Raw genomic sequence first — 52,584 nt, forward strand, 5'->3', positions numbered from 1 at the left:
CTCCCGCACCTCCCCCACCGGCAGCCGAGGATTGGTCACCCGGCCGGCCAGCGACGACACCGCGTACGTCCCCCCGCCGGCCAACTCGGCGGCCAGGGCACGCGCCTCGGCGGTGCCGCCCAGGATCAGGACCCGGCGCACGGCCGTGCCCGTTCCGCGCTGTAGAGGTGGCTGTCGGGGAACTGCGTCGCCGAGAGCACCCGCCCGACGACGATCACCGCCGTGCGCCGGATGCCGGCCTCGTGGACCTGACCGGCGATGTCTGCCAATGTCCCGCGCAGGATCACCTCATCAGCCCTGCTGGCCCGCGCGACCACCGCGACCGGGCAGTCGGGGCCGTAGGAGGGCAGCAGTCCGGCCACCACCGCGTCGATCCGCTGAACGGCCAGGTGCAGCACCATCGTCGCGCCACTGGCGGCGAGCGTCGTCAAGTCCTCACCCTCGGGCATCGGCGTGGCCCGTGCCGAGGTGCGGGTCAGGATGATCGTCTGGCCGACCCCGGGCACAGTCAGCTCGCGGCCGAGCGAGGCCGCCGCCGCCGCGAACGCCGGCACTCCGGGCACCACCTCGTACGGCACCCCGAGCGTGTCCAGCCGACGCATCTGCTCGGCCACCGCGCTGAACACCGACGGGTCGCCCGAGTGCAGCCGGGCCACGTCCAGGCCCTGATCGTGGGCGTCGGCCAGCTCCGCGACGATCTCGTCCAGCGTCAGGCTCGCCGTGTCCACCAGCCTCGCATCCGCCGGGCAGGAGGCGAGGAGCTCACGCGGCACCAGCGAGCCCGCGTACAGGCACACCGGCGAGGACTCCAGCCGCCGCAGCCCGCGCAGCGTGATCAGATCGGCGGCGCCTGGGCCCGCTCCGATGAAGTGGACGGTCACGGCCGATCCTTCCTGGTGACCGACCAGACGGTCACCGGCATCGCGGCCCGCCATCCCGTGAACGAGCCGACGGGCGAGGCTCGCTGCACGGCCAGACGCACCAGATCGCCGCCGAGCCGGGCGTACCATCCGGCCACGACGGCCTCGGACTCCAGGGTGACGGCGTTGACCACGAGCTTGCCGCCGGGCCGCAGCGCCGCCCAGGACCTGTCCAGCAGTTCGGGCACGGTCGTGCCACCGCCGACGAACACGGCGTCCGGTGCGGGCAATCCGTCCAGGGCGGTGGGCGCCCTGCCCTCGACGACCCGCAGCGACGGCACGCCGAGTGCATCGGCGTTGCGCCGGATCGCGGCGGCCCGATCGGCCCGGCTCTCGACCGCGACGGCGGCGCACGCCGGGTGGCTGCGCATCCACTCGATGGCGATACTGCCCGCCCCCGCGCCGACGTCCCACAGCAGTTCGCCGGGCACCGGTGCCAGCCGCGACAGGCTGACGGCGCGGACCTCGCGCTTGGTGAGCTGTCCGTCGTGCTCGAACGCCGAGTCAGGAAGGCCGGGGACGCGGGCCAGCGGCTCGGTGCCCGGCTCGGCGACGCACTCGATCGCGATCACGTTCAAGGAGGAGGGCGCGGACGCCGCCCATCCGTCTGCCGTGCTCCGCAGCTCCGACTCCGCCGCCGCGCCCAGATCCGACAGCACCGTCATCGGACTAGGGCCGTACCCCCGCCCGACCAGCAGCCCCGCCACCAAGGACGGCGAGTCGACCCCCGCGCCGAGCACGACGATCCGCCGTCCCGGCAGCAGTGCGGCGTTCAGAGCCGCCGGCGGGCGGCCCACGAGGCTCACCACCTCCACCTGTTCGACCGGCCAGCCGAGCCGGGCACACGCCAGCGACAGCGACGACAGGTGCGACAGCACCCGGACCCGCGAGGCGCCCAGCAGCCGCACCAGGGTGGAGCCGATGCCGTAGAACATCGGGTCGCCGCTGGCCAGCACGCACGTATTGTGATCGGCGTACTCCTCCATCAGCGCGGGCAGCGCCGGAAGCAGCGGTGACGGCCAGACGACCCGTTCGGCGGTGGAAGCCGGCACGAGGCCGAGCTGCCGGGTGCTGCCCATGAGGACCTCCGCCGCCTCCAGCGCACGGCGCGACTCGGCGGGCAGCCCGTCCCAGCCGTCCGCGCCGATGCCGACGACGGTGATCACACGTTGCCCAGCACGTTCGTCACCCTGATCTCCACGACCACCCTGGACGGGTTCGGACGCGGCGGCTTGTAGCGGGCGGCGTAGCGGCGCTCGGCGTCGGCCACCTGCTCCGGCTCGGTCCGCAGCACGGCGAGGCCCTCCAGCGTCGACCACCGGCGGCCGTCCACCTGCGTCAGCGCCACCAGCGCGCCGGACGGGCCGGACCGGGCGATGAGCCTGGCCTTGTACGAAGATCCGGAGGTGATCACACGGGCGGTCGCCGTCGCCAGGTCCAGCGTGGCCCCCACCGGGACCGCGTGCGGCGGCCCGCCGGGGCGAGAGGTGGCGATCGTGCACAGATGCCGCTCCTGCCAGAACGCGGCGAAGCCCTCGCCCTGCTCGGCCAGATCCACGGTCCTCCTCGGGTGCTTTAGCGAGCGATATCGTATATCTCCCGCTCTGGCACACTCTTATGGGTGAAGCGGCTACTCGTCATCGGCATCGGCGCGGGCGATCCCGACCATCTCACCCTTCAGGCGGCCAAGGCCATCGCCCGCACGGACGTGTTCCTCCTCGTCGACAAGGGCGAGGTGAAAGACGAACTGATGCGACTCCGGCAGGACCTGATCGCCGAACACGGCCGCCCGCCGTACCGGATCGCCGAGGCCCGCGACCCCGAACGCGACCGGGACGCCTCCGCCTACACCGCAGCCGTCCAGGACTGGCGCTCGCGCAGAGCCCTGGCCTGCGAAGCGCTCATCAGCGAGGAACTGACCGACGGCGAAACAGGGGCGTTCCTGGTCTGGGGAGATCCGGGCGTGTACGACAGCACGCTGGCCATCGTCGAAGAGATCCTCCAGCGCGGCAACGTCACGTTCGAGTACGAGGTGATCCCCGGCATCAGCAGCGTGGCCACCCTGACCGCCCGCCACCGCACCAGCCTCAACCAGGTCGGACGGCCCGTCCACCTCACCACGGGGCGCCGCCTGGCCGAGGAGGGCGCCACCGCCGACGACATGGTCGTCATGCTGGACGCCCGCTGCTCCTTCGCCGGCCTGGACGACTTCCACATCTACTGGGGCGCCTACCTGGGCACCCCTGACGAGATCCTGGTTTCCGGGCACGTCGCCGAGGTCGGCGACCGCATCCGCGAGCTCCGCGCCGAAGCGCGCGCCCGCAAGGGATGGATCATGGACACCTACCTGCTGCGCCGAACTCCTCGCGCCGATCGTTGAGGTGCCGCCCCCAGGGCAGTGCCTCCAGAAGAGATCATCGGGATTGGCGGCCAGCGGTTCGAGCTGTTCGCGGACGACGCTCCGATACAGTACTCCGGCTGTGTGGGCGGGGTCGCGAGCTAGCCAACCCGACAGACGAGTCAGGCGAAGCGGCAACGGACCGGTGGAGCCCCGCAACCAGCGGAGGTTTCGGGGCGACACGTCGAGCAGCAGCCCATGGGCGAGAGCCGCCAGGCCCGTGAGCAGCTCGGCCAGCGGTCGCCAGTCCCCGTCGCCGGCGATTCCGGCGTCCGGAGCTCCCGGCCGGTCCCGGTCCTTCGGCCTGGGGACCGGCGCGGTCAGTGGGTGTCCGGTCTGGGGATACGGATGCCCGCGGCGCGGAGTTTGGCCTCGATGAGCGCGACCCCCCGGGAGGTGGCCGATCCCTGCTCTTCGCCGTGGTGGGCGATCAGGTGGTACCGGGCCGCGGCGTCGGTGCGGGCTTGCAGGCTGGTCACGATCTTCAGGTGTGCGGGGTTGGCGAGGAAGTGGTCGGCGATGGCGGTGGCGAGGTCGGCAATGCGCGGGTCGTCCGGCTCCCAGCTCGAAGCTTCGGTGGCGCGCTTGATCAACGCGACGAAGCGGGGGTCGTCGAGGGCGTGCTCGACATGGGTGAGGTAGTCGTCGAAGCCCTCGGGGACCAGGGCCCTGGCCAGCACCCAGCCCTCCCTGGTGGCCGCCACCTCGTCGGCGGGGAAGCCGAGGCCGGACAGCCGCTCCAGCAGCGCCAGGGCGCGGTTGGGCAGCGGAGCCCGGTCGCCGTCGGCGAGCCGGTGCAGCATGTCACGGCGCGCGATCAGCTCCTCGATCCGTTCGGTGAGCTGCCGCTCGACACCGGCGAGCGCGGCGGCGAACAACGCGGGGTCGGCGTCGAGCAGGGGCCCGACTTCGGCCAGCGGCACCCCGGCGGCGGCCAACGTCCGGACCTGCACCAGCCGCAACAGCTCGCCCGATCCGTACCTGCGGTAGCCGGAGCTGTCGCGTTCCGGCTCCTTCACCAGGCCGAGCTTGTGGTAGTGGCGCACCGTCTTCACGGTGACGCCGACGAATGCCGCCGCCTGCCCGATCGTGACTCCGTTCATCGGCACAATCCTGCCTTGTGCTCCTGCTCGGCGACCGGGCGGACCACAGCCGAGCAGGTGCGTTCTCCCTGGTGCATGGCCGGAAGGGGTCGCCTTTCGAGACGTACGGGGCACAGATGTTCAGTCCGCCGGCTGAGCCGGATCGGCCTGCTCGCCGCAGAACACCTCGTTGACGAGCCTTCGCTGGGCGCTCTGGAATGCTGACGCCACGGACAGATCGACGTCGTCCACCCAGTTCAGTACGGCCGTCAGGGTCTTGCCGCCGCCGGGCGTGCTGCACATCATCCCCGCGGAGCCGGCCAGGCCGCCGTTGTGGGTGATGACGGTGCCGCCGCAGTCCGTCTTCTGGACGAACACCCCCAGCCCGTAGTCCATGTTCGGGATGCCCGTCGGGCGCGGGGCGCACATCTCGGCCAGCAACGGGGCCGGCAGGAGTTTGCCGCCCATCAGCGCGGAGATGAACGTGGCCAGGTCCTGGCTGGTCGAGATCATGTCACCGCCGGTGGAGACCCAGGAGGGGTTGTGGCGGGTGATGTCGATCGTCTTCCGCTCGCCGTCTTCCTCGTAGCAGTGATAGAAGTGGGCGTGCGGCTCGGGGATCTCCGGCGAGGCGTCCGGCACCACCGTGCCCGACAGCCCGAGCGGCCCCAGGATCCGCTCCTGCAGCTCCTCGGCCAGCGAGCGGCCGGTGACCTTCTCGATCAGCAGCCGGGCCAGCACGTAGTTGGTGTTGGAATAGCTCCAGCCCGTCCCCGGCGCGAACCGGGCCGGCTTGGACAGCGCCAGACGTACCAGTTCCTCGGGCCGGTAAGTGCGGAACCGGTTGTCCACCCACTCCTTGGCCGTGGTGCCGTAGGGCACGGGGATCCCCGGCACCATCGTCCCGTCGCCGCCGTCGTCGCCGGTGAAGTTGAACAGCCCGCTGGTGTGCTGCAACAGCATCCGCACCGTGATCCGCTCGTTCAGCCCGAACTCGGGCAGGTAGACGGCAGCCGGGGTGTCCAGCTCGATCTTGCCCTCGGCCACGAGCTGCAACACCAGGGTCGCGGTGATGGTCTTGGTGTTGCTGCCGATCCGGGCATGCCCGTTGACCGGCGGCTTGGCGGTCCCGCCCAGCTCGGCCACCCCGGCGCTGCCGGCCCACTCGCCCCGCTCGTCGCGCACACGCAGCGACATCCCGAGGAAACCGGACTCGACGATCTCCTCGATCGCCTTCTGCAGCTCCGGACGATCCTGCCCGGCCGCGGCTTCCAGCACGGCCCCGCTGTCCGCGACGGCCACCCCGGCGGCGTCGAGCGCTTCGGTGATCTTGCGGGCCATCTCGGCCGTGGCGGGGCTCGGCCGGCCCCGGTGCGTCTGGGCGGTCTCGACGGCGACGAGGACGGTGCTGCGGAAGCTGTCGGCCTCGGCCGGGTCCTGCTGTTTCAGGAGGTTCATGGCCGCCGTCAGGGCCGGCAGCACGCGGTCGGCGATCTCGGCCACGGACTTGCCGTTCAGGTCCTTGCCCTCAGGGTGGTCGGCGAGCACATGCCCGATCAGACCGGTGGCCGGCCCCAGCGCGATGCTGCCGGAGGTGGCGATCTTGTGAGGCTTGCCAGGGGCGCCGGCGGCGGCCATCAGCGTCACGGCGCCGTACGCGGCAATCCGCAGGGTGCTCTTGTCCTGATCGGAAAGGATGATCGTCATGGTGGTTCGCCCTTCGACGTGTTGGGTCCGCGGCGTCGCGCCGCTGCGCCGAGCTTCCACCCTGACCCGAGGTCAACCTCAACCGCGATCCAGAGCACAGCCGCTTCGGGTCTGAGACAACCTCGGGAGCAGGACGCCGTCCCCCGCCGGGTGGCAACTGTCCCGGTGAAGGCCCCCTATCCGAAACACGTGCGCGCGCGTGTGGCAGGAAGTTCCACTGCGCAGCAAGTCGCCGACGACCAGGTCGACACCTCGATCGGCCTCATCGACCGGGGTCGGCTCCATCACCTGGGCGAAGGCCACCAGGGTGGCCATCTTGTGGTCCCCGCCCAGGGCGTTGACGGCCTGGGCGGGGGCGGCATTGGCGAAGCGGGCCAGTGCGGCGATCCGGCCCGGCGAGATGGCCGACAAGTCCCAGTGTGGCATCCAGACGCGCAGTTCCAGGTGCCGGTCGACGGCCTTGGCCACGTCGGTGCCGCTGACGTCGTGGGGCTGCGCCGCAGCCGGTTCCAGCTTGGAAGACCGAGCGGCCCTCCTCCACGACGACCAGCTCCTCCAGTGCGCGCCGCTGGCGAGGGCTGAGAGCGGAGCCCAAGCCGGTGCCGGCGCAACGCCGCGCGTTCGCGTAGCCCGGCGATCACCCGCTTCAAAAGCTGACCAGCGGGGTCGTACGGGCCTGCGCCGAGGGTGGCGGGGCCGGCCGAGGGATCGGGAAGGTGACCGCGATAGTCAGGCCGCCCTCAGACCTCGCGCTGGCGGTGATGGTGGCGGCGTGGGCGGTCGCGATGGCCTGCACGATGGACAGGCCGAGGCCCAGCCCTTCGCCGCGGTCGGCGCGGGCGGTGCCGAGACGCTGGAACGGCTGGAAGAGCTGTTCGACGGCGTTCGACGGCACCACGGGACCGGTGTTGGCTACGGTGAGGACGGGGTGGCCGTCCACGATCCCGGTGGTGATCTTTACGCGGCCGTGTGGTGCGTTGTGCCGAATGGCGTTGTCCAGCAGGTTGGTGACGAGGCGTTCGGCAAGGGGGCGGTGACCGGTCGCCAGAGCGGGGGAGATCGACGCCTGGATTGTCACGGTCCGGTGGACGGCCTCGAGCCTGTGGGCCTCGATGACCTCGTTGGTGAGCTGGCCCAGGTCGAAGGGGTGATGGACGTCGATGCCCGCGTAACCGCGGGTCAGGGTGAGGAGCGCTTCGATGAGGCGTTCCTGCTGTGCGCCCGCGATGAGGATCCGCTCGTGGGCCGCCCGCAGGGAGCCCACGGTGGCGTCGGGGTCGCAGAGGGCGACCTGGCCGAGTGCCCGCTGGCGGGCCAGAGGTGTACGGAGCTCGTGGGAGGCGTTGGCGACGAACTGGCGCTGTGCCCGGAAGGCGGCGTCGAGCCTGCCCAGGAGGTCGTCGAAGGTGTCCCCCAACTCCTTGAGTTCGTCACCCGGGCCGTCAAGGGCCAGGCGGCGATGCAGGTTGGTCGCCGAGATGTCCCGCGCCGCCGCGGTGATCGTGCGCAGTCGGCTCAAGATGCGCCCGGCGACGATCCAGCCCAGCGCGATCGAGATCACCGACATCAGGGCGAGGGCGATCCAGGACTGGATGAGGAACTGCTCCACGAGGGCGGACATCGAACGTGTCACGGCCTCCTCCGCCAGGTGGACCTCGGCTTGGTGGTCGCTGGGCGGCGGAAGCGCGAACGGGTCCACGGGCTTCGGGGTGGTGCCGGGGGCGGGGATGAAGCCCTTGACAGGCAGGCGGGCGACGGCGTGGCGCACCAGGAAGTTGGTGACCGTCAGCAGGCCGGCGCCGGAGAGGAGGAACAGGCTGCCGTACAGGAGGGTCATCCGCAACCGCACCGTACGGCGCGGCAGGTGCGGTAGGGCTATCCGGCTCGCGAGCCGGTTCACGACGCGCACGTTCGTCCTCAGATCCGGTATCCGCTCTTGGCCACGGTCTCGATGATCGGGGGATCCCCGAGCTTGGCTCGCAACCGGCTGATCGTGATCTTCACGGCCTTGGTGAACGGGTCCGTGGCCTCGTCCCAGACCCGTTCGAGCAGTTCCTCGGCAGAGACGGACCGGCCTCTGGAGGCCAGCAGCAGCTCCAGCACGCCGAACTCCTTGGGCGCGAGCTCCAGCGGCCGATCTCCCCGGCTCGCCCTGCGCCGCGCGGTGTCGACCACGAGGTCTTCATGGCGGAGCACCGGCGGCACGACCGGATGGGCGCGGCGCGCCAGCGCACCGACCCGCGCGACCAGCGCGGGAAAGTCGAACGGTTTGGGGAGGTAGTCGTCGGCGCCCAGGCCGAGCCCGTCGACCAGGTCGTCCGTCGTCGCGGCGGCGGTCAGCATCAGCACCCTGCTCCGGCACCCGGCCGCGATCAGCCGGGCGCACACGGTGTCGCCGTGCATCCCGGGCAGGTCCCGGTCCAGCACGATCACGTCGTAGTCGTTGCACACCGCGCGCTCCAGACCGCCCGGACCGTCGAACGCCACGTCCACAGCCATCCGCGCCCGGCGCAGACCAACGGCGACCGTCTGCGCCATCTCCTTGTCGTCCTCCACCACGAGCACGCGCATCGCCGCCTCCTCACAAGCCGCGCGTCCGGACAGGAACGCATATCAGTAAGGATGTCCTATATCGGGTTGCCTTAGGGTTTCATTCCTCGTGCGGCCGGGCCGTGCCGGAGGGCGTCCCCGGCTGGAACCAGGGGCTGCTCGGCTTCGGGCCGTTCCGTGACGAGGCGGTCGGCCGCCTCCGTCTCGGTCGTTGCGGCGGACGCCGCCCGTTCGAGCACGTCGAGGAGGGTATACCGGATCCGGTCGATGTGCGCGTGCCTCGCCGTCCGGCGCTGCCGGGACCGCCATGAGGCGTGTCCGGCAGCGCGGCGAAGTATGAGGATCGGCTACGACTGCGGCGGCCGCGGCCCTCCGGTGCCCGGAACCTCGATGCCCGCGCAGCTACTGCCACGCGCCGGGACCTTGAGGTTGATCAGGTAGTCGTCGATCAGATCGTTGACGCAGTCACTCGGCCCGTAGGCGACGGTGCGGGGGTAGACGGTGTGCCCGTAACCCTCGTAGGTGACGAGGGTCGCTCCGGCCTGCTTCGCGGCGTTCTTGGACCAAGCGTAGACGCTGGCGTACTCGTTCACGTTGCCCACCATGACTATCGGCGGCGCGCCGACGATCTCCAGGGGCGCCTGGGGGTTGGTGGCCTTGCCCGGGTATCCCGCGCAGTCCAGGACGGCCGCGCGATGGACGTCGTTCCACATCATGTTGGGGTACTTCGCGGCGAGCCGGGAGAGCAGGGTCTTCAACTCGGAGTACTGCTTGATCCGGAAGTTCCAGTCCTGGCAGAACGACGCCTGCCGGGTGAAGTTCTGCGTCTTCCCGGCCTTCGCCTTCGGTGCGGCCTTCGGCTTGGACATCGCGGCGCCGCCGTCGTAGAGGGACTTGAACGTGCTGGCGACGTCCTTCCACAACTCCGGCATGTTCACGCCGAGGGCTATCCGGGACAGTCCGTACACATCGAGCGGCTGGCCGTTGAGCGGGTCTTTGAGCGTTCCCTTCTTGGCCCGCTCGCGCAACTCGCCGAAGATCTTCTTGGTGCCCCTGCCGTACAGGGCACAGTCAGCGGTCTTGTCGCACCAGGCGGCGAACTGGAGGAAGTTTTTCTCCGCCGGGGCGGTCGCGGAGTCCATCATCTCGGTGATGGTCTCGATGCTGTGGTCGACGTTGCCGTCGGCGACACTCGCCCGGACGCGATCGGGGAACATCGCGGCGTACTGCTGGACCCTTACGGTTCCGTACGAGTATCCGATCTGGGTGATCTTGTTCTCGCCCAGCGCGGCCCGGATGGCGTCCATGTCCCGGACAACATGCAGGTTGTCCATGTGGTCGTACAGGGGACCCGAGAGCTTGCGGCAGTTCTCGCTGAGCTGCTTGTTGGCCAGCTTCAATGATTCGAAGGCGGCGTTGCTCTGCGGCATCGGGGTGTTCATCACCTTGTCGACCAGCGTGGTCGCGCACTTGATCTGGGTGCTGGTGTTGATGCCGCGCGGGTCGAAGGTGACGACGTCGAAGCGCTCCTGCACCGCCGCGGTGAACTGCGGGTCTCGCGCGAGCACGGCGACGCCGGAGGTCCCTGGGCCGCCCGGGACCATGAGGGCGGTACCGATACGGGTGGAGGCGGGACCGGTGGCCTTGCGGCGGGCCAGACCGATCTGGATGGTCCGGCCCTTGGGCCGCGACCAGTCGAGCGGCACCTTGATGGTGGCGCACTGCATGCCTTCCTTGGGCTCTGTACAGGATTGCCAGTCGATGGCGCTCGCCTGTGCCTGAGCGACCACCGGGGTGGCCACGACAAGCGAGGCCACGAGCGTCAGCGTGCCCGTGAGGACGGCCGGCAGGGGGCGACTGGGAAGTCTCATGAAAGACGGACCCTTTCGGTGAGTGCGGGGGAAGATACACCACTGCTGACGGCACGGATCGGCTGCGCGATCCGTGCCGTCATTCACAGTCAGAAGACTTAGCAAGGCGGTGGTTTCGGGGCGGTATCGGCGCTCATCGGACGCCGGGGCACCGCACCTGCCAAACCCGCCGGTGGACCAGGCGCCGGCTCAGGTGGTGGTCCAGGTGACGGCCGGGAAGATGGCCGAGCATGGGGAGATCCCGGTCCCCGCAGGATTCGTGGGAGCGCCCGGAGCCTTCCGGTGGCCGCGTCGAAGGAGACGGCGTAGCTGTGCAACGGCCGCGAACTTCGTGATGTCCGACGCCAGAGCCTCCGGAGCCCGGAACGGGATCATGTGGGGCTTCATCGGCATGACGACAAGCCTGGCCAGTGGCTTCCCGCGGGTGGGCCTCCTCGGCCAGTCCTGCGGGACGAGCCCGTCGAGCTCCCCTCCGACCACCAGCGTGGGCACGGCGACGTGCGGGAGCTTGTCCTCCGCACGGTCCCGCATCGCCGCGTTGAAACTGGTCACGACCTGCCGGACAACCGCGGTTCGAGTTCGGCGATGCGGTCCCTCCCGCCATGACCCGGCCGCCGCCGGATCGCGGGGGCGTGTGACCTCATCGAGGGAGGGCGTCGGATTCGGCTGCCGACAGGAGGTGTCGCCAGTCGGCGGGCCAGTTGGCCAGTGCGAGGATGCCCATGATGACGAGGTGGGTCGGCGCGGCCCAGCTTCCCACCGCCGGATCGTGGTTGACGATGTGGGTGGTGACCGCACCGGTGAGCACGAACATCAGCGTTGTGGCACCCACGAAGCGCGTACGCCGGTCAGGGATCACCAGCAAGACAGCGGCGACACCTTCCAGGGCACCGACCACGAAGCGCATCCAGGAGGGGTAACCCCAATCGACGAACTTCACGGAGTACGCGGTGCTGAATATCGTGTCGCCCGGCCAGTACTTGGTCACGGCTCCCAGCATGAACTGAAGGGCCAGGAACCAGTACAGACCGGTCTTCAGGTGTTTCGACATGTACGGTCTCTTCCGAAGGTTGGGCGGAATCGAACCTCCGCGCGGCGATGGCATTGCCGACGGAGTCTTGGTGTGGGTTCAGCCCCGCAGGGCGGCGATGGCTTTCTCGTTATGCCGCCGGCGCGTTCCGGGCTTCCTCACGCTCTCCATGGCGCGCACGCGCTCACGTTTGCGGCTGTCCGGTGAGGCGGTCGCAGGCGGTGCGGGCGGCCGGGTCGTCGTTGAGGGCTCGGGCGAACTCCGCGGGGACGACGATCCGTAACTCGGTGTCGAGCTCCAGCTCGACACCGATCTCCTCACCTATCGCGACACCCGCGGCCTGCCGGTTGGCGTTGCTGAGACCGAGCAGGTGACGGCCGCGCAGGATGGCGACGCGGCTCTTCCAGGGATGCCCGTTGACGGTGATCGTCACTGGCGGTCGCGCGCCCCCGCCGAGAGCCTCCGCCACCTCGGGCGGGACTTCCAGCTCTCGCATGGGCTCGGGCGGCTCGACGAGGGTGCGGACCTTCGCGATCTGTTCCTTGCCTTTCCTCTGCGGCTACTCCGCGGAGGGCTGATCCTTGCCCTGGGCGCTGTAGCCGACGCGCCAGATGTAGCCGTCCGGATCGGCGAAGGTGCCGCCGTACCCACCCCACGGCAGGGCGTCGGCGGGCTTGAGGATCGTGGCGCCGGCTTCCTCGGCCTCCCCCATCACCTCGTCAACCCGCGCCTCACTACTGACCTCGTAGGTAAGGACCAGCCCACTGAAGCCGCTGCCCTCCGAGCTCGTGCCCACCAGCTTGGCCAGGCCTGCCCGGCCGTAAAGGCCGATGGGAGAGGCGCCGTCGGACTCGAAGAACACCGAAATGCCGTAGTCGTTCTTGACCTTCCAGCCGAGCCCGTCGGTGTAGAACCGCTTGGCGGCCTCCATGTCCTGGACGCCGAGCAGGGTCGGGATCACGTGCGCTGTCATGTCTTGAGCTCCTGTTCGAGGTGTATGTGCTGCATGACCAGCAGGTGAAACGCCGGATGTCACATCGGCGTGTATTCACCGGTCAATCAGTAATGACCGGCTAGACGGAGGAATGTGACAGATGATCGAGCAGGACTGGCTGAGCGAGCGGTTCGCCGAGCACCAGGTTCGCTTGCACGCGGTCGCCTACCGGATGCTCGGCTCATCCGGCGAGGCCGAGGACGCGGTGCAGGAGGCGTGGCTGCGGGTCAGCCGTGCCGACACCAGCCAGGTAGAGAACCCGGGAGGGTGGCTGACCACGATCGTCGCCCGGGTCTGCCTGAACATGCTCGAGGCACGCCGAACCCGGCGAGAGGACGTGGCCGGGGCGCTGCCGCCCGAACCGGCCACACCACAGCCCAGCGTCCACCCGAACGGTCAGACCGGACCCGAGGATGAGGCGCTGCTCGCCGATTCGGTCGGTGTCGCGCTGATGGTGGTGCTGGACACGCTGACCCCCGCCGAACGGCTCGCGTTCGTCCTGCACGACGTCTTCGCCGTGTCATTCGCCGAAATCGGCCCCATCATCGACCGCTCCCCGGCGGCGGCCCGGCAACTGGCCAGCCGAGCCCGGCGTCGGGTGCAAGGAACGGCCGAAGCCTCCGATGCCGCGCAATCGGCCAAGCGGGACATCGTCGAGGCCTTCCTGGCCGCCTCCCGCAACGGGGACTTCAACGCCCTGCTCGAACTACTCGATCCGGACGTCGTGGCGGTCGAGCTCCGCGGCGCACGCGCGGTGGCCTCCTTCTTCTCCGGACGAGCCGAGGCCGCCCGGCTCGCTCTGGTCGACGGCGTCCCTGCGGCTGTCTGGGCACACCGGGGCCAGCCGAAGGCCGTCTTCGCATTCACCATCAGCGATGGGAAGATCACCCACATCGCCATCGACGCCGACCCCGACCGGGTCCGCGACCACGACATTGTCCTTCTCGGCACCGGCAACACGGAGCGGCGATGAGCCGGCCTTCCCAACCGGGTCGCAGGGCAGGCATGGATCTCAGACTGGCCTCCTGCACCCTCACCGTCCACGACATCGAAGAGGCGCTCGGCTTCTACTGGGACGTGCTCGGCTTCGCCGTACGCGACGACGTCGAATTCGAGGGAATGCGGTGGACGAGCGTCAGCCCGCCCTCGCAGCCGGGCATGCAGATCTTACTCCAGCCGCCCGGCGCGGACCCAGGGGCCTCGCCGGTCGATCGGCAGGCCATCAAGGATCTGATCGCCAAGGGCCTGCTGAGCCGTCTGATCTTTCAGACCGACGACTGCGACGCCACCTTCGAGTACCTCGAGGCCGCAGGCGCCGAAGTGATGCAGGAACCGATCACCCAGCCTGACGGCGTCCGCGACTGCGCCTTCCTCGATCCCTCCGGCAACATGCTGCGATTCACCCAGCCACTTGGGTCGCGGCGGACACACGCCGCGACAGACCACCCGGCGACCTGAACGCGGCCACGGGCACAAGCCGCCTGTCGTCGCCGCCCTTGGGACAGGCACATCTGGTTGAAGGTGCCGAAGAGGCACTCGTCCTTTCCGCGGCCGCGCGGTTGGCCGGGCAGCGAGAACACTGCGCGGATGCGCAGGTCGGCCATCACCTGTTCTGGGCCTAGCTGTAGCCTCCGGGGATCTTGGCCGGATAAAGCTGACCCGTCCAGGCAGGGCCGTGACGAGCCGCCCGACATGACCGGTCGCCTGGAATGCGTCCGGGAGGTGCGGCCAGGGACCTGAGCACGTCACGAAGGCAGGCCGGCCCCGGGTCGCCGCACGGGGCCACCGCACGGGGCCGCTGGGCGGCGGGCCGGTGCCCGGTGGACGGCAACCCGCGCCGGCCTCACCCGCGCCTCGCCGGCACCCGCTGATCGGGTCGTGCTGCTGGCACGCGGTGAGGCCGGGGAACTGGCCTGCACCGGGTTCCGGACGATCGGCGTACGCAGAGAATCGAATCCGCCCTGTGGGCTTGACCTTGACGCTGCGTCAGCCCTCCATGCTGGCTGTCATGAGCAGCCCTCCCACAAGCAATCGGGTACAGGGGCCGGCGATCCACGTGCAGGATCTGGAGAAGTCGTACAAGGAGCCGCGGTGTTGCGCGCCGTGGACTTCGAGGTGGCCACTTGTGTCTTCTGCGCGTAGGCGCCGTCCGATCGGAAGGGCCCCGGGAGGTGCTGGAACATCCCTCCGAGGTCGCGCCCGCTACAGCAGAGCGCGGTGAACGGAACCCGATCCGCGAAGTCGTCCGGGGCGGACCCTGTGGAGTTCGCCGAGGACTCTCCTCGGAGCCACGCGGAGAGTCAGTGGATCAGTCCGAGGGGAACAGCTGACCAGCGCCATCGATGGCGGCACCCGGGCGGCAAAACCGTAACGAGAGAATGGATATCCGAATGACAGCCAATGAGGGCCGCGACAACCGCTCCCTGAGTGGTGGTGACGATCTCGAGCACGGTGCAGCGGAAGGCTGGGGAAAGCTCGCTGACGCGTTCCGCGCGAACTTCGAGGCGCCCGGCGAGGTCGGCGCGGCGTGCAGCGTGTACGTGGGCGGCCGTCCCGTCGCCAACCTGTGGGGCGGGCTCGCCGATCGCGAGGCGAACCGACCGTGGAGCGAGGACACGATCGTCCAGGTTGCATCCACGACGAAGGGCGCCACCGCAATCTGTGCCCATATGCTGGCACAGCGCGGTGAGCTGGATCTGGACGCCCCGGTGGCCCGGTACTGGCCGGAGTTCGGCGCCAACGGCAAGGAACAGATCAAAGTGCGCTGGCTGCTGTCACACCAGGCCGGCCTCCCGCTCGTCGACGGACCGCTGGCGTTCGAGCAGGCGTGCGCGTGGCACCCGGTCATCCGTGCACTCGAGTCGCAGGAGCCGCTGTGGGAGCCGGGCACAGAGCACGTCTACCACGCCGTCACCTACGGGTTTCTGGTCGGGGAGGTCGTGCGTCGGATCACCGGCAAGTCACTCGGCGCGTTCTTCGCCGAGGAGGTGGCCGCCCCGCTCGGGCTGAGCGCTTGGATCGGGATGCCCGAGGAACACGAGGACCGGGTGGCCCGGCTCCACTACGCCGCTCCGTTCAGGGTAGAAGAGTTGCTCGCCGGGATGATCGCGACCACTGGGCTCGATGCGGACACGGTCACCGCCTGGGTCGAATCCATGTGGAGCCCGGGCTCGATCCAGATGCGCGCCGGCGAGCTCGGTGGCGCCTTGGACAACGCGTCTGGGGAGTATACGTTGACGCGTGCCTGGCGCGCGGCGGAGTTCCCGGCCGCGAACATGCTTGCGGACGCGCGCTCGCTGGCGCGCATGTACGCTGCCACGGTCAGCGACGTCGACGGGGTTCGGCTGCTCGATCCGTCAACGGTTGAGAGGATGACAGCCGTCCAGACGGACAAGACACGGATGTACGGACTGCCGCCGGGCCTGGACATCCCGGCCGACCGCTCCTTCTACATGTCGCTGGGGTTCTGGCGAGCATGCCCTCCAGTGCCGATGGTCGGGCCTGGGTCGTTCGGCCACCCGGGTTCCGGCGGATCGATCGCCCTCGGCGACCCCGATGCCGGTGTTGGCTTCGGCTACGTCACAAACCTTTGGAATTTCCGGCCCGACGATCCGCGGGCGTCGAACCTGGCCAAGGCCGTCCGGTCCTGCCTTGGTTGAGAGCCCGCGTGTGACGGAACTCCGGGCGACGCTGCAAGGAGTATGTGCACCACCCGCTGCCCGGCAGCCTGCTCATCACGATCGCGTCGGGCATCGCCGACACCGCCTTGCGGCTCTTGATGGACATCCAAGATGGACCAGCCGGTGGCCTGCATCATCAACGCGATCCGCGGCCTGCTCACACAGCGACCGGTCGGCACCGACATCTGGACCGTCCTCGCTTGGTGCGTCGGCATGCGCAACGTTGCCTACATCTTCGCCAACATCTCCCACTGTGGCAGGATCTCCTGAGTTGGCGTCGACCGGGTGTGGGCGAGTTTGAGGGCAGGATCAGAGCATGTTGACGATCGGTCAACTGGCGGCTTATGCCAGCGTCACGGTGCGGGCGGTGCGGCACTATCACCAGATCGGACTCCTGCCAGAGCCGGAGCGGGATGCCTCGGGTTACCGGCGGTACGGCGCAACGGCAGTCGTGTCCCTCATCAAGATCCGCACCCTCGCCAACGCCGGCGTGCCGCTGTCTCAGATCGGTCAGATGCTCGAAGCAGACGCATCGACCTTTACCGAAGCGGTCCGAAGGATCGACAGCCACCTGCGCGACGAGATCGAACGGCTTGACGCCAGCCGCAAGCAGATCGCGCAGCTCGCTGCCGGGGACAGCCTGGCGCTCCCTCCGGAGGTGGTCGCCTTTCTCGATCGGCTCCGGGAGATCGGGGTGTCAAAGCGGGTGGTGGAGGGTGAGCGGTACGGGTGGATCCTGGTTGCGGCTCGCTGGCCCGACCACATCCCCGAGGTTATGCACTGGAAGCTCGCGCAGCTCGAGGACCCGCAACTCGTTCGGCTCTATCGGATCCTGTCGGAGATCTTAGATGGCGGCGCAGGCGACGACCCGCGTCTGGAGGAAGCCGCCGACATCCTGGCCGGCCTGGCGGAGCAGGCATACGCCTCCGGCGAGATGACGCACCACGATCTGGCGTTTGACCTTCTCGACGCACTTGCCGCCGAGTCCAACCCACGGTCCGAGCGGATGCAGGACCTGATGCGCGAGCGTGGCTGGTCCGGTTGGACCCGGCCGGAGCGGCTGGCGGAGCCGCTCGGCTAAGCCCGGGCGTCGGGATTCGCTGCCGAGGCGACGATCACCATGCCGAGAACGCCGCCACCCGTCGACATCGGTCGGCTCCCTGCGCTGGTTCGCCCGGACCGGGAGGACCAACAGGCTCACCCTGCCGACCAGGAAGATCACGACCCGGCGCCGATCAACCGGCACCGCCGTCTTGAGCTGATACGCGGCCTGCTCAGCGCGCTGGCGGCTCTGGCCCGCAATCGGTGGTGGCGCTAAGTGAACAGCTGCCAGGCTGGGTCGTGCTCAAGATCGACGACCTTACGGGTGGGGTGTTCGCCGGACACCTCACCTCTCGATCGGTCGACGGTGAACGTGGAACCGTCCGCGCACCCGCTCCCGCTCCGGCGGCGCATCCAGCGCCTCGGTCGGGATAGGCGCGTTGCCCGCCGAAGGACGCGGACGGGACGGAGCCGCCGTAGTACTCCGCGGCAGGGAAAGCCGGCCACCGGCCGCCGGCCGCGACGGGTGATGACGCTGCCGATCAGCCTGCTGCGGGACGACTTCGTGGTCTTCGGAATCCGGCCATCCGATGCCGACCTGGCCGCTGTCACCGACGAGGTCTTCCTTCCGCTCCTGGGTTACGCGCCACCTTCCAGCGTGGTTCGGAATCGCGATCGTCCGTCGAGCGAGCATCGGGAGTGATTGGCGCTGTCCGAGTGCGGTTCGCGAGTCTCGCGTGCCGTCCGGCGTTGATCGGACCTTCCGCCAGGCCAATCGAGGGCTTCACGCTGCCTGATCCTGGACGCTCGGCATGGACCTTCCCCTATGACAACCCCAAGGCCGGTCAGGGGCCAGGCCGGCGCAGCACCATGCCCGGCCGCGCGCCGGTGGGCGAGCCGTCGGCGAGTACGGCGACGCCGGCCACCAGGACGGCGGCGAAGCCGGTGGACAGCCGCCAGGGATCCGTGTAGGTCGAGCGGTCGGCGACGTTATCGGGATCGAAGACGGCTATGTCGGCCACCGCTCCCTCGGTGAGGCGGCCGCGGTCGGCCATTCCCAGCCGCCGCGCCGGTAGCCCGGTCATCTTGCGTACGGCCTCGGGCAGGCTGAGCACGCCGAGTTCGCGAACGTAGCGTCCCAGCACCCGCGGGTAGGTGCCGAAGCTGCGCGGGTGCGGCAGCCCCGCGCCCTGCGGCCGCAGCACCCAGCCGTCGCTGGCGACCGACACCATCGGGTGACGCAGCACCGTGACGACGTCCTCCTCGCTCATCGCGTGGTTGACGATCTTCACCGAGGCGTGGTGTGCCGCGAGAACGCGAAGCGCGGCCTCCGCCGGATCGGTGCCTTCACGCCGCCCGATCTCGGCGATGCTGTCGCCGACGGCACCGCTGTAGGGTCCGTCCCCCAGCTCGGCGATGACGACCCCGTCGGGGTCGACGTCGCGGCCGAAGCGGGATCTCAGGCCCTCGGCCACCCGTTCGCGATCGGCGGGGTCGGCCAGCCTGTGCAGCAGCGCGGAAGGCCCGCCGTCCATGCTCCACAGAGGGAGCCGCGAGGTCAGGGTGGTGCTGGAGGCGGTGTACGGGTACACGTCGGCGGCGGCGTCCACGCCGCGATCCCGTGCCCCGTCCAGTTCGGCGAGCGCGGTGACGACGGAGCCGTGGTTCTCCGGTCCCATCGCCTTGAGGTGGGAGATTTCCAGCCGTCCGCCGGCGGCCTCCGCCGCGCCCAGCGCCTCCCGTACGGCCGGCAGCAGCGCCCCGGACTCGTTGCGCATGTGCGTCGAGTACAGCAGGCCCGCGGCCGCGGCTTCGGCCACCAGAGCGCGTACCTCCTCCTCGGTGGCGAAGGAACCCGGAGCGTAGATCAGGCCGGTGGAGAAGCCGTAGGCGCCCTGGGCCGCCGCCGCGCGGAGCAGCGTGCGCATCGCGTCGAGCTCGACGGGCTCGGGGGGCCGTTCCGCTCCCCCCATGACGGCGACCCGCAGTGCCGCGTGCCCGACCTGCAACGCCAGGTTGACGGCGGGCCGCGCGCCGGACACCGTGGCCGCGAACCCCCCGGTGTCGGCGAAGTCCCACCCGGTCTCGGGAGCGAGGAAGTCGCTCCACTCGCGCAGCAGGCCCGCCGCATCCTGCGGGAACGGCGACCACCCGCAGTTCCCCGTCACCAGGGTCGTCACTCCCTGGTGGAGCTGGGTGGTGGCCTGAGGCCAGCCTTCGACGCTGAAGTCGGCGTGCGAGTGCAGGTCGATGAAGCCCGGCGTGACCGCCAGACCTGACGCGTCGACGGTGGTGCGGCCCCTCGGCGGGTCACCGTCGGCGGGGCGGGCGATCCGGGTGATCCGCCCGCCGTCGAGGCCGAGATCAGCCCGGTAGCCGGGGGCGCCGGTGCCGTCGATCAGGGTGCCGCCACGGACAACGGTGTCGTGCTCTGTCACTGTGCTCATCCTCCACGTGGTGCGACGTTCGGCTCTCATGGGGACAGGAGGAGCAGGATGACCGTGTACATCAGGCAGGACGGCACCAGCAGCGCCCACCCTGTGATCATCATGTTCCGCAGGTTCGAGGAGCGTGCCAGCCCCATCGCGCCGACCATGTTGCCGTTGGGGAAGGGCCCGTAGGTGTCGGCCTTGGAGGCGAACAGCAGCACGATCGTCCACGCGCCGACGCCTACGCCGATATGCGTGGCCAGATCGCCGAAGACCTTGTCGAGCAGCACCACCTGGGCCGCCGTCGCCCCCGGCACGCCGACCCAGCCCAGCAGCGCGATGAGGATCGTGAACACGAAGGGGGAACTGCCCGCCAGGCTCTCGCCGTACATGTCCAGGATCACCTTGAAGGGCGCGAGCTTGTCGATCGTGATGAACAGTCCCGCCAGCAGCCAGAAGAGCAGGAAGATGCTGATCAGCCGGGAGGCGCCCCGGTAGAGCAGTTCGATGATCTCCTTGGGGCCGAGGCCGCTCGCCAGGCCCGTGACCAGGCCGAGCACCGGCAGGGCGAGCAGCGGGAACGCCGTCCCCGCCCTGGTGACCGTCGCGTAGACGACGCTGACGAGCAGCACGATCAGGAAGGCGGCCGTGGCCCGGCCCGCGCCCGCGTTCGGCACGTCCGCGTCGCTCGCCGCGCCGACCTCGGCCTCGCTGTAGTAGTCGTCGGCGCGCTCGGTCCTGCGCTGCATCCACGGGACCACGATGAGCCCCATGATCAGCGAGAGCGCCGCGAGCGGTCCGGCTCCATAGCCCAGGTAGCCGAGGTAGCCGATCTCGGCCGCGTCCATGATGGCCACGTTGGACCCCGCGAAAGGCGCGATGGTCAACCCGGCGCAGCCGCCGATGAACATCATCGACGCGGTCGCCGACCGGGTGAAGCCCATTCTCGCGGTGATCGGCAGCAGGATGGGAGCCGCGATGGCCAGCGCCCCGGCCAGGGTGCCCAGGCTGGTCACCAGCAGCAACGAGGCCACCATGACGCCCAGGACCACGGCGGAGCGGCTCTTCTCGCCCACGACGCGCATGACCCCGCGCACGATGGTCCCGGCCACGCCGGTGACCTTCAGGATCTCGCCGACGCCGGACCCCAGCATGATGATCAGTCCGATCATCGTCACCTGGTCGGCCAGGGAGTCACCGAGCAGCGCGCCGATCTCGAGCGGCGGCATCCGGGCGACCAGCACCCCTGACAGCAGGGCGACGACCGTGGCGATCACGATGTCCATGCCGAGCAGGGACAGCAGCGCGTACAGCGCGATCGGCAGCAGGCCCCAGAGGGTCGGGCCGTTCCCGAGGAAACCGGCGCAGACCGAGGCCACCAGGCCGATCAGGGCGATGACGTTGGTCAGCCTGTTACGCCCGGGTGAGGTTTCGACGGCATAGGCGTTGGTGTCGTTCTCGCGGGAGGTGCCGGAGGAGGCGCTCATGTGCTTTCTCTCTGCGCGGAGGTCAGGCTGCGGATGGGGAGCCGCGGCGGGGGGACTCCGCGGGGGCGGTGATCGTGGTTTCCTTCAGCCGGTTCTCGCCGATGAAGGCGACATCGACGGTGTGACCCAGCCCCGGCCCGTCCGGTACCCGGACGACGCCCTGATCGGCGACGACCTCCGGCTGGACGACGTCGCGGGCGTAGTACTTGGCCGAGGCGGACACGTCGGAGGGCAGGGTGAAGCCCGGGAGGCTGGAGAGGGCCACGTTGGCTGCGCGGCCGATGCCGAACTCGTGCATGCCGCCGCACCACACGTCCACGCCGTGCTCCCGGGCGAGATCGTGGGCCGCCACGGCGGCCGAGAGCCCGCCCATCCGCGACACCTTGATGTTGAGCACCCGGCCGGCTCCCAGCGCGAGCGCCGTGCGCAGGTCATCGATGGTGTCGACGGACTCGTCGAGGCACACCGGCGTCCGTACGCTGCGCTGCAGGGCGGCGTGGGCGACCAGGTTGCGCGGCGCGAACGGCTGCTCGATCATCAGCAGCCCGAAGTCGTCCAGGCCGCGCAGCACGGCGAGTTCCTCCGCCGTCTCGCCGTAGGCACCGTTGGCGTCGACGTGGACGGCCAGATCCGGGAACGCCTCGCGGACCAGCCGTACCGGTTCGGTGTCCCAACCTGGGGCGATCTTCAGCTTGACCCTCGGGTAACCGGCGTCGACCTGGCGGCGTACCTGTTCGAGGAGCGCGTCGTAGGTGGGTTCGATGCCCAGCGACACCCCCGCCACGACCTCGCCGCGGGTCCCCCCCAGTGCCTTGGCCAGCGAGACTCCGCGGACCCCCGACCACAGGGCCCAGCCGGCGGCGTCGACGCCCGCGATCGCGAAGCGGTTGCCGCGCACCTTGCGCCAGAGCCGGGGGAACTCCGCCGGATGCTCCCAGACGGCGTCGACGACGGAGGGCAGCACATACCGTTCGGCGATGTGCCAGCAGGTCTCGGTGGTCTCAGGGCAGTAGAAGGGGTCGGACGGAGAGGCGATCTCGCCCCACCCCTCGGCTCCCGACTCGTCCACCAGCCGCACCAGGATGTGGTCGAGATGAGTCTTGCGATGGGAACTGGTCTGGAACGCGTGCACCAGCGGCAGCCGCACGAGGTGCAGCGACGCTTCGACGATGCGCATGGTTCAGTCCTCCAGATAGTTGCCGAGGGCGTGGCTGAGCCGGTCGCGTTCCGCGAGCCTGCGCCGGGCGCCCTTCGAACTGGCGGTGGCCAGGGTGGTCAGCAGGTGCACGACCGCGGCGACCGCCGTGGGAGAGTCGGCGTAGGAGGCGCTGTCGGTCCGTACGACGATGGTTTCGGCCGCGATGGAGGCCAGTGGCGCCCGCGCGTCGTCGGTGATGGCCACCACCGCGCCGCCGGCCTCGGCGAAATGCCGGGCGGCGACGACCGTCTCGCGGCGGTATCGGCGCAGCGACACCGCGACCAGCACGTCGTTCTGGCTCACCTCGCTGAGCACGTCGAGGACCCGCACCACGGCGCCGTCGACGAGGGTGACATGGGAGAGTCCGGCGGACAGGTCGGTGGCCAGCAGCGAGGCGTAGGCGAACGACTTGCCGTACCCGGTGACGAAGCGCCGCCGCGCGGCCACCACGGCGGCGGCGGCCCGGGTCGCGGAGCCGTCGGCGGTGATCCGCTCCAGGGCCTCGCCGAGATTGCGGGTCTCCTGCTCGATGACCTTCTGCTGTAACGCCTCGGCCGAGGAGCGGCGTTGCAGCCGGGCGCCGAAGCGCTCGCCGGGGCTGCTCAGCCTCCGGTTCTCGGCGTGGGCGAGTTCGAGGTCGCCGGTCGTCACAGGGCACGCTCCAAGCGGTAAAGGGCGGTCTGGGGGGTGTACGGCAAGCAGGACACGGCCGCCCACCCGTCATTCATCAGCGGTGCGAGTGCGGCTGCCAGATCGGTGCGCACCCGTGCCGCGTGAAGCGGGTCCCGCGCGGCGAGAGCGGTGTAGTCGGACGGGATCGGCAACCAGATCCGGTCGCCGTCGGAGACCGGTCGGGCCCAGTCGCCCAGGTCAGCGGGGGGATCATCCTGGGCGGGTGCGCGGGATCCCGGATCGGTGCCGAGATCCCAGTCGACGAGGAGGCGGTCGGAGTCGTCGTCGTAGAAGCCGCCGTGGAACCAGCGTGCGACCGCGCCCAGCACGTCCAGGTTGAAGTGCGCGTTACGCGCGATCAGGGGGTCGTAGGTCCAGCGCATCCGGGTGACGCCCCAGCCCAACGCGACCTCGCGCTGGGCCGACTTGAGCGCCCGGCCCAGACCGCACCCCTGGTGGCTGGGGTGGACCACGGCCGCCTGGGAGTAGTGGTAGGAGCTGGTCCCGTCCGTGGCCTGGAAACCGAAGGCGAAGGCGATGACGCGGTCGCCGTCACGCGCGCCGACGACGGAGCCGCCGTTGTCGCGCAGGGCGGTGAGCAGTCGCGGGCTGGCGCCCTGGCGCAGATCGGTGTAGCCGAACACGTCCCGGTAGAGCGTGGTCGCCTGACCGAGCTCGTCCGGGGTGGTGAGGGTCCTGACCACCGGCGTTGTGGTTGACGTCATGGGGGCGGGGTGCTCCTGCAACGAAGATCTGATGTCGGGGATTCGTACCTCAAAGTCGCATCTAGAGTAGGTATCAACATGCCCTCAATGCTGTCAATGCGTCCTGAACTGCGCAAAGTAGCGACATAGGCGCCGAAACCGCGTGACAGCCGGTCCATCGCGACGAATATACGTCACATATCATGCTCTTCGACGCAAGGGCGGTCCGCACTGGGCCGCCTGCCCTCCAACCCCGAGGACAGCAGATGATCAGCGTCGGATCCCCCGACGACGGTACGGCGGGCACCCCGGCCACCGGGCTTCGTGAGGCGGCCCAGGCGCGCGCGGCGGAGATGACGGCACGGGTGCGCCGCTACGTGGAACACGAGACCCCCACCGGCGACGCCGAGGCGCTCAACGCGCTCGCCGACCTGCTGGTGGCCCGCTACACCGAGCTCGGCGGCGTCGCCCGCCGGGTCGGCGAGCCTACCGGCGACCACGTCACGGCCGACTTCCCCGGCTCCCCCGGACGAGCGGACGAGGCTCCGCTGCTGTTCATCGGCCACCACGACACGGTGTGGCCGAAAGGCCAGCTGGCAGGGCCGATGCCCTGGCAGGTGACGGAGTCGGCCGAGCACGGCACCCTCGCGCACGGGCCCGGCGTCTTCGACATGAAAAGCGGCCTGGTGGTGATGGAGACGGCCCTGGAAGTGGCCGCGCGCGCCGGCGTCCGGCACCGGCCGGTACGCGTGGTCGTGGTGGCCGACGAGGAGATCGGCTCCCCTACGTCCAGCACCCTGGTCAGGGAACGCGCGGAGGGCGCGTTCGCCGCACTCGGCTTCGAGTCCCCGCACCCCGGCGGCGCGCTCAAGCGCGGGCGACGCGGCAGTACCCGGCTGCGACTGAACGTGCACGGTCGCGCGGCGCACGCCGCGCTCGACCCCGAGAAAGGGATCTCGGCGATCGACGAGCTGGTCGACCAGCTCGTCAGGTTGCGCGAGGTCGTCGGCAGGCATTCCCGAGGAGTCCTGTGCAACGTCGGCACGCTGTCGGGCGGCGGCAAGACCAACGTGGTGCCCGAACGTGCCTCGGCCGACATCGGACTGCGCTTCGCCGACGCGGCCGTGGAAGGCGCGGTGCTCGCCGAGCTGACCGCCCTCACACCGGTGCGCGAAGGGGCGCGGGTCCGGACGGAGATCCTGTCCAGCAGGCCCACATGGGCGTTCGATGGCCCCGACGATCCCTTCAGCGCCGCCGTACGTACGGCAGGGCAGCGGCTGGGCCAGGACATCACCGCCGAACCCGCAGCAGGGGCCGCCGACACGAACACGGCCGGCTCGCTGGGCCTGCCCACACTCGACGGATTCGGCCCCCTCGGGGCCGGCGCGCACGCGCCGCACGAGCGGATCGTGCTGTCCACTCTGCCCGGGCGCGCGGCCCTGGTCGCCGCCATCCTCGCCGAGCTCTGACCGCACGCCACGTGCCTGGACCCGCCCCTCCCCCTGGAGACCGCCACCACCGACAGCGCCGCCGCGCCTAGCATCAGGATCGGAGGCAGCGGGATCCGTGCCGTGAAAGGCACGTCGAAGTTGAGCACGGCCGGCGAGAGCGCGCGGGGATCGCCAGCGGGCCGGATCAGCCAGTACAGGTGCATTTGGGCATCGAGGAGCCGCACTCGTCCTGGCCGCCCAGGGCGGCGACACGATGGCGATGAACGACCTGCTGGCGGAGCCGACACCGTTCCTCGGCCGGATCTGCGGACCCATCGCACTCGACAGCGGCCAGAACGCTGTCCAGGAGAGCGGCGTGCTCACCACCGACTGCTCGTTCTCCCTCGCCTGCGTACGGGTCGCCGGTGCGTCCAGGATCAACCAGGGCGGGGTCACGTGTTAATCCGGCCCGGTGAGCTTCGGCATAGGTCTGGACGGGCCCGAGCCGGGAGCCAAGTTCTCCTACCGGTGGATCGTGGACGGCAAGGTCTTCGAGAAGGGCTCCAGAAGCCTGCCGTCCTACGTCCTGAGCGACTGTTTCGGCTCCAAGAAGCAGGTCACCATGGACCTGGGCACCTCGCACAAGGTCGTCTTCCAGCTCGCCTCGCCGCAGCGGCTGTCGAAGTCGGCCACGTGGGTCATGTGCTGAGACCGACAAGTGCGCGGGCGCGGTCAGCGGCTGCTGCGCTTCTCCACGAACGCGCGGATCGCGTCGGCCGCCTCGGTGGTGGCGAAGAGCCGGTCCAGCGCCGCGCGCTCCTCCCGGCGCCCGTGCGGCGCCAGATCGATCACCCGGCACGCCTCGGCGACCGCACGCATCGGTCGCGTGGCGAGTCGCTCGGCGATGGCGGTGGCGACCGCGAGGGCGCGACCGGACGCGCATACGGTGGTGACGAGGCCGAGGTCCGCCGCGGTGGCGGCATCCATCTGCTCCCCGAGCAGGACGATCGCCTTCGCCCGGCGGGGACCCACCTGGGCGGTGAGCCGTTGGGTACCACCCCACCCCGGCAGCAGACCGAGGCCGACCTCCGGCAGCCCGAAGCGGGCGTCCTCGGCAGCGACGACCAGGTCGCAGGCGAGCACGCACTCGAAGCCGCCGCCCACCGCGACACCTTCGACCGCCGCGATCACGGGCACGGGGGAATCGGCGATCTCGTCGCACATCGCGTTCGCCTCGTCCATCAACGTGGCGATCGCGGCGAGGTCTCCTTCGGCGTAGGTGCCGATGTCGGCCCCTGCGCTGAACACCGGCGAACCGGTCAGAACGACCGTCCGCACCTCCGCTTCCCGCGACGCCGACCGCAGAGCCGCCCGGACGCCGCGAACGATGGGCAGGTTGATGGCGTTGCGCTTGCGGGGCCGGTCGATGCTCACGACGAGTACGGCGCCGTCACGGCGGATCCGCACCGCGGCCGTGTCCGGGGCGGTCACGATGCGTCCTCCGTGCGGCCGGCGATCCCACGGGCGACGAGGCCCTCGACCTCGTCCTCGGTGAAGCCGGCCTCGCGCAGCACCTCGTCGGTGTGCTGGCCGAGCAGCGGTGCCGGGTCGTAGCGGCGGCCGGTCGCGGCGGACATCCGGATCGGGTTGTCGACCACGTTCACCTGGCCGAGTCGCGGCTGGTCGAGCGTGCGTACGACATCGTTGTGCACGACCTGCGGATGCGCGAGCACCTCGTCGTAGTCGAGGACGGGGCCGCAGAGGATGCCCGCCGCGCCCAGACGCTCGAGCACCTCGTCGGTGCCGAACCGCTCCAGTTCGCCATCCATGATCTTCCACAGCGCCGCCCGGTTCTGCTGCTGCGACTCGGCCGTCGCGAACTCGCTGCGCCGGGTCAGGTCGTCGGTCCCGAGCGCCGTGCACACGTCGCGCAGGGGTTCGGGCCGGAACAGACCCACGATCGTCACCCAGCCGTCGGCCGTCTTGAAGGCTCCGACGAAGTTGTCGCGTTCCCAGTGGATCTCGTGGCGGCGCATCATCCATGCGGTCATCTCCTGCATCTGCTGGAACACCACGGTGTCGATCAGCGATACGTCCACCCGCTGGCCCCGGCCCGAGGTCGACCGCTCGATCAGCGCCATCAAGATGCCCTGCACGAGTGCCATGCCGGCGCCGAAGTCGATGAACGGGACAGGGTAGATGCTCGGACGGCCGTCGTCACCGCGGTTGTGCCAGGCGGCCCCGCCGAACGACTGCAGCGCCATGTCCTGGCCGCCGAGGTCGCGCAGCGGGCCGGTGTCGCCGAATCCGGTGCCGTAGGCGTAGACCAGGCGCGGGAATCGCTCGCGCAGGGCCTCCCACCCGAGTCCCATCCGCTCGGCCACGCCGGCGCGGTAGTTGGAGACCAGCACGTCGGTGTCGGCCAGCAGCCGCATCACCACGTCAAGTGCCTCGGGCTGCTTCAGGTCGAGCACGATCGAGCGCTTGTTGCGATTGAGCGAGATGAACGACGCGCTGTCCTCTATGCCGTCGGACTCCGTGTCGATCGACCGGCTGATGTCGCCGACGCGCGGTCGCTCGATCTTGATCACGTCGGCGCCGAAGTCGGCGAGGATCTGGGTCGCCTGCGGACCGAACTGCACCTGGCTGAGGTCCACGACGCGTACGCCGGCCAGGGGCAGGGGTCGTGAGTCACTCACGGGTACTCCTCCTGTGGTGGTGGGTCGGAGCCGGCTCAGATCCGGCCGGCCGGGACCACGCCGGTCAGGACCATCAGCGACTCGAGCAGGAAGTAGCTGCCGAAGACCAGCTCGACGTTCGTCGCCGCGTCCTGCCGGCGCACGGTGCCGCGACGCGTGAAGCATCCGCCGGTGAGCATGCCGGCCGGTCGTCCATCTGTGTCGTCGGTCGGCGTCAGATAGCGGTCGACCACGGCGTGAGCCGTGCGCTCGGCGAAGTCGCGATATGGCGCGCCGTCCTCGCCGAGCGCGTGTGCGAGCCGCAGCGCGGCTGCGATGGCCATCGTGGTCGCTGCGGTGTCGCGGTCGGTGTCGGGAATCGCGGGGTCGTCGAAGTCCCAGAAGGCGATCAAATCCTCGGGGACGTGCGCGATCCACCAGTCGATGGTGCGGCGGGCGACGTCTCGCCACCGCGGGTCCTCGGGGCGTACGACGGCCGCGTGCGCGGCGTACAGCATCGCCCAGCCCTGCGCGCGACCCCACGTGCTCCGGTCGTCGTAGCCCTTGTGGGTATGGGTGCGCAGCACCCGGCCGTCCTCCGGGTCAAGGGTGGAGGACTGGACAACCGAGCCATCCTGCCGCACGTGGATCTCCAAGACCCGTTCCAGGTGCCGCGTGGCGATCTTGTCGAACGTCTCGTCGCCGGTGTGGTCCGCCGCCCAGAAGAGCAGGGCGATGGCCTGGAGCGAGTCGATGCTGCTCTCGGCGGCGCCGACGGAGCTCGCCTCTTCCGCGTCCTCCCCGAGCGGGATCAGTCCGAGCCGCTCGTCGTACATGTCCGTGAGCACCCGCGCCGCCCTCAGCGCGATCATGTCGGTGCCGGCGTGGTCGACCAGCCGGGTGGCGGCCGCGGCGCCGAAGTAGAATCCGAAGCCCTTGAAGGCGGTGCGGTGATCCAGCCGGGGCAGCATCAGATCCAGCGCCGCCCGGGCGTGCGCGGCGCTGACCCGGGCGGGATCGAACGCGTGGGCGAGCCAGAGCTCACCTACGTACGCGCCACCGGTCCAGTCGCCGTCGGGGGTGACCGTCCAGTCGCCGGTCTCGCCCGAAGCCCAATGGGGTAGCCCACGCGACAGCACCGAACGGCTCCGGACGGCGCGCTCCACCATCCGTTCGCGCGCGAGTGCTAGTGATGTGCTCATGGAAGTCCTCCCGGGCGGGGTGGCACGGAGCCGACGCCTGCGATAGTTGCGCATTTCTCCGAAATATCAGACGATGTCTGTCATGGTAAACGACCAGCCGACACAGGTGCGACCGACCTCCGCGAACGGCGGACGGATGACGGCGCCGGCGCTGCGTCGAGGGCTCGACATCCTCGAGCTTTTCCTCGACTCCTCCGAAGGCCTGCGGGTGCCCGAGATCACCGCCCGCCTCGGGCTGCCCCGGGCGAGCGTCCACGAGCTTGTCGGCGCACTGGTCGACCGCGGCTACCTGAAGGCGAACAGCGACGACCATCCGAGCAGCTACAGCCTCGGGGTGAAGGTGCTCCAGCTCGGCGGCGCCTACGAGCAGGCCCTCGACATGGCCGCGCTCGGCCGCAAGATCGCCAAGTCGGTCGCCGCGGAAAGCGGGGAGACCGTCCAGGTGGCCGTGCGCGACGGCCGGCTCGCGGTGTACGTCGTCCGCGTCGACAGCCGGCATGCCGTCCGCCTGGTCTCGTCCGTGGGCAGCCGGCTGGCCGCGCACTGCACCGCGGGCGGCAAGATGCTGCTCTCCGCGCTCGACGACGACGAGCTCGACGCCCTCTACCCGGACGACGACTCGGTGGAGCCGATGACGCAGCGAAGCATCGACTCCAAGGCCCGGCTCCTCTCCGGGCTGGCCGAGATCCGTCGGCGCGGCTGGTCCGAGGAGTTCTGCGAGTCCAACGACGACGCGGCGTGCGTCGCGGCTCCGGTCTTCGACGCGCACGGCACCTGTGTCGCGGCCATGAGCATCACTGTGCCGACCATCCGATGGAACGAGGCCACGCGCGAGCGGAACCTCGACCTGGTGCGCGAGGGTGCCAGGGCGCTCTCGCGCGAGCTGGGTGCGAGCGGCAAGCACGTCTGAACTCACGCGCCGGGCACGATGACCGAGCGTCCGGTCGCGCCTGCCGTCAGCGCCGAATAGGCCTCGTTGACCTCGTCGAGGGCGAACCGGCGTCCGACGAGCCTGTCCAGCGGCAGCAAGCCGCGCTGGTGGAGGTCCAGGATCTGGGGGATCTGGACGACGGGGTTCGACGAGCCGTAGAGACTGCCCACCACGCGGCGCTCCTGCTGCACCAGAGCGTTCACCGGGACCGTGAACCCCGCTCCGACGCGGCCCAGGCCGACGGCCACCAGGGTGCCCGCCGTGCTCAGGCTGGCGAACGCCTGCTCCATCGTGGCCGGCGCACCGACGGCGTCGACGGCCCAGCGCGCACCGCCGGGAGCGACCTCGTCGAGGACGGCGGTGAGGTCGTCGGTGGTCGCGTCGACCGTGTGTGTCGCGCCGAGCTCGCGAGCGAGCCGAAGCCGGGCGTCCACGGTGTCGACCACGACGATCGGAGCGGCGCCGACCAGGGTCAGACCCATGACCGTGCTCAGCCCGACGCCGCCGGCGCCGATCACCACGACCGGCTCGGCCGTGGCCGTGGACATCACATTGAGGACGGCGCCGACGCCGGTCACGACCGCGCACCCCACGATCGCCGCGACCTCGGCGGAGACGTCCTTGGGGATGACGACGACGGACCGGTCGGAGACCACGCAGCGCTCGGCGAAGCAGGAGACGCCCATGAGGTGGTGGACGGTTTCGCCACCGGCGCTCAGCCGGGTGGTGCCGTCGGGCAGGCCTCCGGTGGTGCCCTGAACGCGGCCGAGCACACACAGGGCGGGGCGGCCGCTGGTGCAGAACTCGCATTCGCCGCAGCGCGGTCGCCAGGTCATCACCACCCGGTCACCCGGGGCGACGCGGGTGACTCCCGGACCGACGCCCTCGACGATGCCGACACCTTCGTGGCCGAGGACAGCGGGCAACCGTCCCTGGAGATCGCCGGTCATGTAGTGCAGGTCGCTGTGGCACACGCCCGCAGCTTCCACACGGACCTGCACCTCCCGGCGCTGCGGCACAGCCAGGTCAATGTCCTCGACCGTCAGTGGTGAGCCCGGCTCGCGGAGGACGGCTGCTCTCATCGGTTGCTCCCTGCACGATGGGTCGTCCGGACCGTGGAGATGTCCGGTGCTGCGAAACGCGGCAGTGCGGGTTGGTCGCGTGCACCGAGCGGCGCCATCGGGGGTATGCCGGGCGTGCGCGCGAGCTGGTCGAGTCCGAGCCGCGCCCGGCGTACTCGCTCCCGGGCGGACGCGAGAGTGACCTTGTCCAGCTGGGCTCCGGCCGGGTAGATGTCCGGCGCGTTGCGCAGCCCGAACTTCAGGTAGACCGGGGCCGCGACCCGCACGATGTCGCCGATCTCGCCGTACCGGACGAAGCCGCCGATGTTGTCCGGTGTCTCGACGTAGAAGTCGATCGTGGCGTCGCTCGCACCGCGCATCTCGGCCAACTGAGCCAGCGAGAGATCCGAAGAAACGTTGATCGTGTCGGCACCGAGGCCGGCCTGCACGGCGAAGGAGACCGGGTTGGCAGGCGCGGACATCACCGACACCTTGAGCTGCGTCCGGGCCGGCAGCTTCCCGGTCGCACGCAGCCGGTGAGCCGCCCACAGCACTCCCTCGTCCGCGACGAGGAACGAGGCCACGCCGAGGTCGCTGGCCCGCATGATCTCCTCGACGGCGGCTCGAAGCTGGTTGGTCCCGCGGGCGCGTGTCCCGGGGGAACCGGCAGGGCTGAGGCGCGATGCCCCGACGTCCCAGTCCGCCCCGGGCCTGGCGAACAGGCACAGCTCCACCGATCGCTCCTGGCACAGCTGCACCATGTCGACGATCTCGCGATCGCTGAGCATCGTCACGCCCGAGCCCTGCGAGATCCGGTGAACGGGTACGCCGAGCGACTCCGCCTCCTTCAAGGCGACCTCCGTCGCGGCAGGCCCCTCCACGCTGGGCAGCTCGACCCGCCACGAACCGCCGCCGGGGAACACGAGAGACGACGCGGGCGCCTCCGGCGGCAGGGCGCCGAGAAGGCCGTTCTCCACGAGTGTCCGGACCGCGGGCGAGCCGGCGACCGTCCCGTCGGCCATGAACCCTCCTGTTCAAAATCTCAGACAATGTCTGGCTGGCTAAACAGCTACCCCACCCGGGCGGACGGTGTCAAGGCAAGGTAAGGCGCCAGGTCGAGGGGTTGACCGATCCCGAGGTCGTGTGTCAACGTGCTCCAAATATCGGAGGCCGTCTAAAATGTCAGATGGACCGGGACGGCTCGCACGAACGGAGAACCGATGCACCCGGAGCAGCAGGTGCCGGTCGAGCCTTCCGCGAACATGGCGCGGCCCAGCCGGCGGATGACGGCGGGCCTCGGCGGCGGCGTCGCGCTGGAGTGGTACGACTGGAACATATACGGCCTGATGGCCTCCTTCCTCGCGCCCCATTTCTTCCCGTCGGAGGATCCGACCACCGCCGTACTGGCCTCGCTGGCCGTCTTCGGGGCCGGCTTCTTCGCACGGCCGATCGGGGCGGCGCTGCTCGGGCCGGTCGCCGATCTGATCAGCCACAAGCGGGTGATGCTGATCTCGGTCGCGGCGATGTCGGCCGCCTCACTGATTGTGGCCGTGCTGCCCACCTACGAAACGCTGGGCGCCGGTGCCGGCGTGGCGCTCCTGGTGCTGCGCCTGGTCCAGGGGCTGGTCACCGGAGCCGAGGCCGGCGTGGCCAACGCCATTGGCGCGGAGCTCTCTCCTGCCGGTGAGGAGGGCCGCTATCTCGGACTGATCAGCGGGACGTTCATCCAGCTCGGAATCGTCAGCTCCAGCGCGATGGCGTTCGTCGTGAGCGCGATCGTCTCGCCCGACGCGATGGCGGACTGGGCCTGGCGGTTGCCGTTCGCGATCGGCGGGCTGGCCGGCATCGCGGTTCTCTACCTGCGCAGAGTGCTGCCCGAGACGCTGGTCACCCGTGCGGTCAACCGCAGCCACGACAGCGCCGAGCCGCGCGGCGCGACCTCGCTGTGGAAGACGCTGTGGCGGGCCCGGCTCGCGCTGGTGGCGGTCGTGGTCGTCATCGGGTCCGTCCAGATCGCCAACTATGCCTGGATCACCGGGCTCCCCAACCTGGCGAACTCCACCTATGCCGAGAACAGCACGTGGGTCTTCGCGCTGACCACGGTCATGGGAATCGTCTGGATCGTGTCCGGGCCGATCATCGGTGGCCTGGCGGACCGAGCCGGCACCGCCCGTGTGTTCACCACGATGCGACTGGCGTTGGTGCCGACGTTCTTCTTCATGCTGCTCTACCGCGAGCAGAACCTCGCGATGTTCGCACTGGTCATGGTGATCGGCGGTGTGGTGGTCGGCTTCAACATGTGCCTCTACAACTACGTCGCCGTCACGCTGATGCCGCGCGAGATCCGCACCACCGGCGTGGCGCTCGGTTATGCGCTCGGAGTCTCGATCTTCGGCGGCACCTCGTCGTACTTGCTGGTCTGGCTGCGCTCCAACGGCAACTTCTGGCAGTTCGCGGCGTACGGAGCGATCGTGGCGCTCGCCAGTGTCGTCCTCTACCACCTCGCCCGTTCCCGCGGGCACGTCCACGTCGGGCGCTGACCGACCCGAGGAGGTCGCATGAGCACCACCGCCGTCGCCGCACCCACCACAGACCTGGAGTCCCGTCTGGAGCGCGCCGCCGAGGTGCCGCGGCGTGTCGGCGGACGGGTCGTGACGCCGGAGGGGCGTTGACCACCGTGGAAGCCCGGCCGGCAAGGGAAAGCGATGTGGAGACGGCTCGTGCGCCGGTCGACGACTACGTCGCGCCCTGGACGTCGTATCGCGGGCTCCTTCTCGATCGCCGCGCCGACCGCACCACCTACCTGGTCGAGAACCCCTCGCGTGCCGGGTCGCGTACGTGGACCGGCGCCGCTTGGGCCGCGGACGTGCGGTCCGTCGCCGCCCGTCTCCGTGCCTGCGGGGTGCGCCCCGGCGACGACCTCGCGATGGTCGCGATCAACCGCCCCGAGACGCTGCTGGTCGCGTTCGCCGCCTGGTGGATCGGCGCCTGCTTCGTCCCGCTCGACCCGCGCGACGGCCGGGAGCGTCACGCGGCCTTGCTCGCCGCCTGCGAAAATCCATGGCTGGTCGCCGACGACCCGGACGGTCCGGGCCGGCTGCTCCCGACCGCCGAGGTCCTGCGGCCGGCCGAGGTTCCCGACGACGAGGGTCCGGAGCCCGGACTGGACACACCGGTGCTTCGCCTCCACACCAGCGGCACCAGCGGTACGCCGAAGCCGATCCTGCTCTCGATGCGCGGGCTGTTCGTCAACTGCGACGCCATGCGCACCGCGCTCGGCTGGACACCGGACACCAGGCTGATCAACGTCCTGCCGATCAGCCACGCCAACGGGCTGGTCATCTGCTCCTTCCTGCCCTGGTTCGCGGGAGGCTCGACGGTGCTGATGGACCGCTTCCGCAGCGACCGCTTCTGGCCGACCGTCGCGAGATCGAGAGCCAACGCCTGCAGCCTCGTGCCGACAGTGCTGGAGTACCTGCTCGCTGATCCGTCGATGCCCGAGCCCGGTCACGGGCTGGGCCACGTGATCTCGGGCAGCGGCCCCCTGCGCCCGGAGTCCGCGAAGCAGTTCGAGCAGCGCTTCGGCATTCCCGTACGGCAGCTCTACGGCCTGTCCGAGACCACATCGGTGCTGACGATGACGCCCCCACAGCCCGTCGGTGCGCTGACCGGCCGGATGCGCGGCTCGATCGGCACGCCCGTGCGGCATGCCGAGGTCCGCATCGTCGGCCCCGAGGGTCGAGAGTGCGCGGACGAGGAGCGCGGCGAGATCGTGGCGCGCGGCAGCATGCTCATGCTCGGCTACGCCCGCGATCCGAAGGCCACCGCCGCAGCGTACGCCCGAGGCTGGTTCCACACCGGTGACCGCGGTTACCGCACCACCGGACCCGACGGACGGCCCTGGTTCTTCCTCGAGGGGCGGCTCGGCGACTCGATCTCCCGCGGCGGCTCCACCGTGCTCCCCCAGGTCGTCGACGACGTGCTGGCCGCTCATCCCTCCGTTACCAGGGCGGCCACGTTCGGCTTCGCCAACCGTTGGTACGGCGAGGAGGTGGCGGCGTTCGTGATCGTCCACGCGCCGGTGACCGAGGACGAGCTCCGGGCCTGGTGCGTCGAGCGGCTCGGTTTCGACGCCAGCCCGAAGGTCGTGATCTTCGGCGAGGAGCTGCCGACGACGTCGGTCGGCAAGATCCAGCGGTCCTCGCTCGCGAAACGGATGGCGCCGGAGCTCGCCCCGCTCTGGGACCACCAGTTCCGCTCCCGCGACCGGACGAAGCCCGGCCGCCACGTGACTTATGAGAACCCAGGGGGGAAGACATGACCGACCGAACCATCGTGCCGGCCCCGGCGACGCTCGAGGCGGTCGAGGAGTTCGTCGAGACCACGGTCCGGGAGCGTGGCGCCCGGATGGACGCGACGGGAGAGTTCGACAAGGACCTGCTCGACCAGGCGGCCGTCCTCGGCCTGGTCCGGCTGATCTTCGACGACGACCTCCGTCTCGACCTTTCCCGGATGCCGCTGGCCCACGAGGTGAGCGAGCGGCTCACGGCAGCGTGCGCGCCGCTGGCGATGGAGGTCGGCGTGATGCGTCTGGTCTCCTACCTGCTGGCGCGCTTCGCACCGGCTCCGGTCCGGGACCACTGGCTGCCGTTGACCGTGGCCGGCAAGGCCTACGGGTCCTTCGCCCTCTCCGAGCCCGGGGCCGGCACCGACCTGCGCGGCATGACGACCGTGGCCCGCCGCGACGGTGACCACTACGTCCTCGATGGGGGCAAGTGCTGGGTCGGCTTCGCTCCGGTGGCGGACTACGCGATCGTGCTGTGCAAGGCCGAGACCGACGCCCGGTTCGCCAAGACCCTTGCCCTGGTCGTCGATATGGCCTCCGAGGGCGCCTCCGGAGAGTGGGGCCCGCGGCTGTCGGGCTACCGCGGCCTGCCGAACGGGATCCTCACCTTCGACGGCGTGCGTGTGCCCGCCGGCCACGCCCTCGAAGTGGAGGGCTTCGCCGGGATGATGGACGGCCTCAACATGGCGCGGATCGACGCGGCCGCCTACGCCTGCGGCCTGCTCCGCGCCGCCCTCGAGGAGAGCGTCGCGCGGGCCGCACACCGCGAGGCGTTCGGCGGCAAGATCGGCGACCTCCCCAGCATCCAGATCAAGCTGGGCCGGATGCGGGCCGCCTACCAGGCCGCACGTGAGCTCACGCTCCGAGCGGCCGAGAGCTACATGGCGAAGCCGGGCGGCGACCAGGATTTGATCTCGGTGGCCAAGATGACGGCCAGCGACTTCGCCCGCGACCATACCGACCAGGCCATGCAGATCTTCGGTGCCTCCGGAATGGTGATCGGCAGCCGTGTTGAGCGCCTCCACCGTGACGCCAAGGCGACCCAGATCTTCGACGGCACCAGCGAGATCCACGAGACCATGGTCGGCCGCCGCCTCGTACGTGCCTACGCACGCACCAACGGCGGCGACTTCATGGCCGGCTGGTAAGGGCTCAAGAAATCCGTCCCTTGGTGCGGTGTGATCGCGCTGGACACTGGCCTGGCCGCCGCCTCGGTCGTCAACCGCCGGTCGTCGCCCCAGGTGTTCTCACGAGCCTTACGGGTTCGGGGTGTAGGTTTCGGCGATGGCGGCGATCCGGTCGGCGGCGGCTGTTGAGGCCTCGGCGTCATGTCCGAGGTCGATGCCGCCGGCCAGCCAGCCGCCATCGATGGTGAGCACGCTGCCGGTGATGAACGACGCGTTCTCACTGGCCAGGAACGCGACCACGTTGGCGACCTCTTCGCTGCGCCCCGGTCGACCCAGCGGAAACCGGCCGGCGACGTCGAGTTCCTCGCCCATTTTCCGGGTGAGGTCGTTGCTGGCGATGTACCCCGGGCAGACTGCGTTGACCCGGATCCCGATCGGTCCCAGCTCGAGCGCCGCGGACTTGACCAGACCGTGCACACCGTGCTTGGACGCGGCGTACGCCGCCGACATCCGAACTCCGGTGAGCCCGGCGGCCGACGAGGTGACCACGACCGAGCCACCACCCACTTCGCGCATCGCCCGGCCCGCCGCCTGCAGACCCAGCATCACACCACGCAGGTTCACCGCCATCGTGCGGTCCCACTCCTCCAGCGGGTAATCCAGCAGACCGGCCCAGTGCCCCGTGGCAGCGTTGAGATGCGCGATGTGCACGGCGCCGTAACGGGCGACCGTCTCGCGCACCATCGCATCGTTGTCCTGCGGAGATGCCACGTCGACCCGCAACCCGAACGCCTCGCCGCCGGCCGCCACGATCTCCGCGGCCGTCCGCTCGACCTTGTCGAGGGTACGGCCGGCGCAGCACACCCGCGCGCCCAGGGCCGCCAGTGTCACCGCGGTAGCCGCGCCGATGCCGGACCCCGCCCCGGTCACGACCGCGACCCTCCCGGCCAGCGAAAACCTTCCATGCTCCGTCACAGTCATCAATTGCTCCCTTTTCTACATCTCCCCTGGTGACAGGGCACGTCAGCCCGTCGTCCAGGGCCGGAGTTTGTCGGGATTCAGCACCGACCAGACGCGCCTGATCCGGTCGCCCACGACATCGAAGGCCAGCACCACCACGGTGACGCCGTCCTGCTGGGCCACCAGACCGGGCTGACCGTTGACCGTACGCTCCATGATCGTCAGGCCGGGTGCCAGACCGGCGACGGTGACGAAGGCGCGCGCGATCCGCTCGCCGCCTTCCAACGGGCGGAGCATGGCGCTGACCAGGCCGCCGCCGTCGGCAGTCCCCGTGGCCTCAGGGTCGAGCAGGCCGATGAGAGCGTCGATGTCCTTGGCTTCCCACGCCCTCTTGAAGTCCCTGACGATCCCGGCCTGCCGCCCCGTCGGAGCAGCGGGCGCCTGGGACGCGCGAATGCGGCGGCGGGCCAGCCACGCCAGCTGACGGCACGCCGCCGGTGTACGGCCGACGATCTCGGCCACCTCGGCGAAGGAATAACGGAAGACGTCGTGCAGGACGAACGCGACACGCTCGGCCGGGGCCATCGCGTCGAGCACGACGAGGAAGGCCATGTTGACCGACTCGTCGAGAGTGACCCGGTCGGCCGGGTCGGCCGCGCCGCCGCCCGGCCGCCCGTCGCTCCACTCCGTACGATCGGGCAGCGGCTCCGGGATCCACTCGCCCACATAGCGCTCGCGCCGAACCCGCGCCGAGCCGAGCAGGTCGAGACAGATGCGGCTGGCAACCGTGGTGAGCCAGGCGCCAGGCGAGTCGATGGCCTCCCGCTGCTGCCGGGTCATGGCGTACCAGCGGGCGTAGGTCTCCTGGACGACATCCTCGGCATCGGCCAGAGAGCCGAGCATCCGGTAGGCCAGATTGATCAGCTGACGCCGCTCGCTCATGATCGCGCTCAGCCCTGGATCGGACGGGATGCTCATGACGTCGCCGGGTCCCTTGGTCGCAACCGCCGCTATCCGTGCCGGCCGGGCCGGTAGGCGCCGGCCGGCTGCTGGGTGATGATGTTCAGCCGGTTGACGGTGTTCATGATGGCGATGAGGGACACCAGGGCGGCGAGCTGGTCCTCGTCGTAGTGCTTGGCGGCGTCCGCCCAGGCCTCGTCGGTAACGCCGCCGGCCGCGTCGGCGACGCGGGTGCCCTGCTCGGCCAGCTTCAGGGCGGCCCGTTCGGCGTCGGTGAAGACCGTCGCCTCCCGCCACGCCGCGACCAGGTTGAGGCGCACCGAGGTCTCCCCGCGGTGCGCGGCCTCCTTGGTGTGCATGTCGACGCACACGCTGCAGCCGTTGATCTGACTGACGCGCAGCGCCACCAGCTCCTGCGTCGCGGCGGGCAGGGCTGAATCGTTCACGACCTTGCCCGCGGACAGAATGTGCTTGAGGAGCTTCGCCGCGATCGGGCTGCCGAGGAAGTCGAGACGGGAGTCCATGCTGTTCTCCTTGCCGGGTTGGCTGTTACACCCCCACCGACGAAACAGCCCGGCGAGATGTCACAACCAGCCGCATGTGACCTGCGTCTCCCACCCATGCCACTACGGGCCCGGCCGCCGGCGCTCCTGCATGGTCCTGCTCACGTTCGGTCCTGATCAACCGGGGGTCCCGCCGCACCCGGCCGAGGTGGCCAACGGTCAGGAGAACCAGTTGGCGCCGAGTTCCCGGATCGTGTTGCTGTCCTTGGGCACCAGCAGCGCTTCGCTCAGCACGTTGTTGATGGCTTTCTTGTCGTCATTGAGCAGGGCGAACAGGAAGAACGAACCCCCATCGGCCGTACGGAAGCCGAAGATCGATCCGGTGCCGGCGAACCCGACATACGCCCCCTTGCTGACCGCGGGGAACGCCTTGCGGCTGTAGCTGTTCGCGGCCAGGCGGTAGCCGGAGTCGCCCTCCTTCTTTCTCTCACCGTTCCAGAAGTTCTCGTACTCCTCGGCCACGGCGCCCGCCATGGAGTCGTCCATGTCGGTGACGTGACCGTCGGCGTCGAGCAGCGGCTCGGGCATCCGCTCACCCCAGTGGATCGGAGTAGCGACGGCCAGCCTGAAAGGCTGCCCGGGAGAGCGGAAGAACGCGAGCACGTGCGGGCGGGCACGGCCCTTGGCGTCCTGGTAGGTCGCCTGCGCGATGAACCAGTCCCCGCTCGACGGCTGCCGCTCCGGCCTAGGCACGAAGACCGTCGGGGTGCTGATCGGGTTGATCGGCTTGTGCCTCGTCTTCCGCTCGGAGCCCCACTGGCTGCGTTCGAGCACGCCCTCGTGCAGCGCTCCCTCGATGAACAGCGCGTCGAGCCGGGCGTTCGACCGCCACCACTCGTGCTTCTTGAGTGTCGCGTTGTACCTGCCCACCCACTTCTGCATGGCCTGTCTGGCCTCAGGGATGGTCAACGCCGCCTTGGCCGGGATGGGGGTGGCGCTCGTGGGAACCACGGTGCCCGACGAGGGAGCCGGGGACGTGGCCTGCGTGGACACATCGGAGGGGCTGGCGGCCACACCGCAGCCGGACAGGCTGACAACGAGAGCACCGCTCAGCAGCATTCTGCGCACCGGCATCACCCCCTGGACCGAGCGCGGACTTCCGACGAACGGAGCACCGAACCGCGAACCAGCCCCCGGGCAACCGTCTGCGCGCCCAGTCGCTGCTGCGGCGGATGTCGGCAGGAGGTTCACACCATTCAGGTCGAACAGCGACAGCGGGCTGTCGGCGTGGGACGGGGTGAACGTCCGCGTCACCCGGCTGGACGGCGACTTATTTGCTCGCATAAGCAAACCGTAGCTTACTTAAGCAAATCAACGTCGCGGCTATCCTGCTTCGGGTTTCACAGGACGGTACGTGTCCCGCCGGAGCGTCGGTGGCCGCCGCTGCCCTGACCCATGTCCGTTGACGTATCAGGAAGCGCCGTGTCCTGAGGTCCAACGGTCGCGTGACGGCGCGGAGTCTTGCGGAAGTAGGCGTTGGCCTGTGGCAGGAACATCAGCGCCATCGCGGTGAGCACGGCGAGGACGTGCACTACCCGGCTGCCGCCGAACAGGAGATCCAAGCCGTCAAGCGGCCCCAGCGGTGTGCCTGCCAGCAGGTCCTTGATGGGCTCGATCACCATGGACAGCAGCCCGAACACGCCCAGCATGACAGCGATGGCCATCCGGGCCCAGTTCCGACCGGCACGTAACCGCAGCGTCAGGAAGATCGCGAGAGCGAAGACCGCCAGTCTGAGTCCGACGCCGGAAATCAGCGCTCCCGCGGTCGCCGTACCGTCGGCCAGCATGCCGCCGACAGCCAGCACGGTCTCGAAGGCGCCCGCGGCGACGGCCGTCAACCAGGCGATTGCCGCGAAACGCACAACGGGCGGAGGTGAAGAGGTAAGCGTGGTCATGGGAACCAGTTTCCGGCACGCCGCACTCAAGATCATTGTTGTCCGCCCCCGAATCCGCGGTAGGGGCAGCACCACCAGGCCGCACTCACAAGCGGGCGTCGAAGCGCCGGCGAAGCGGCTCGTAGTCGTGTCCGGGAAAGATGTCCGGAAGGACGGTGAGGTAGTGCTCCAGACCCGCGACGCCGCTGTACGCCACCTCGCGCCGCAGGTTGACGTCGGTGGAAAGGTACTGCCGCCCATGGGCGCCCATGGTGAGCAGTGCCGCTTCGAGGTAGCCGGCATAGTCGACGTCCAACTGTTCGAGCCGGTGGTCACCGGCGTCGTAGTACCAGATCGGCGTGTCCGTCCCGAGGGACAGCGGGCGCGCGTCGGGTACGGAGATCGCGGCGACCGACCCCGTCCCGGCATGCGGCTCGTAGTCGATGGTGTAGAGATCGGCCAGTTGGGCGTACTTCTCGGATGACAGTGTCCAGTCGTCGGGAAACCACCCGTTCACCGCCCATTCGGTGATGTTCTGGAGGCAGAGCTCGCCGCCACGCGTGCTGTCGGCGGTCAGCCGCCACACCACGTGCAACTGCTTGGACGTGAAGTACAGGCGGCGGAAGGCGTCGTCCAGGTGAAGGCCGGAGGTCTCGGCCAACTTCGCGAACACGACGTCGGCCGTGGAGTCCTTCATCGTGCTCCTTGATCTCCTCGCGGCAGCAACCGTATCCCCCGCCACGGTCACCTGTTCACCTTCCGCGAGAACGACCTCGACGACGAAGGCCGGGACTTCGACGACCATGTCCGTATCGAAGTCCCGGCCGGAAGGGCCTGGTGAGGCCGTCCGTCGCCTGAGGCGCGGTGATCAGCTCGGGCGGCGGGTGAGGATCATCTCTTCATCCAAGACCCAGGTCGCCCCCTTGTCGTGGGACGTCTCGCCAAGCCATCGGGCCGACGAGGGGGTGATCTCGGTGAAGCGCCAGCGCAGCCACGGCTCGTCCTCGTCGCTGAGCAGGACGATGTCTCCGTCGACCGGTCGCCCGATGAAGCGGCGAACGCGGGCGTTGATCGGCTCGATCCAGGTGGAGCGCCACGCGTCCAGATCCGGATCGTAGAAACGCACCGTAGTGCCCTGGAAGGCCCTGATGTTCGGTGCTGCCACCTCGTTGCGGCCAGGCATGATCCAGGTGTCCTGTACGGCCCGGCCGCCGAGGACCCAGCCGAAGTGGAGCTCGCCCTTGGCTCGGGCGGTGCCTCCGTCGAGCGCGGTGCCCGACCATTCGATGTCCCACGATCCTACAAACTGGCCGAAAAGCATGAGCTTGTCGGCATGAGCACCAGATGGTGCTGACACATGCAGAGCTTCGATGAGTCCCCGCTCGGCGGAGAGGTCCGCGTCGTATGTCATGGGTGTGCCTCCTCATAGGCTTGGGCAAGACTGCGGTCGAGATCGCGCCAGAGATCGTCCACGTCCTCCAGCCCGACCGACAAGCGCAGCAGTCGGTCGCTGATTCCGCTGCGCCGCCTGTCATCCTCGGCGACGATGCGGTGTGTGAGCGAATAGGGATGCTGGATGAGGGTGTCGACCCCGCCGAGGCTGACCGCAGGTGTGATCAGTTCGGCGCCACCGACGACGACATGCGGGTCCACGGCGGCTTCGAAGGACACGAGGCAACCACCGCTCTCCATCTGCCCGGAGGGGCGATCGGGGTCGAGGGAGGGGTAGAACACCTGCGTCACGGCCGGATGGGCCGCGAGCCGCTGTGCCAGGTCCGCGGCGGTCGCCGCGGCCCTGCGCACTCTCACGGGCAGCGTCGCCAGCCCGCGCAGGAGCATGTACCCCGCGAAAGGATGCAGGATCGCGCCGGTGACGATCCGGATCTGCCGGATCGCCCGGGCGAATTCCTCACCGCAGGTGACGACCCCGCCCATCACGTCGCCGTGACCGCCGAGGAACTTCGTGGCGCTGTGGAGGACGACGGCGGCTCCGTGCTCGACCGGGCGCTGGAGGACGGGAGTGGCGAACGTGTTGTCCACCAGCAGCGGCACGCCCGCAGCGGCTTCGGCGAGCCGGGCGATGTCGTGTTCGGCCAGTGTGGGATTGGCCGGGGTCTCGGCGATCACCAGTCCGGTGTCGGGCCGGATCGCGTTCGGCAAGTCCTCGGCGGTGGTCCAAGTAACGGTCGTGCCCAGCAGTCCGGAGCTGAGCAGGTGATCGCTCGTGCCGTAGAGGGGCCGGATCGCCACGATGTGCCGGCGCCCCTGAGCCACGCTCGCGAGCAGGCACGCCGTCAGGGCGGCCATTCCGCTGCTGAAGGCCACCGCGGCGGCGCATACTTCCAGATCGGCGACAGCGCGCTCGAAGCGAGCCACTGTCGTGTTGCCGACCCTGCCGTAGATAGGACGCCCCTCTGGTAGCTCGCCGGCGGCGAAAGCGTCCAGCCGCGCTGCCTCCGAGCCGGTGTCGTACGCGGGATAGGCAGTCGAGAAGTCCAGCGGCGCCGCATGCAGGCCGAGGGCTGCGAGATCTTCTCTCCCGCTGTGCACCGCGCGGGTGTCGAGGGTCTGGCGAGTCATGTGTGCATGATTGAACCTTCGTCGGCCATCGGCAAGAGAGCCTGAACTATATTTTCCACATGGGCCAGAACACTATTTTGGATTCGATTGATCTTGAGATTCTGCGAATCCTGCAGAACGACGCACGGATCACGAACAGGCAGCTGGCGCAAGCGGTCGGCATCGCCGCTTCCACGTGTCTCGGCCGCGTCAGCCGGTTACGCTCCACCGGAGTGATCGAGCGTTACACCTTGCGCGTGAACTCAGCGGCTCTCGGCAGGCCTCTGGAAGCGTTGCTGGCGGTTCGGCTGCAGCCGCACCGCCAGCCGCACGTGGACGCCTTCGTCGAACACGTGCTCGCCCAGCCGGAGACCCGCACGCTCTACCACCTCACGGGACCCGACGACTACATCATCCACGTGACCGCTGTCGACGCGGCCGACCTGCAGCGTTTCGTCCTCAACGAGCTGACGTCACGGCTCGAGGTGGCGTTGGTGCACACCCATCTGATCTTCCGCCAGTGGCATGGCAAGCCCGCGCTGCCGCCTGGTGCCGAGACCGGCACATCCGGGGCCGGCCAGAGCGCGATACGCGGAACGCGTCGATGACGCATGCATGAGAGGGACCCCGGCCAGTCAGTGGCAGGCGCCGAGGTCCTCCTGGGAACGCGCTCTTGTGCGGAGGACCCGGAAGAGGAGGGCCTGATCTTTGCGGGGATGGCCTCCATGCGATCTCCGACGCATCGGCACTCCGCGACGTTCCCATGATGCCCTGCTCCGGCCGCATGGTCTCTTGCGGGCGATCATTCGGGCCGGGTGGTTGTTCTTGCCTGGACTGCGTGCCGTCAGCCGAGAAAGTTCCGGCTCACCGCCCGGGAGGGGTCACGGTGCACGACGGTCTTGTGATCGGCGAAGCTGCTGGCGAGCTCGTGCCGCTCCCGGAGGGCACGGACCTCGTCGGACTCGGTGACGTCTATGTAGTCCAGCGCATCGCCTCGCCTCAACCGGCTCCCGGTTCGGTCAGCGAAGCTGTTCCCACGGAATGTCCTCGATGCGTTCGAGGTGTTCCTCGCCCCATTCGCCGAGCGGCCCGAGCGCGGTGTTCAGCGACCGGCCGAACTCGGTGAGGGAGTACTCCACCTTCGGCGGCACCTGGCGGTAGACCTCGCGGTGCAAAAGCCCGGTGGCCTCCATCTCGCGTAGTTGCTGGATGAGCACCCGCTCGCTGATGCCCGGCACGGCCCGCCTCAGCTCTCCGAACCGCAGCGCCTCGGTCTGCAACTCGAACAGGATCAGCCCTTTCCACTTGCCACCCATGACGGCGATGGCCGCGTCGAGCCCGCAGGTGAAGGTCCGCTTCTTCATCGACCACGCTCCCTCATACTTACAGAAAGGTCAGTATGTGTGAAAATTGTTAGTACTTGAGAAAATAGCAGTAAAGGCTCCAGCATGGAACGGCCGCCCGCTTGGGCGGCGTTTCCCCTTTCACCTCCTGACTGGAGTTCAACATGACCGGAAACGACCCCAGGATGCCGGTGAGCGTCCTCGGGCTCGGCTCGATGGGTGCGGCGCTGGCCGGCGCGTTCCTCGCTGCAGGGCACCCGACGACCGTGTGGAACAGAACCGCCACGAGGGCCGTGCCTTTGGTGGAGAAGGGCGCGATCGGCGCGGAGACGATCGAGGGTGCCGTGGCGGCGAGTCCGCTGGTCGTCACATGCCTGACCTCCTTCGACGACACGCGCGAGGCACTACGGCCGGCCATTCCCGCGCTGGCCGGCCGCGCCCTGGTCACGCTGAACAGCGGTTCCCCGGCCGACGCCCGCACGACGGCCGCCTGGGCGATCCGCCAGGGCGCCCGTTTCCTCGGCGGGGCGGTCAAGAACGTCCCCTCGGCCGTGGGCGCACCCGACACCCTGCTGTACTACAGCGGCGACAGGACCGTCTTCGACGACCACCGGCCGGTGCTGGCGGCATTGGGCGGTGACACCGTCTATCTCGGAGAGGAAGCGGATCTCGCCGCCTTCTACGAGATGGCAGTCGGCGGCACGCTGCTACCGGCGCTCGTTGGCTTCTTCCAGGGTGCGGCCGCCGTCCAGGGGCGTGGGCTGGAGGCGGGCACGCTGGTGCGCTTCAGCGTCAAGTGGCTGGAGATGATCGCCTCCCTCCTGCCGATGTACGCCCGGGAGATCGACTCCGGCGACTACAGCCGGCCGATGTCCTCGGTCAACCTCTTCCTCGCCGGCGCCGAGTGGGACGCGGAATTCGCCAGAGAGGCGAACGTCGACATGTCCTGGCTGAATCCCCTGCAGGATCTCGTACGCCGTGCCGCCGAGGCGGGCCACGGTGACCACAGCATCTCGTCCCTGGTCGAAATGCTCAGGCGACCGGTCGTCCAGAGCGCGGGAGGCTCACATCCATGACCGACACATCCATGTCCGTGACCGTGATCGGCCTCGGTCCCATGGGGCGGGCGATGGCCGGCGCCTACCTGGACCGCGGGTACGAGGTGACCGTGTGGAACCGTACGCCGGCCAGGGCTGACACTCTGATCGCCCGTGGCGCTCACCGCGCGACCTCAGTGGCTGAGGCCCTGACGGCCAACACCCTGGTGGTGGTCAGCCTGACGGGCTACGACGCCGTACACGCCGTCCTGGGGCAGGCGCCATCGGCTGCCCTGACCGGCCGTACGGTGGTCAACCTCACGTCCGATACCCAGGACCAGGTCCGACGGGCGGCGACCTGGCTGGCCGAACTCGGCGCCGTACAGGTGACGGGCGGCGTGCTGACGCCGCCGCCCGGCATCGGGACACCGGGGGCCATGAGTTACTACAGCGGTCCGAAGGAGGCGATCGAGACTCATCGTCGCGCCTTGGAGGTGCTGACCGGGATCGACTATCTGGGCGAGGACCCGGGCCTGGCCGCCCTGTTCTACCAGATAGGCATCGACATGTTCTGGACCGGCCTGCTGGCCTACCTGCACGGCCAGGCGCTCGCCGAGGCCAACGGCATCTCGGCGCAAGAGTTCCTCCCCCGCGCCCTGAACGCCATGGATCTGCGGTACTTCTTGGAGTTCTACGCCCCGCGCATCGACGCCGGCAACCATGCGGGCGAGGTGGACACGCTCACCATGGGCGCGGCGAGCCTGGAACACGTCGTTCGCACCGCGCAGGCGTCAGGGGTGGACGTCTCGCTGCCGACCGCTGCCCTGGATCTCTTCCGCCGCGGCATCGCCGCCGGCCACGGCGGAAACAGCCTCACCAGCCTGCTCGGCATCCTGCGGAAGGGAGTCGGCCAGGGCGTCGACAAGTGAGCCCCCCATAGCCGCCGCAAGTAGCCGGGAAACCCGCCACGCGGTTGCGTTGGGACACGGGCCCTGCGTCGCTCATGTTGAACGACGCAGGGAGCAGGACTCTGCTCGGGTTGCGAGGCACCGCCGTGCTACGCCTGTGACACGTTCGCCGCGTCACGTATCAGCGGAGTGCCAGGTGACCGGCAGCTCGTACAGTCCGAAGGCGCCGTCGTTCTTGAGCGGTAGGTCCTCGACCGGGACGGCCAGGCGCAGGGTGGGGATGCGTTCGAAAAGCGTGCTGAACACCACCTCCAGCTCCATGCGAGCCAGGTTCTGACCGAGGCACTGGTGCACGCCGTGGCCGAAGGCGATGTGGTGGCGTCCGTCGCGCCGGGGGTCGAGCACATCCGGGCCAGAGAACGCCACCGGGTCGGCGTTGGCTGCGGCCAGCAGGGGCATGACGCCGTCGCCCGCGTGGATGAGGGTACCGCCGATCTCGATGTCCCTGGTTGCGACCCGGGCCGGCCCGAGGTCAGCGATGCTGAACACCCGCAGCATCTCCTCGATCGTCGGCGGCAGCAGCTCCGGATCGGCCTGGACGGCGGTGAGGAGCGCGCGGTCCTGCAGCAGGGCCAAGGTGCCCAGCGCGATCATGTTGGCGGTGGTCTCGTGCCCGGCTTGGAGGAGCAGGGTGCACATCTTGAGCACGGTCTGCCGGGTCAGTTGCCCGGCTGGTTCCATGTGGGTGCTGATCAGTCGGCCCATGAGGTCGTCGGTGGGCTCGCGCTGCTTTGTACCGATCAGTTCGTTCATGTAGCCGAACAGTTCCAGCGTCGCGGTGCTGAACTGCTCGGGGGTGGTCGAACGGCCCAGCATGGTACGGGTGCGCGATTCGAAGAAGGCGTGGTCGGCGTACGGGACGCCGAGGAGGCGGGAGATCACCAGCGACGGCACAGGCAGCGCGAAGGCCTCGACCAGATCGACCGGCGGCGTCGCGCGCAACAGGCCGTCGATGAGGGCGTTGACGGTGGCCTGAACGCCGGGGCGTAGGGCCTTCATCCTCTTGACGGTGAATTCCTGGATCAGGGTGCGCCGCTCGAGGGTGTGCTGGGGCGGGTCCTTGCGGACGAAGGGCGGGTCGTCGAAAAGTTGCCGCAGCTCGGGCTGCATTGCGGGGAAGCCTGGACGGCGGGCGTCGGAGCTGAAGTCGGTGTCGGACAAGATCGCGCGCACGTCGTCGTAGCGGGTGACCAGCCACGACAGCGCTCCTCGGCTGCGCGCCGACGCCCGTCGCAATCGTGAACAGGTCATCACCGCTGCTCGCCAGGTCTTCGTCGAACAAGGTGCGGACGCATCGCTGGAGGAAGTTGCGCGGCGCGCCGGTGTCGGCATTGCGACCCTGTACCGGCGCTTTCCTGACCGCGGCGCCCTGATCCGCGCCGTCGTGCTGGACAACATGGAGCTCGTCACCGAGGAGTTCGAGCGCGCCAATGCGCTCGAACCGGACGCATGGAGCGCGATCGTCCGGCTCCTGCGCTTCATAGTGCGTCACCACATCGGCGCCCTGGTCCTGCTCCTGCTCCCGGGGCTGCACGCGGATCAGGCCACGAGACAGCAGGTGGCGGCAGCGAGGCAGCGGATACTCGGGCGGCTTCGCCCACTGGTACGCGCCGCCCAGCGCGAGGGCGGGCTCCGCACCGACATCACCGTCACCGACCTGGCCCTCGGACTGGTCAAGCTGGCTCGCCCGGTGCCCATGCTTTCCGCCGAGCGCAACAGCTCGGCGACCGAACGCCAGCTTGAGCTGTTCATCGACGCCCTACGGGCTTCCTCCGTCGAAGGCAGCGGCCTGCCCGGGCGACCGCCGGCCCGGGCCGAACTCGACGGCGGCCTCGGACTGCCACTGTGACGCCGCTCGTCGACCTGGCCATCCGACGCTGAGAGAACTGTCCCCGAGTACCGCATCTGCTGCTCGTGCAGGGCCGTGATCAGCTGCGGCCCGCCGCGGGGCATGGGGCAACGGGTGCGAATTTTCCTTTCCGCCTCGGGGGCGCTCATGCAGTTCGCCGTCGCTCGGACGGACACCATACCGTTGCAGTGATTGATAGTGTACTATCAAAAGATAGTACACTATCAGCATCTATCTCGGGAGACGTCGGCGGTGGGCGTTGGCCGCCTTCGTCACGAGGCCTGGGCGATCTGCGGTGGATCGTCCAGGCGGCGCGGTGCTGGGAACGGTCTGCTCCGCCTCGCAGGGCGTACCGGAAGAGCTTCTCAGTCGAGCAGCACGTCACTACACAACGGAGGTAGTCCGCCATGGGCGATGACATCAACGGCCTGCACCACGTCGGCCACCTCGTTCACGACATGGGCCTGGCGATGGAGCGGTATCGGCAGCTCGGCTTCACCGTGCCCGCGCCTGCCCATCCCGTCCTTCCGTCCGTCGCGGGAGGCCCGGCCGAACCGTTCGGAGTGGCCAACACCCACGTGTACTTCCCCGGCAATTTCGTCGAACTGGTGGCCGTCATAGACGACCCCGGCCGCATGCCGGCAGGGGCCCGGCCGATCCCGCTACAGGTACCCGACGACAAACTGCCGGGGTTGCGGGCTGCCATCCGTGCGACCGCCGCCAACATCACGTCCTTCCTTCAGCGCTTCCAAGGCGTGCACATCATGATCGCCGACACCCCCGACATCGATGGCGTTGCCGCGCGGCTGAAGGCCGACGGCGTCGGTCACGGTGGCGTGCATGACATCCAACGACCTGTCGAGACCAGCGCGGGTGTCAGGATGGAGCCCGCCCGCTATCTGGAGATCTCGGATCCCGATCTCTCATCGGGACGCGTCCCGGAAGGCAGGATCGGGTTCGCCGAGAACGCACCGATCGCGGCGTCCCAGGACGAGCGACACCCGGATCACCCCAACGGAGCGACCGGGCTGGTCGAATGTGTGCTGTGCGTCGACGACGCGGCGTTGCCCGAGTGGGAGCGCCGCTACGACACCTACTTCGGCCCGGCGCAGGGCGGCGACCTGACGCGTTTCGACCGGGCGAACGTCAGCGTCGTGGCCGCGTCGGCGCTCGACGACCTGCTGCCCGGCGAGCGGCCGGCCGCCCTTCCGGCGTTCGTCGCCTACGCGGTGTCGGTGCGCGACCTCGCCGCCGCCGAAAGGCTCCTGCTCGACAACGACGTTCCGATCATCCGAACCGGTCCTCAGGAGATGTTCGTGCCTGGTGACGCCGCACTGGGCGTCGCGATCATTTTCCGCCAGGACGGCTGAGGGCCTCTCGCGCGGCAGGCCCGCCGATGAGGGCTATGGTGCACAGGTGGAGCGACGTCGTTACGACTCGGTACGCCGTACGGCACAAGCGCTGGAGACGAGGGCCGAAATCGCCGAGGCCGCGCGCCGGCTCTTCGTCGGCCGCGGCTGGGCCGCCACCACCGTGCGCGATGTGGCGCGGGAGGCCGGAGTCTCCGCGCCGACGGTCTATGCCGTTTACGGCAACAAGGCCGGGCTGGCCCGGGCACTCGCCGATGCCGCTGACCTGTCGGCCGACCCGTCCCAGCAAGCGGCGGAGCTTGAGGCCGCCGGGGCGGATCCCCCACGGCAGCTCGCAGCGATGGCCGGTTTCGACCGGCGCCTGTACGAGCGCGCCGGAGACATCATCATGCTGCTGCGCGAGGCCGGACGGGCCGAGCCCGAACTGGCCACGGTCTACCGCGACAGCCGCGGCAGGGCCGACCAGACCCGCCTCGCCGTGTTCTCCTCATGGCCCGCCGGCACCTTGCGCGAAGGACTGGACGTGCCGACGGCCGTCGACACCTATGCCGCGCTGTGCAGCGTCGACGTCTACCGCACCCTCACCGACGAACGGGGCTGGTCGCCCGATCAGGTCGAAGGGTGGTGGGCCGACACTCTGGCCCGGCAACTGCTTGCTTGACCTCGGGTACCGACGGCGTTGAACTCAATTTGTTCGCATCAGTCCGAACGATCCGATAAGTTTATTCGCATGAGTGTGGATCAGTTCGTGGAGGACGCCGGGCTCTTCTACGCGCGGTTGGGACTGAGCCGGACGTCCGGGCGGGTGATGGGCTGGCTCCTGACGGCGGAGTCGGGCAGTGCGGACGCGCCCGAGCTGGCCGAGGGGCTGGCCGTGGCCAAGAGCAGCATGAGCATCGCGCTGCGCCAACTGGAGCAGGCGGGGTTGGTCGAGCGGTTTCGGGTGCGGGGCGCGCGGCGTGACCGCTACCGGCTGGCCGAGGACGTCTTCGCCCGCGCCTTCCGCGCCAAGATGGCCGAGTTCGAGGGCTTCCGGGCGCTGGCCGAGCAGGGGCTGAAGGCGGTGGGCGACGATCCAGCACGCCGGCGGCGGCTGGAGCTGATGCGGGACATGTACGCGTTCCTGATGGAGCGTTTCCCCGCGCTGCTGGACGAGTGGGACGAACGACGGGACGCGCGATGAGACCATTACTGATCACCGTGGGGAGTCGCGGGGACGTCCAGCAGTTCCTGGCGCTGGCACGCGGACTGCTGGCCGCCGGGCACCGGCCGGTGCTGGCCGCGCCCCGCCGGTTCGAGCCGCTCGCCACCAGACACGGCGTGGAGTTCGTACCGCTGTACGACGAGATGCTGGAGCTGCAGAACACCGTCAAGGGACAGGGCGTACGCGCGGCCGTCACCGCCGCGCGGTCGGTCAGGCCGATGGTGCGCCGCCTCCTGGACGACCAGGCGGCGCTCACGGCGCGATCGGCCGACGTCGTCGTCTACCATCCCAAGTCTCTCGGCGGGCCCTACGTCGCGGAGAAGCTCGGCGTTCCGGCGTTCGCCGGTCTGCTGATCCCTCTGTACGTGCCGACGTCCGCCTTTCCTTCTCCCATCTTCCCGGTGCGGCCACCGGGCCCGCTCAACCGGGCGAGCTGGCGGATCGCCGCCGCGGTCGAGGCCCCGTACCGGAGCGTGATCCGCACCTGGCGGACGGAGGCGCTCGGCCTGCGGGACGGCTTCGTGCCGATGGCCGAGCTGGTCAGGACGGGCAACGTGCTGCACGCCTGGAGCCCGCACCTGCTGCCCGCACCCGCCGACTGGCCCGACTCCGCACGCCCCATCGGGTTCTGGACGATGCCGGCGGACGACACCTGGGCCCCGCCCGAGCGGCTGGCTCGTTTCCTCGACGAGGGCGAGCCGCCCGTCTACGTGGGTTTCGGCAGCTCGACCACCGGTGACCCCGATGTGCTGACCGCCACCGTGCTGGAAGGGGTCCGGCTGGCCGGTCGCCGGGCCGTGCTGGCCACCGGTTGGGGAGCGCTGCGGCCAGGCGCGGACGCGGACGACGTTCTGGTGATGGAGGAGGCCCCGCACGACTGGCTGCTGCCACGGGTCGCCGTCGCCGTGCACCACGGCGGCGTCGGCACGGCCGCGGCGGCCCTGCGCGCGGGGGTGCCTCAGGTGGTACGCCCGTTCGTCGGCGATCAGCCGTTCTGGGCCTCCCGCCTGCACCGCCTCGGCGTCGCTCCGGAGCCGTTGCGGGGCCGTCTCACCGCCGCCCGGCTGGCCGCCGCCATCGAGAAGGCGGCGGAGCTGGCGCCGGCCGCCCGTGTGTCGGCCGGACACCTCGGCGCAGAGGACGGCGTCGCCGCCGCCGTGGCCCGGATCGCGGCTGCGTCATGAACCCCGCCGGTGCGGATGAGAACGGCCGTACGCGCCATGCTCGCCGGGCGCCGGCGTCAGGTCAGGTAGCGGAACCACAGGTACGGCGCGGTCAAAGTGATGGTCACCACGGTGACGACCAGGCCGTACTTGGTGAACTGCCAGAAACTGATCGGGGTGCCGTTGCGGGCGGCGAT

The 52,584-nt window shown here is 69.6% G+C and carries 58 protein-coding genes; 22 read left to right on the top strand and 36 right to left on the bottom strand.

Annotation, left to right across the window (positions count from 1 at the left end):
- The 4 genes from GUY59_RS18230 to GUY59_RS18245 all read right to left on the bottom strand — a co-directional run.
- Positions 1-141, bottom strand: a 141-nt coding sequence (locus tag GUY59_RS18230; protein WP_171055391.1) for a precorrin-6A/cobalt-precorrin-6A reductase, incomplete at its 3' end; no start/stop codon positions are given.
- On the bottom strand, positions 126-881 hold the full coding sequence (gene cobM / locus GUY59_RS18235) for a precorrin-4 C(11)-methyltransferase (RefSeq protein ID WP_138201043.1): 756 nt from the start codon (positions 879-881) through the stop codon (positions 126-128). The genes cobM and GUY59_RS18230, both read right to left, overlap by 16 nt.
- Positions 878-2,086 carry a precorrin-6y C5,15-methyltransferase (decarboxylating) subunit CbiE gene (gene cbiE / locus GUY59_RS18240; protein WP_138201044.1) on the bottom strand — a complete coding sequence of 403 codons (1,209 nt, stop codon included), beginning with the start codon at positions 2,084-2,086 and terminating at the stop codon, positions 878-880. Before cbiE ends, cobM begins: the two co-directional genes overlap by 4 nt.
- Complete coding sequence (locus GUY59_RS18245) at positions 2,083-2,478, bottom strand: pyridoxamine 5'-phosphate oxidase family protein (RefSeq protein ID WP_138201045.1); 396 nt, start codon at positions 2,476-2,478, stop codon at positions 2,083-2,085. Before GUY59_RS18245 ends, cbiE begins: the two co-directional genes overlap by 4 nt.
- A 63-nt stretch (positions 2,479-2,541) precedes the next feature.
- Between GUY59_RS18245 and cobF the strand changes: the two genes are divergently transcribed.
- A complete protein-coding gene (gene cobF, locus GUY59_RS18250; RefSeq protein ID WP_138201046.1) occupies positions 2,542-3,300 on the top strand; it encodes a precorrin-6A synthase (deacetylating) in 759 nt (252 codons plus the stop codon).
- A gap of 338 nt (positions 3,301-3,638) precedes the next feature.
- Here cobF and GUY59_RS18255 read toward each other — a convergent pair whose 3' ends face one another.
- From GUY59_RS18255 to GUY59_RS18300, 10 genes are all read right to left on the bottom strand, one after another.
- Entirely contained in the window at positions 3,639-4,421 is a 783-nt protein-coding gene (locus tag GUY59_RS18255) for a MerR family transcriptional regulator (RefSeq protein ID WP_138201047.1), read from the bottom strand.
- Between the two features lie 120 nt (positions 4,422-4,541).
- Positions 4,542-6,107 (bottom strand): serine hydrolase domain-containing protein, encoded by a 1,566-nt coding sequence (locus GUY59_RS18260; protein ID WP_236667258.1) that lies wholly within the window; start codon positions 6,105-6,107, stop codon positions 4,542-4,544.
- Positions 6,108-6,185: 78 nt separating this feature from the next.
- Positions 6,186-6,575, bottom strand: a complete 390-nt coding sequence (locus tag GUY59_RS18265; RefSeq protein ID WP_138201048.1) for a hypothetical protein — start codon at positions 6,573-6,575, stop codon at positions 6,186-6,188.
- Between the two features lie 178 nt (positions 6,576-6,753).
- On the bottom strand, positions 6,754-8,016 hold the full coding sequence (locus tag GUY59_RS18270; protein WP_201761022.1) for a sensor histidine kinase: 1,263 nt from the start codon (positions 8,014-8,016) through the stop codon (positions 6,754-6,756).
- A gap of 8 nt (positions 8,017-8,024) precedes the next feature.
- The gene (locus GUY59_RS18275; RefSeq protein WP_138201049.1) at positions 8,025-8,678 is read right to left on the bottom strand and encodes a response regulator transcription factor; all 654 of its coding nucleotides are present in this window, start codon (positions 8,676-8,678) and stop codon (positions 8,025-8,027) included.
- A gap of 326 nt (positions 8,679-9,004) precedes the next feature.
- A complete protein-coding gene (locus GUY59_RS18280; protein WP_138201050.1) occupies positions 9,005-10,528 on the bottom strand; it encodes an alpha/beta hydrolase in 1,524 nt (507 codons plus the stop codon).
- A 189-nt stretch (positions 10,529-10,717) separates the two neighbouring features.
- Entirely contained in the window at positions 10,718-11,080 is a 363-nt protein-coding gene (locus GUY59_RS18285) for an alpha/beta fold hydrolase (protein WP_138201051.1), read from the bottom strand.
- Between the two features lie 88 nt (positions 11,081-11,168).
- The gene (locus GUY59_RS18290; protein WP_138201052.1) at positions 11,169-11,579 is read right to left on the bottom strand and encodes a DoxX family protein; all 411 of its coding nucleotides are present in this window, start codon (positions 11,577-11,579) and stop codon (positions 11,169-11,171) included.
- A gap of 163 nt (positions 11,580-11,742) precedes the next feature.
- Positions 11,743-12,054 carry a DUF1905 domain-containing protein gene (locus GUY59_RS18295; RefSeq protein WP_201761023.1) on the bottom strand — a complete coding sequence of 104 codons (312 nt, stop codon included), beginning with the start codon at positions 12,052-12,054 and terminating at the stop codon, positions 11,743-11,745.
- Positions 12,055-12,117: 63 nt separating this feature from the next.
- A complete protein-coding gene (locus GUY59_RS18300) occupies positions 12,118-12,531 on the bottom strand; it encodes a VOC family protein (protein ID WP_138201053.1) in 414 nt (137 codons plus the stop codon).
- A 121-nt stretch (positions 12,532-12,652) separates the two neighbouring features.
- Between GUY59_RS18300 and GUY59_RS18305 the strand changes: the two genes are divergently transcribed.
- The 6 genes from GUY59_RS18305 to GUY59_RS18330 all read left to right on the top strand — a co-directional run bounded on the left by GUY59_RS18305 (position 12,653) and on the right by GUY59_RS18330 (position 17,976).
- Positions 12,653-13,525, top strand: a complete 873-nt coding sequence (locus GUY59_RS18305; RefSeq protein ID WP_138201054.1) for a sigma-70 family RNA polymerase sigma factor — start codon at positions 12,653-12,655, stop codon at positions 13,523-13,525.
- 32 nt (positions 13,526-13,557) lie between these two features.
- Positions 13,558-14,010, top strand: a complete 453-nt coding sequence (locus GUY59_RS18310) for a VOC family protein (RefSeq protein ID WP_138201055.1) — start codon at positions 13,558-13,560, stop codon at positions 14,008-14,010.
- A 932-nt stretch (positions 14,011-14,942) separates the two neighbouring features.
- Positions 14,943-16,211 (top strand): serine hydrolase domain-containing protein, encoded by a 1,269-nt coding sequence (locus tag GUY59_RS18315; protein WP_138201056.1) that lies wholly within the window; start codon positions 14,943-14,945, stop codon positions 16,209-16,211.
- 132 nt (positions 16,212-16,343) lie between these two features.
- A complete protein-coding gene (locus GUY59_RS18320; RefSeq protein ID WP_161714594.1) occupies positions 16,344-16,502 on the top strand; it encodes a hypothetical protein in 159 nt (52 codons plus the stop codon).
- Positions 16,503-16,548: 46 nt separating this feature from the next.
- On the top strand, positions 16,549-17,313 hold the full coding sequence (locus GUY59_RS18325; protein ID WP_138201057.1) for a MerR family transcriptional regulator: 765 nt from the start codon (positions 16,549-16,551) through the stop codon (positions 17,311-17,313).
- A 489-nt stretch (positions 17,314-17,802) separates the two neighbouring features.
- Positions 17,803-17,976 carry a hypothetical protein gene (locus GUY59_RS18330; RefSeq protein ID WP_161714595.1) on the top strand — a complete coding sequence of 58 codons (174 nt, stop codon included), beginning with the start codon at positions 17,803-17,805 and terminating at the stop codon, positions 17,974-17,976.
- A 142-nt stretch (positions 17,977-18,118) separates the two neighbouring features.
- Here GUY59_RS18330 and GUY59_RS18335 read toward each other — a convergent pair whose 3' ends face one another.
- Genes GUY59_RS18335 through GUY59_RS18355 form a run of 5 tightly spaced genes read right to left on the bottom strand, consistent with a single transcriptional unit; the run spans position 18,119 to position 23,784 of the window.
- Positions 18,119-19,720 (bottom strand): N-acyl-D-amino-acid deacylase family protein, encoded by a 1,602-nt coding sequence (locus GUY59_RS18335; protein WP_138201058.1) that lies wholly within the window; start codon positions 19,718-19,720, stop codon positions 18,119-18,121.
- Between the two features lie 26 nt (positions 19,721-19,746).
- Positions 19,747-21,189, bottom strand: coding sequence for a Na+/H+ antiporter NhaC family protein (locus GUY59_RS18340; RefSeq protein ID WP_138201059.1), 1,443 nt, complete (start codon positions 21,187-21,189; stop codon positions 19,747-19,749).
- Positions 21,190-21,211: 22 nt separating this feature from the next.
- Positions 21,212-22,366 carry an o-succinylbenzoate synthase gene (gene menC, locus GUY59_RS18345; RefSeq protein ID WP_138201060.1) on the bottom strand — a complete coding sequence of 385 codons (1,155 nt, stop codon included), beginning with the start codon at positions 22,364-22,366 and terminating at the stop codon, positions 21,212-21,214.
- Positions 22,367-22,369: 3 nt separating this feature from the next.
- A complete protein-coding gene (locus GUY59_RS48770; RefSeq protein WP_138201061.1) occupies positions 22,370-23,038 on the bottom strand; it encodes a MurR/RpiR family transcriptional regulator in 669 nt (222 codons plus the stop codon).
- Positions 23,035-23,784, bottom strand: a complete 750-nt coding sequence (locus tag GUY59_RS18355) for a GNAT family N-acetyltransferase (RefSeq protein ID WP_138201062.1) — start codon at positions 23,782-23,784, stop codon at positions 23,035-23,037. The genes GUY59_RS48770 and GUY59_RS18355 overlap by 4 nt, the downstream gene beginning before the upstream one ends.
- Before the next feature lie 245 nt (positions 23,785-24,029).
- Between GUY59_RS18355 and GUY59_RS18360 the strand changes: the two genes are divergently transcribed.
- The 3 genes from GUY59_RS18360 to GUY59_RS18370 all read left to right on the top strand — a co-directional run bounded on the left by GUY59_RS18360 (position 24,030) and on the right by GUY59_RS18370 (position 25,902).
- A complete protein-coding gene (locus GUY59_RS18360) occupies positions 24,030-25,232 on the top strand; it encodes a M20/M25/M40 family metallo-hydrolase (protein ID WP_201761024.1) in 1,203 nt (400 codons plus the stop codon).
- Between the two features lie 235 nt (positions 25,233-25,467).
- On the top strand, positions 25,468-25,656 hold the full coding sequence (locus tag GUY59_RS18365) for a hypothetical protein (RefSeq protein ID WP_138201063.1): 189 nt from the start codon (positions 25,468-25,470) through the stop codon (positions 25,654-25,656).
- A gap of 9 nt (positions 25,657-25,665) precedes the next feature.
- Positions 25,666-25,902 carry a hypothetical protein gene (locus GUY59_RS18370; RefSeq protein WP_138201064.1) on the top strand — a complete coding sequence of 79 codons (237 nt, stop codon included), beginning with the start codon at positions 25,666-25,668 and terminating at the stop codon, positions 25,900-25,902.
- Positions 25,903-25,925: 23 nt separating this feature from the next.
- On the opposite strand, the gene GUY59_RS18375 is transcribed toward GUY59_RS18370, so the two are convergent.
- From GUY59_RS18375 to GUY59_RS18385, 3 genes are read right to left on the bottom strand one after another with little or no spacing between them, the layout of a single operon-like run.
- Positions 25,926-26,684, bottom strand: a complete 759-nt coding sequence (locus GUY59_RS18375) for an enoyl-CoA hydratase/isomerase family protein (protein WP_201761025.1) — start codon at positions 26,682-26,684, stop codon at positions 25,926-25,928.
- A complete protein-coding gene (locus GUY59_RS18380; RefSeq protein WP_161714596.1) occupies positions 26,681-27,892 on the bottom strand; it encodes a CaiB/BaiF CoA transferase family protein in 1,212 nt (403 codons plus the stop codon). The genes GUY59_RS18375 and GUY59_RS18380 overlap by 4 nt, the downstream gene beginning before the upstream one ends.
- Positions 27,893-27,927: 35 nt before the next feature.
- Entirely contained in the window at positions 27,928-29,073 is a 1,146-nt protein-coding gene (locus tag GUY59_RS18385; RefSeq protein WP_161714597.1) for a glycoside hydrolase family 88 protein, read from the bottom strand.
- A 73-nt stretch (positions 29,074-29,146) separates the two neighbouring features.
- On the opposite strand from GUY59_RS18385, the gene GUY59_RS18390 reads away from it, so the two are divergent.
- Positions 29,147-29,983: an IclR family transcriptional regulator gene (locus GUY59_RS18390; protein ID WP_201761026.1), complete on the top strand. Its 837-nt coding sequence runs from the start codon at positions 29,147-29,149 to the stop codon at positions 29,981-29,983.
- Positions 29,984-29,985: 2 nt separating this feature from the next.
- Here the strand turns inward: GUY59_RS18390 and GUY59_RS18395 are convergent, their stop codons facing one another.
- Together GUY59_RS18395 and GUY59_RS18400 are read right to left on the bottom strand one after the other, a co-directional pair.
- Positions 29,986-31,086, bottom strand: a complete 1,101-nt coding sequence (locus tag GUY59_RS18395; protein ID WP_138201067.1) for a zinc-binding dehydrogenase — start codon at positions 31,084-31,086, stop codon at positions 29,986-29,988.
- A complete protein-coding gene (locus tag GUY59_RS18400) occupies positions 31,083-32,087 on the bottom strand; it encodes a hypothetical protein (RefSeq protein WP_138201068.1) in 1,005 nt (334 codons plus the stop codon). The genes GUY59_RS18395 and GUY59_RS18400 overlap by 4 nt, the downstream gene beginning before the upstream one ends.
- A 198-nt stretch (positions 32,088-32,285) precedes the next feature.
- Between GUY59_RS18400 and GUY59_RS18405 the strand changes: the two genes are divergently transcribed.
- The 3 genes from GUY59_RS18405 (at position 32,286) to GUY59_RS18415 (ending at position 36,558) form a co-directional block, all read left to right on the top strand.
- Positions 32,286-33,605, top strand: coding sequence for an MFS transporter (locus GUY59_RS18405; protein WP_201761027.1), 1,320 nt, complete (start codon positions 32,286-32,288; stop codon positions 33,603-33,605).
- Between the two features lie 167 nt (positions 33,606-33,772).
- Complete coding sequence (locus GUY59_RS18410; protein ID WP_161714598.1) at positions 33,773-35,386, top strand: class I adenylate-forming enzyme family protein; 1,614 nt, start codon at positions 33,773-33,775, stop codon at positions 35,384-35,386.
- Positions 35,383-36,558, top strand: a complete 1,176-nt coding sequence (locus tag GUY59_RS18415; protein WP_138201070.1) for an acyl-CoA dehydrogenase family protein — start codon at positions 35,383-35,385, stop codon at positions 36,556-36,558. Before GUY59_RS18410 ends, GUY59_RS18415 begins: the two co-directional genes overlap by 4 nt.
- A 108-nt stretch (positions 36,559-36,666) precedes the next feature.
- Here the strand turns inward: GUY59_RS18415 and GUY59_RS18420 are convergent, their stop codons facing one another.
- From GUY59_RS18420 to GUY59_RS18455, 8 genes are all read right to left on the bottom strand, one after another.
- On the bottom strand, positions 36,667-37,518 hold the full coding sequence (locus GUY59_RS18420; RefSeq protein ID WP_138201071.1) for an SDR family NAD(P)-dependent oxidoreductase: 852 nt from the start codon (positions 37,516-37,518) through the stop codon (positions 36,667-36,669).
- Positions 37,519-37,560: 42 nt separating this feature from the next.
- Entirely contained in the window at positions 37,561-38,475 is a 915-nt protein-coding gene (sigJ, locus tag GUY59_RS18425; protein WP_138201072.1) for an RNA polymerase sigma factor SigJ, read from the bottom strand.
- A 32-nt stretch (positions 38,476-38,507) separates the two neighbouring features.
- Positions 38,508-38,981, bottom strand: coding sequence for a carboxymuconolactone decarboxylase family protein (locus GUY59_RS18430; protein ID WP_138201073.1), 474 nt, complete (start codon positions 38,979-38,981; stop codon positions 38,508-38,510).
- Positions 38,982-39,179: 198 nt separating this feature from the next.
- Positions 39,180-40,088 (bottom strand): hypothetical protein, encoded by a 909-nt coding sequence (locus GUY59_RS18435; RefSeq protein ID WP_138201074.1) that lies wholly within the window; start codon positions 40,086-40,088, stop codon positions 39,180-39,182.
- A 272-nt stretch (positions 40,089-40,360) separates the two neighbouring features.
- On the bottom strand, positions 40,361-40,915 hold the full coding sequence (locus GUY59_RS18440) for a hypothetical protein (protein ID WP_138201075.1): 555 nt from the start codon (positions 40,913-40,915) through the stop codon (positions 40,361-40,363).
- A gap of 85 nt (positions 40,916-41,000) precedes the next feature.
- Entirely contained in the window at positions 41,001-41,591 is a 591-nt protein-coding gene (locus GUY59_RS18445; protein WP_138201076.1) for a hypothetical protein, read from the bottom strand.
- Between the two features lie 171 nt (positions 41,592-41,762).
- Complete coding sequence (locus GUY59_RS18450) at positions 41,763-42,305, bottom strand: hypothetical protein (protein ID WP_201761028.1); 543 nt, start codon at positions 42,303-42,305, stop codon at positions 41,763-41,765.
- Positions 42,302-43,474, bottom strand: a complete 1,173-nt coding sequence (locus tag GUY59_RS18455; RefSeq protein WP_138201077.1) for a trans-sulfuration enzyme family protein — start codon at positions 43,472-43,474, stop codon at positions 42,302-42,304. The genes GUY59_RS18450 and GUY59_RS18455 overlap by 4 nt, the downstream gene beginning before the upstream one ends.
- A gap of 59 nt (positions 43,475-43,533) precedes the next feature.
- Between GUY59_RS18455 and GUY59_RS18460 the strand changes: the two genes are divergently transcribed.
- On the top strand, positions 43,534-44,061 hold the full coding sequence (locus GUY59_RS18460; RefSeq protein WP_138201078.1) for an Lrp/AsnC family transcriptional regulator: 528 nt from the start codon (positions 43,534-43,536) through the stop codon (positions 44,059-44,061).
- 236 nt (positions 44,062-44,297) lie between these two features.
- Here the strand turns inward: GUY59_RS18460 and GUY59_RS18465 are convergent, their stop codons facing one another.
- On the bottom strand, positions 44,298-44,456 hold the full coding sequence (locus GUY59_RS18465; protein ID WP_161714599.1) for a hypothetical protein: 159 nt from the start codon (positions 44,454-44,456) through the stop codon (positions 44,298-44,300).
- Positions 44,457-44,472: 16 nt separating this feature from the next.
- Entirely contained in the window at positions 44,473-44,817 is a 345-nt protein-coding gene (locus tag GUY59_RS18470; RefSeq protein ID WP_138201079.1) for a winged helix-turn-helix transcriptional regulator, read from the bottom strand.
- 143 nt (positions 44,818-44,960) lie between these two features.
- On the opposite strand from GUY59_RS18470, the gene GUY59_RS18475 reads away from it, so the two are divergent.
- Entirely contained in the window at positions 44,961-45,872 is a 912-nt protein-coding gene (locus tag GUY59_RS18475) for an NAD(P)-dependent oxidoreductase (RefSeq protein ID WP_138201080.1), read from the top strand.
- Positions 45,869-46,762: an NAD(P)-dependent oxidoreductase gene (locus tag GUY59_RS18480; RefSeq protein ID WP_138201081.1), complete on the top strand. Its 894-nt coding sequence runs from the start codon at positions 45,869-45,871 to the stop codon at positions 46,760-46,762. Before GUY59_RS18475 ends, GUY59_RS18480 begins: the two co-directional genes overlap by 4 nt.
- 153 nt (positions 46,763-46,915) lie before the next feature.
- Here GUY59_RS18480 and GUY59_RS50755 read toward each other — a convergent pair whose 3' ends face one another.
- Complete coding sequence (locus GUY59_RS50755; protein ID WP_161714600.1) at positions 46,916-47,974, bottom strand: cytochrome P450; 1,059 nt, start codon at positions 47,972-47,974, stop codon at positions 46,916-46,918.
- Positions 47,975-47,987: 13 nt separating this feature from the next.
- Here GUY59_RS50755 and GUY59_RS18490 point away from each other — a divergent pair, with 13 nt between their 5' ends.
- Positions 47,988-48,650 carry a TetR/AcrR family transcriptional regulator gene (locus tag GUY59_RS18490; protein WP_138201083.1) on the top strand — a complete coding sequence of 221 codons (663 nt, stop codon included), beginning with the start codon at positions 47,988-47,990 and terminating at the stop codon, positions 48,648-48,650.
- Positions 48,651-49,015: 365 nt separating this feature from the next.
- On the opposite strand, the gene GUY59_RS48780 is transcribed toward GUY59_RS18490, so the two are convergent.
- Entirely contained in the window at positions 49,016-49,168 is a 153-nt protein-coding gene (locus GUY59_RS48780) for a hypothetical protein (protein WP_236667268.1), read from the bottom strand.
- Between GUY59_RS48780 and GUY59_RS18495 the strand changes: the two genes are divergently transcribed.
- The 4 genes from GUY59_RS18495 to GUY59_RS18510 all read left to right on the top strand — a co-directional run bounded on the left by GUY59_RS18495 (position 49,109) and on the right by GUY59_RS18510 (position 52,408).
- Positions 49,109-50,020, top strand: coding sequence for a VOC family protein (locus GUY59_RS18495; protein ID WP_236667267.1), 912 nt, complete (start codon positions 49,109-49,111; stop codon positions 50,018-50,020). The two genes, GUY59_RS48780 and GUY59_RS18495, sit on opposite strands and share 60 nt — an antisense overlap.
- Positions 50,021-50,066: 46 nt before the next feature.
- On the top strand, positions 50,067-50,681 hold the full coding sequence (locus GUY59_RS18500) for a TetR/AcrR family transcriptional regulator (protein ID WP_138201085.1): 615 nt from the start codon (positions 50,067-50,069) through the stop codon (positions 50,679-50,681).
- A 69-nt stretch (positions 50,682-50,750) separates the two neighbouring features.
- Positions 50,751-51,203 (top strand): GbsR/MarR family transcriptional regulator, encoded by a 453-nt coding sequence (locus tag GUY59_RS18505; RefSeq protein ID WP_138201086.1) that lies wholly within the window; start codon positions 50,751-50,753, stop codon positions 51,201-51,203.
- Positions 51,200-52,408, top strand: a complete 1,209-nt coding sequence (locus GUY59_RS18510) for a glycosyltransferase (RefSeq protein WP_138201087.1) — start codon at positions 51,200-51,202, stop codon at positions 52,406-52,408. The genes GUY59_RS18505 and GUY59_RS18510 overlap by 4 nt, the downstream gene beginning before the upstream one ends.
- Positions 52,409-52,584 lie beyond the last annotated feature (176 nt).

Source organism: Nonomuraea sp. K271 (genome assembly GCF_009908215.1).
GTDB lineage: Bacteria > Actinomycetota > Actinomycetes > Streptosporangiales > Streptosporangiaceae > Nonomuraea > Nonomuraea longispora.

Coding starts and splice junctions, on each gene's coding strand:
- GUY59_RS18255 (WP_138201047.1), bottom strand. CDS start 4,421: ATGAACGGAGTCACGATCGGGCAGGCGGCGGCATTCGTCGGCGTCACC.
- GUY59_RS18260 (WP_236667258.1), bottom strand. CDS start 6,107: ATGACGATCATCCTTTCCGATCAGGACAAGAGCACCCTGCGGATTGCC.
- GUY59_RS18275 (WP_138201049.1), bottom strand. CDS start 8,678: ATGCGCGTGCTCGTGGTGGAGGACGACAAGGAGATGGCGCAGACGGTC.
- GUY59_RS18280 (WP_138201050.1), bottom strand. CDS start 10,528: ATGAGACTTCCCAGTCGCCCCCTGCCGGCCGTCCTCACGGGCACGCTG.
- GUY59_RS18290 (WP_138201052.1), bottom strand. CDS start 11,579: ATGTCGAAACACCTGAAGACCGGTCTGTACTGGTTCCTGGCCCTTCAG.
- GUY59_RS18295 (WP_201761023.1), bottom strand. CDS start 12,054: ATGCGAGAGCTGGAAGTCCCGCCCGAGGTGGCGGAGGCTCTCGGCGGG.
- GUY59_RS18300 (WP_138201053.1), bottom strand. CDS start 12,531: ATGACAGCGCACGTGATCCCGACCCTGCTCGGCGTCCAGGACATGGAG.
- GUY59_RS18305 (WP_138201054.1), top strand. CDS start 12,653: ATGATCGAGCAGGACTGGCTGAGCGAGCGGTTCGCCGAGCACCAGGTT.
- GUY59_RS18310 (WP_138201055.1), top strand. CDS start 13,558: ATGGATCTCAGACTGGCCTCCTGCACCCTCACCGTCCACGACATCGAA.
- GUY59_RS18315 (WP_138201056.1), top strand. CDS start 14,943: ATGACAGCCAATGAGGGCCGCGACAACCGCTCCCTGAGTGGTGGTGAC.
- GUY59_RS18320 (WP_161714594.1), top strand. CDS start 16,344: ATGGACCAGCCGGTGGCCTGCATCATCAACGCGATCCGCGGCCTGCTC.
- GUY59_RS18325 (WP_138201057.1), top strand. CDS start 16,549: ATGTTGACGATCGGTCAACTGGCGGCTTATGCCAGCGTCACGGTGCGG.
- GUY59_RS18330 (WP_161714595.1), top strand. CDS start 17,803: ATGACGCTGCCGATCAGCCTGCTGCGGGACGACTTCGTGGTCTTCGGA.
- GUY59_RS18335 (WP_138201058.1), bottom strand. CDS start 19,720: ATGAGCACAGTGACAGAGCACGACACCGTTGTCCGTGGCGGCACCCTG.
- GUY59_RS18340 (WP_138201059.1), bottom strand. CDS start 21,189: ATGAGCGCCTCCTCCGGCACCTCCCGCGAGAACGACACCAACGCCTAT.
- menC (WP_138201060.1), bottom strand. CDS start 22,366: ATGCGCATCGTCGAAGCGTCGCTGCACCTCGTGCGGCTGCCGCTGGTG.
- GUY59_RS18355 (WP_138201062.1), bottom strand. CDS start 23,784: ATGACGTCAACCACAACGCCGGTGGTCAGGACCCTCACCACCCCGGAC.
- GUY59_RS18360 (WP_201761024.1), top strand. CDS start 24,030: ATGATCAGCGTCGGATCCCCCGACGACGGTACGGCGGGCACCCCGGCC.
- GUY59_RS18365 (WP_138201063.1), top strand. CDS start 25,468: ATGGCGATGAACGACCTGCTGGCGGAGCCGACACCGTTCCTCGGCCGG.
- GUY59_RS18385 (WP_161714597.1), bottom strand. CDS start 29,073: ATGAGCACATCACTAGCACTCGCGCGCGAACGGATGGTGGAGCGCGCC.
- GUY59_RS18390 (WP_201761026.1), top strand. CDS start 29,147: ATGTCTGTCATGGTAAACGACCAGCCGACACAGGTGCGACCGACCTCC.
- GUY59_RS18395 (WP_138201067.1), bottom strand. CDS start 31,086: ATGAGAGCAGCCGTCCTCCGCGAGCCGGGCTCACCACTGACGGTCGAG.
- GUY59_RS18400 (WP_138201068.1), bottom strand. CDS start 32,087: ATGGCCGACGGGACGGTCGCCGGCTCGCCCGCGGTCCGGACACTCGTG.
- GUY59_RS18405 (WP_201761027.1), top strand. CDS start 32,286: ATGCACCCGGAGCAGCAGGTGCCGGTCGAGCCTTCCGCGAACATGGCG.
- GUY59_RS18415 (WP_138201070.1), top strand. CDS start 35,383: ATGACCGACCGAACCATCGTGCCGGCCCCGGCGACGCTCGAGGCGGTC.
- GUY59_RS18420 (WP_138201071.1), bottom strand. CDS start 37,518: ATGACTGTGACGGAGCATGGAAGGTTTTCGCTGGCCGGGAGGGTCGCG.
- sigJ (WP_138201072.1), bottom strand. CDS start 38,475: ATGAGCATCCCGTCCGATCCAGGGCTGAGCGCGATCATGAGCGAGCGG.
- GUY59_RS18430 (WP_138201073.1), bottom strand. CDS start 38,981: ATGGACTCCCGTCTCGACTTCCTCGGCAGCCCGATCGCGGCGAAGCTC.
- GUY59_RS18440 (WP_138201075.1), bottom strand. CDS start 40,915: ATGACCACGCTTACCTCTTCACCTCCGCCCGTTGTGCGTTTCGCGGCA.
- GUY59_RS18445 (WP_138201076.1), bottom strand. CDS start 41,591: ATGAAGGACTCCACGGCCGACGTCGTGTTCGCGAAGTTGGCCGAGACC.
- GUY59_RS18450 (WP_201761028.1), bottom strand. CDS start 42,305: ATGACATACGACGCGGACCTCTCCGCCGAGCGGGGACTCATCGAAGCT.
- GUY59_RS18455 (WP_138201077.1), bottom strand. CDS start 43,474: ATGACTCGCCAGACCCTCGACACCCGCGCGGTGCACAGCGGGAGAGAA.
- GUY59_RS18460 (WP_138201078.1), top strand. CDS start 43,534: ATGGGCCAGAACACTATTTTGGATTCGATTGATCTTGAGATTCTGCGA.
- GUY59_RS18470 (WP_138201079.1), bottom strand. CDS start 44,817: ATGAAGAAGCGGACCTTCACCTGCGGGCTCGACGCGGCCATCGCCGTC.
- GUY59_RS18475 (WP_138201080.1), top strand. CDS start 44,961: ATGACCGGAAACGACCCCAGGATGCCGGTGAGCGTCCTCGGGCTCGGC.
- GUY59_RS18480 (WP_138201081.1), top strand. CDS start 45,869: ATGACCGACACATCCATGTCCGTGACCGTGATCGGCCTCGGTCCCATG.
- GUY59_RS18495 (WP_236667267.1), top strand. CDS start 49,109: ATGGGCCTGGCGATGGAGCGGTATCGGCAGCTCGGCTTCACCGTGCCC.
- GUY59_RS48780 (WP_236667268.1), bottom strand. CDS start 49,168: ATGGGCAGGCGCGGGCACGGTGAAGCCGAGCTGCCGATACCGCTCCAT.
- GUY59_RS18505 (WP_138201086.1), top strand. CDS start 50,751: ATGAGTGTGGATCAGTTCGTGGAGGACGCCGGGCTCTTCTACGCGCGG.
- GUY59_RS18510 (WP_138201087.1), top strand. CDS start 51,200: ATGAGACCATTACTGATCACCGTGGGGAGTCGCGGGGACGTCCAGCAG.